The sequence below is a fragment of the Pseudoduganella sp. RAF19 genome, assembly GCF_052114165.1.
Taxonomy (GTDB): Bacteria; Pseudomonadota; Gammaproteobacteria; order Burkholderiales; family Burkholderiaceae_D; genus Rugamonas.
Genome location: NZ_JBFREF010000006.1, coordinates 282984 through 340026, shown reverse-complemented (window position 1 = coordinate 340026; position 57043 = coordinate 282984). Strand labels below are relative to the sequence as shown.

At 62.4% G+C, this 57043-nt stretch carries 50 protein-coding genes (2 of these 50 only partly in view); 19 read left to right on the top strand and 31 right to left on the bottom strand.

Features of this window, described 5'->3' with window-relative positions:
• A protein-coding gene (locus AB4Z19_RS18415) for a bifunctional diguanylate cyclase/phosphodiesterase (RefSeq protein ID WP_442035755.1) crosses the window boundary here: on the bottom strand, positions 1–1734 show its 5' portion. Its footprint begins 1098 nt before the window's first position; the window shows 1734 of its 2832 coding nt (coding positions 1–1734); it begins with the start codon at positions 1732–1734; its stop codon lies off the left edge, out of view.
• Between the two features lie 164 nt (positions 1735–1898).
• Here AB4Z19_RS18415 and AB4Z19_RS18410 point away from each other — a divergent pair, with 164 nt between their 5' ends.
• From AB4Z19_RS18410 to AB4Z19_RS18395, 4 genes are all read left to right on the top strand, one after another.
• Complete coding sequence (locus AB4Z19_RS18410; protein WP_442024454.1) at positions 1899–2351, top strand: host attachment protein; 453 nt, start codon at positions 1899–1901, stop codon at positions 2349–2351.
• A gap of 38 nt (positions 2352–2389) precedes the next feature.
• A complete protein-coding gene (locus AB4Z19_RS18405; RefSeq protein ID WP_442024456.1) occupies positions 2390–3088 on the top strand; it encodes a dienelactone hydrolase family protein in 699 nt (232 codons plus the stop codon).
• 79 nt (positions 3089–3167) lie between these two features.
• Complete coding sequence (locus AB4Z19_RS18400; RefSeq protein WP_442024458.1) at positions 3168–4415, top strand: PQQ-dependent sugar dehydrogenase; 1248 nt, start codon at positions 3168–3170, stop codon at positions 4413–4415.
• Between the two features lie 37 nt (positions 4416–4452).
• A complete protein-coding gene (locus AB4Z19_RS18395) occupies positions 4453–4896 on the top strand; it encodes a thioesterase family protein (RefSeq protein WP_442024460.1) in 444 nt (147 codons plus the stop codon).
• Between the two features lie 14 nt (positions 4897–4910).
• Here AB4Z19_RS18395 and AB4Z19_RS18390 read toward each other — a convergent pair whose 3' ends face one another.
• Positions 4911–5402, bottom strand: coding sequence for a DUF3016 domain-containing protein (locus AB4Z19_RS18390; protein ID WP_442024462.1), 492 nt, complete (start codon positions 5400–5402; stop codon positions 4911–4913).
• Between the two features lie 188 nt (positions 5403–5590).
• Between AB4Z19_RS18390 and AB4Z19_RS18385 the strand changes: the two genes are divergently transcribed.
• The 5 genes from AB4Z19_RS18385 to AB4Z19_RS18365 all read left to right on the top strand — a co-directional run bounded on the left by AB4Z19_RS18385 (position 5591) and on the right by AB4Z19_RS18365 (position 11177).
• Positions 5591–7561, top strand: coding sequence for a PhoX family protein (locus tag AB4Z19_RS18385; RefSeq protein ID WP_442035754.1), 1971 nt, complete (start codon positions 5591–5593; stop codon positions 7559–7561).
• A gap of 100 nt (positions 7562–7661) precedes the next feature.
• The gene (locus AB4Z19_RS18380) at positions 7662–8096 is read left to right on the top strand and encodes an EamA family transporter (protein WP_442024466.1); all 435 of its coding nucleotides are present in this window, start codon (positions 7662–7664) and stop codon (positions 8094–8096) included.
• A 1-nt stretch (position 8097) separates the two neighbouring features.
• Complete coding sequence (locus AB4Z19_RS18375; protein WP_442024468.1) at positions 8098–8712, top strand: hypothetical protein; 615 nt, start codon at positions 8098–8100, stop codon at positions 8710–8712.
• A gap of 80 nt (positions 8713–8792) precedes the next feature.
• Positions 8793–9536 (top strand): DNA-formamidopyrimidine glycosylase family protein, encoded by a 744-nt coding sequence (locus AB4Z19_RS18370; RefSeq protein ID WP_442024470.1) that lies wholly within the window; start codon positions 8793–8795, stop codon positions 9534–9536.
• A 135-nt stretch (positions 9537–9671) separates the two neighbouring features.
• Positions 9672–11177, top strand: a complete 1506-nt coding sequence (locus AB4Z19_RS18365) for an HD domain-containing phosphohydrolase (RefSeq protein ID WP_442024472.1) — start codon at positions 9672–9674, stop codon at positions 11175–11177.
• A 2-nt stretch (positions 11178–11179) separates the two neighbouring features.
• Here the strand turns inward: AB4Z19_RS18365 and AB4Z19_RS18360 are convergent, their stop codons facing one another.
• The 5 genes from AB4Z19_RS18360 to AB4Z19_RS18340 all read right to left on the bottom strand — a co-directional run bounded on the left by AB4Z19_RS18360 (position 11180) and on the right by AB4Z19_RS18340 (position 17836).
• The gene (locus tag AB4Z19_RS18360; protein ID WP_442035753.1) at positions 11180–12031 is read right to left on the bottom strand and encodes a hypothetical protein; all 852 of its coding nucleotides are present in this window, start codon (positions 12029–12031) and stop codon (positions 11180–11182) included.
• Positions 12032–12039: 8 nt separating this feature from the next.
• Entirely contained in the window at positions 12040–13494 is a 1455-nt protein-coding gene (locus tag AB4Z19_RS18355) for a hypothetical protein (protein WP_442035752.1), read from the bottom strand.
• A gap of 15 nt (positions 13495–13509) precedes the next feature.
• The gene (locus tag AB4Z19_RS18350) at positions 13510–15198 is read right to left on the bottom strand and encodes an OmpA family protein (RefSeq protein WP_442035751.1); all 1689 of its coding nucleotides are present in this window, start codon (positions 15196–15198) and stop codon (positions 13510–13512) included.
• A 133-nt stretch (positions 15199–15331) separates the two neighbouring features.
• Entirely contained in the window at positions 15332–17287 is a 1956-nt protein-coding gene (locus AB4Z19_RS18345) for a GAF domain-containing sensor histidine kinase (RefSeq protein WP_442035750.1), read from the bottom strand.
• Between the two features lie 81 nt (positions 17288–17368).
• Positions 17369–17836, bottom strand: a complete 468-nt coding sequence (locus AB4Z19_RS18340) for a hypothetical protein (protein WP_442021760.1) — start codon at positions 17834–17836, stop codon at positions 17369–17371.
• Between the two features lie 482 nt (positions 17837–18318).
• Between AB4Z19_RS18340 and AB4Z19_RS18335 the strand changes: the two genes are divergently transcribed.
• Positions 18319–18699, top strand: a complete 381-nt coding sequence (locus tag AB4Z19_RS18335) for a hypothetical protein (RefSeq protein WP_442021758.1) — start codon at positions 18319–18321, stop codon at positions 18697–18699.
• A 25-nt stretch (positions 18700–18724) separates the two neighbouring features.
• Here the strand turns inward: AB4Z19_RS18335 and AB4Z19_RS18330 are convergent, their stop codons facing one another.
• A complete protein-coding gene (locus AB4Z19_RS18330) occupies positions 18725–21667 on the bottom strand; it encodes a CHASE domain-containing protein (RefSeq protein WP_442021756.1) in 2943 nt (980 codons plus the stop codon).
• Positions 21668–21707: 40 nt separating this feature from the next.
• Positions 21708–22415 (bottom strand): 7-cyano-7-deazaguanine synthase QueC, encoded by a 708-nt coding sequence (gene queC, locus AB4Z19_RS18325; protein WP_442035749.1) that lies wholly within the window; start codon positions 22413–22415, stop codon positions 21708–21710.
• A 122-nt stretch (positions 22416–22537) separates the two neighbouring features.
• Here queC and AB4Z19_RS18320 point away from each other — a divergent pair, with 122 nt between their 5' ends.
• Together AB4Z19_RS18320 and AB4Z19_RS18315 are read left to right on the top strand one after the other, a co-directional pair.
• Complete coding sequence (locus tag AB4Z19_RS18320; RefSeq protein ID WP_442021752.1) at positions 22538–24319, top strand: autotransporter assembly complex protein TamA; 1782 nt, start codon at positions 22538–22540, stop codon at positions 24317–24319.
• Positions 24319–29253, top strand: a complete 4935-nt coding sequence (locus AB4Z19_RS18315) for a translocation/assembly module TamB domain-containing protein (RefSeq protein ID WP_442035748.1) — start codon at positions 24319–24321, stop codon at positions 29251–29253. Before AB4Z19_RS18320 ends, AB4Z19_RS18315 begins: the two co-directional genes overlap by 1 nt.
• Here AB4Z19_RS18315 and AB4Z19_RS18310 read toward each other — a convergent pair.
• A complete protein-coding gene (locus AB4Z19_RS18310; protein ID WP_442021748.1) occupies positions 29250–29405 on the bottom strand; it encodes a hypothetical protein in 156 nt (51 codons plus the stop codon). The genes AB4Z19_RS18315 and AB4Z19_RS18310 overlap by 4 nt on opposite strands.
• Before the next feature lie 85 nt (positions 29406–29490).
• On the opposite strand from AB4Z19_RS18310, the gene AB4Z19_RS18305 reads away from it, so the two are divergent.
• Together AB4Z19_RS18305 and AB4Z19_RS18300 are read left to right on the top strand one after the other, a co-directional pair.
• Positions 29491–30021 carry a hypothetical protein gene (locus tag AB4Z19_RS18305; RefSeq protein WP_442021746.1) on the top strand — a complete coding sequence of 177 codons (531 nt, stop codon included), beginning with the start codon at positions 29491–29493 and terminating at the stop codon, positions 30019–30021.
• Between the two features lie 122 nt (positions 30022–30143).
• The gene (locus tag AB4Z19_RS18300) at positions 30144–30617 is read left to right on the top strand and encodes a hypothetical protein (RefSeq protein ID WP_442021744.1); all 474 of its coding nucleotides are present in this window, start codon (positions 30144–30146) and stop codon (positions 30615–30617) included.
• Here the strand turns inward: AB4Z19_RS18300 and AB4Z19_RS18295 are convergent, their stop codons facing one another.
• The 9 genes from AB4Z19_RS18295 to AB4Z19_RS18255 form a co-directional block, all read right to left on the bottom strand.
• Entirely contained in the window at positions 30618–32057 is a 1440-nt protein-coding gene (locus AB4Z19_RS18295; RefSeq protein ID WP_442021742.1) for a TIGR01777 family oxidoreductase, read from the bottom strand.
• Positions 32054–32827: a DUF4166 domain-containing protein gene (locus tag AB4Z19_RS18290; RefSeq protein ID WP_442021740.1), complete on the bottom strand. Its 774-nt coding sequence runs from the start codon at positions 32825–32827 to the stop codon at positions 32054–32056. Before AB4Z19_RS18290 ends, AB4Z19_RS18295 begins: the two co-directional genes overlap by 4 nt.
• A complete protein-coding gene (locus AB4Z19_RS18285; RefSeq protein ID WP_442021738.1) occupies positions 32817–33251 on the bottom strand; it encodes a thiol-disulfide oxidoreductase DCC family protein in 435 nt (144 codons plus the stop codon). The genes AB4Z19_RS18290 and AB4Z19_RS18285 overlap by 11 nt, the downstream gene beginning before the upstream one ends.
• A 72-nt stretch (positions 33252–33323) precedes the next feature.
• Positions 33324–34067: an SDR family oxidoreductase gene (locus tag AB4Z19_RS18280; protein ID WP_442021736.1), complete on the bottom strand. Its 744-nt coding sequence runs from the start codon at positions 34065–34067 to the stop codon at positions 33324–33326.
• Positions 34027–34701 carry a substrate binding domain-containing protein gene (locus AB4Z19_RS18275; RefSeq protein WP_442021734.1) on the bottom strand — a complete coding sequence of 225 codons (675 nt, stop codon included), beginning with the start codon at positions 34699–34701 and terminating at the stop codon, positions 34027–34029. The genes AB4Z19_RS18280 and AB4Z19_RS18275 overlap by 41 nt, the downstream gene beginning before the upstream one ends.
• A gap of 6 nt (positions 34702–34707) precedes the next feature.
• A complete protein-coding gene (locus AB4Z19_RS18270; RefSeq protein ID WP_442035747.1) occupies positions 34708–35124 on the bottom strand; it encodes a cupin domain-containing protein in 417 nt (138 codons plus the stop codon).
• 19 nt (positions 35125–35143) lie between these two features.
• Positions 35144–35623, bottom strand: coding sequence for a carboxymuconolactone decarboxylase family protein (locus tag AB4Z19_RS18265; protein ID WP_442021730.1), 480 nt, complete (start codon positions 35621–35623; stop codon positions 35144–35146).
• A 100-nt stretch (positions 35624–35723) separates the two neighbouring features.
• On the bottom strand, positions 35724–36221 hold the full coding sequence (locus tag AB4Z19_RS18260) for a DedA family protein (protein WP_442021728.1): 498 nt from the start codon (positions 36219–36221) through the stop codon (positions 35724–35726).
• 96 nt (positions 36222–36317) lie between these two features.
• Positions 36318–37328, bottom strand: coding sequence for a LysR family transcriptional regulator (locus AB4Z19_RS18255; protein ID WP_442021726.1), 1011 nt, complete (start codon positions 37326–37328; stop codon positions 36318–36320).
• A gap of 175 nt (positions 37329–37503) precedes the next feature.
• Here AB4Z19_RS18255 and AB4Z19_RS18250 point away from each other — a divergent pair, with 175 nt between their 5' ends.
• On the top strand, positions 37504–38004 hold the full coding sequence (locus AB4Z19_RS18250) for an Ohr family peroxiredoxin (RefSeq protein WP_442021724.1): 501 nt from the start codon (positions 37504–37506) through the stop codon (positions 38002–38004).
• 624 nt (positions 38005–38628) lie between these two features.
• Here the strand turns inward: AB4Z19_RS18250 and AB4Z19_RS18245 are convergent.
• The 5 genes from AB4Z19_RS18245 to AB4Z19_RS18225 all read right to left on the bottom strand — a co-directional run bounded on the left by AB4Z19_RS18245 (position 38629) and on the right by AB4Z19_RS18225 (position 45581).
• Positions 38629–41448, bottom strand: a complete 2820-nt coding sequence (locus tag AB4Z19_RS18245; RefSeq protein ID WP_442021722.1) for an ATP-binding protein — start codon at positions 41446–41448, stop codon at positions 38629–38631.
• Between the two features lie 3 nt (positions 41449–41451).
• On the bottom strand, positions 41452–42207 hold the full coding sequence (locus tag AB4Z19_RS18240; RefSeq protein WP_442021720.1) for a hypothetical protein: 756 nt from the start codon (positions 42205–42207) through the stop codon (positions 41452–41454).
• Positions 42200–43576 carry a hypothetical protein gene (locus AB4Z19_RS18235; RefSeq protein ID WP_442021718.1) on the bottom strand — a complete coding sequence of 459 codons (1377 nt, stop codon included), beginning with the start codon at positions 43574–43576 and terminating at the stop codon, positions 42200–42202. Before AB4Z19_RS18235 ends, AB4Z19_RS18240 begins: the two co-directional genes overlap by 8 nt.
• A gap of 122 nt (positions 43577–43698) precedes the next feature.
• On the bottom strand, positions 43699–44433 hold the full coding sequence (locus AB4Z19_RS18230) for a DUF3108 domain-containing protein (RefSeq protein ID WP_442021716.1): 735 nt from the start codon (positions 44431–44433) through the stop codon (positions 43699–43701).
• On the bottom strand, positions 44430–45581 hold the full coding sequence (locus AB4Z19_RS18225; protein ID WP_442021714.1) for a DUF3108 domain-containing protein: 1152 nt from the start codon (positions 45579–45581) through the stop codon (positions 44430–44432). The genes AB4Z19_RS18230 and AB4Z19_RS18225 overlap by 4 nt, the downstream gene beginning before the upstream one ends.
• A gap of 93 nt (positions 45582–45674) precedes the next feature.
• Here AB4Z19_RS18225 and AB4Z19_RS18220 point away from each other — a divergent pair, with 93 nt between their 5' ends.
• The gene (locus AB4Z19_RS18220; RefSeq protein ID WP_442021712.1) at positions 45675–46826 is read left to right on the top strand and encodes a low temperature requirement protein A; all 1152 of its coding nucleotides are present in this window, start codon (positions 45675–45677) and stop codon (positions 46824–46826) included.
• A gap of 32 nt (positions 46827–46858) precedes the next feature.
• Positions 46859–47500 carry a PhaM family polyhydroxyalkanoate granule multifunctional regulatory protein gene (locus tag AB4Z19_RS18215; RefSeq protein WP_442021710.1) on the top strand — a complete coding sequence of 214 codons (642 nt, stop codon included), beginning with the start codon at positions 46859–46861 and terminating at the stop codon, positions 47498–47500.
• Here the strand turns inward: AB4Z19_RS18215 and AB4Z19_RS18210 are convergent.
• From AB4Z19_RS18210 to AB4Z19_RS18180, 7 genes are all read right to left on the bottom strand, one after another.
• Positions 47493–47708, bottom strand: coding sequence for a hypothetical protein (locus AB4Z19_RS18210; protein ID WP_442021708.1), 216 nt, complete (start codon positions 47706–47708; stop codon positions 47493–47495). The genes AB4Z19_RS18215 and AB4Z19_RS18210 overlap by 8 nt on opposite strands.
• Positions 47709–47725: 17 nt before the next feature.
• Positions 47726–49441 carry a tetratricopeptide repeat protein gene (locus AB4Z19_RS18205; protein ID WP_442035746.1) on the bottom strand — a complete coding sequence of 572 codons (1716 nt, stop codon included), beginning with the start codon at positions 49439–49441 and terminating at the stop codon, positions 47726–47728.
• Complete coding sequence (locus AB4Z19_RS18200; RefSeq protein WP_442029358.1) at positions 49438–50139, bottom strand: sensor histidine kinase; 702 nt, start codon at positions 50137–50139, stop codon at positions 49438–49440. Before AB4Z19_RS18200 ends, AB4Z19_RS18205 begins: the two co-directional genes overlap by 4 nt.
• A 29-nt stretch (positions 50140–50168) precedes the next feature.
• A complete protein-coding gene (mnmC, locus tag AB4Z19_RS18195) occupies positions 50169–51914 on the bottom strand; it encodes an FAD-dependent 5-carboxymethylaminomethyl-2-thiouridine(34) oxidoreductase MnmC (RefSeq protein ID WP_442035745.1) in 1746 nt (581 codons plus the stop codon).
• A complete protein-coding gene (locus AB4Z19_RS18190) occupies positions 51904–52473 on the bottom strand; it encodes a DNA-3-methyladenine glycosylase I (RefSeq protein ID WP_442025918.1) in 570 nt (189 codons plus the stop codon). The genes mnmC and AB4Z19_RS18190 overlap by 11 nt, the downstream gene beginning before the upstream one ends.
• Positions 52470–55274, bottom strand: coding sequence for a diguanylate cyclase (locus AB4Z19_RS18185; RefSeq protein ID WP_442025917.1), 2805 nt, complete (start codon positions 55272–55274; stop codon positions 52470–52472). The genes AB4Z19_RS18190 and AB4Z19_RS18185 overlap by 4 nt, the downstream gene beginning before the upstream one ends.
• A 137-nt stretch (positions 55275–55411) precedes the next feature.
• Positions 55412–56074, bottom strand: a complete 663-nt coding sequence (locus tag AB4Z19_RS18180; RefSeq protein ID WP_442025916.1) for a DUF4142 domain-containing protein — start codon at positions 56072–56074, stop codon at positions 55412–55414.
• 143 nt (positions 56075–56217) lie between these two features.
• Here AB4Z19_RS18180 and AB4Z19_RS18175 point away from each other — a divergent pair, with 143 nt between their 5' ends.
• Both AB4Z19_RS18175 and AB4Z19_RS18170 read left to right on the top strand, forming a co-directional pair.
• Complete coding sequence (locus AB4Z19_RS18175; protein ID WP_442025915.1) at positions 56218–56577, top strand: COG4315 family predicted lipoprotein; 360 nt, start codon at positions 56218–56220, stop codon at positions 56575–56577.
• Between the two features lie 6 nt (positions 56578–56583).
• Positions 56584–57043: the 5' portion of an RNA polymerase sigma factor gene (locus AB4Z19_RS18170; protein ID WP_442025914.1), read on the top strand. 47 nt of this gene lie beyond the right edge of the window; the window shows 460 of its 507 coding nt (coding positions 1–460); it begins with the start codon at positions 56584–56586; its stop codon lies off the right edge, out of view.

Below are 57043 nucleotides of genomic sequence, written 5' to 3'. Positions count from 1 at the left end.
TGCACGCAGGCGCGCCGCCACCACTTGCAGCAAGCGGTCGCCGCCCTTGTGACCGAGGCGGCTATTGGTAAACTTGAAGCGGTCCAGGTCGATCGACACCAGCCACAACTCGTGGCCCTTGCGTGCCGCGTGCTGAATGGTTTGCAGCAGGCGGTCGTGCAGCAGCACACGGTTCGGCAAGCCGGTCAGAGCGTCGTGCGTGGCCTGGTGATGCAGCTCGCTTTCGTATGCCTTCATCGCCGTGATGTCGTGCTGGATCGAGACGAAGTGCGTGACCCGGCCCTCCTCATCGCGCACCGGCGACAAGGTCACATCGTTCCAGAACATGGTGCCGTCCTTGCGATAGCAGCGCATCACGGCGTGGCCGTCGCGGTGCTCCTGGATTGCATTGCGGATTTCGGACACGCCATGCTGGTCGAGGTCCGTGCCATACAGCAGGCGCGGGCTCTTGCCCATGATGTCCGCCGCGCTGTAGCCCGTGGTACGCTCGAAGGCGGGATTCACGTACACCGTCGGATTGCCTTCGCGCGCCTCCGTCACCACAATGGCGCTGGTGCTCGATTCGATGGCGCGTTCGCGCAGCAGCAAGGTCTGATTGACCTGCTTCAGCTGCGCCGTGCGCTCTTCCACATTGCGCTGAATCACGCGGTTGCGCGAAGCCAGGGTGCTGACCCAGGCCGTACCAAGCAGCGTCGTGGTAATGCCCAGCACCAGCGTGAACAGCGATGCCAGATGGTCGGTCGCCAGCACGGACGAATCGGCCCGCGCTTCCAGCAGCCAGCTCTTGCCCGCCACTTCGATCGGCATTTGCAGCGTCTGGATGCGCGATGGATACAGCCAGCGTGGCAGTTCCGGCATATTGCCCTGCACCGGCTGGCGCGACTGGTAGACCAGCGTGTCCGGCGCAGCGGTGGCACTGGCGTAGGCCTTCAGTTCGTAATGCTGGAGTGCGCCGTTGCCGCTCTTCTCCAGAATCTTCTCGATCATTTCGCCGGGCAGCACGGCCAGCGTGGTTTCGCCAATCACGGCGGCCCGGCGCGCCGCGGCATCGGTCAGCGGCGCACCGAACTGGTAGACCGGCATGGAAATCACCACGCCCATGCGCGCACGGGCGCGCTGCGCCAGCGGCACCAGCGCGCCTGCCGATGGCTGGCCGGTGGTATAGGCGCGTTCGCGCGCCGGCTCGTCGCGCGGCGGATACAAGGTATCGAGGCCCAGCGCCGCCTCGTTCTCGGACATGGGTTCGATATATTCGATGGCGCGGTAGCGCGGACGCCGGCCCGCAGGCTGGAGTTGTCCATTCTGCATTTCACGGATCACAGCGCCGGGGCGGACTTCGCTCAAATCCGCCTCGAACGCGGCGCGCTCGGCGTCCGAAACAAAACGCACGAAAGACGCGCCGAGGACATAAGGCCGCTGGGCCAGCAGAGGGGTAACAAATGAATGGAATTCCTGGCGGCTGACCTGGGCGCGGCTGGCGAACATCAGATTGATCGCTTCCAGGCCGGTGATGGCGTTGCCGAAGCCTTCGCGCAGCGCAGAGACGCGGCCGTGCACCTGCTGCTCGAAAGTCAGTTGCAGCCGGTCCTGCTCCAGATGGCTGACACCGGCAAAGAAGGCTGCCGTCAATCCAAATCCGCACAGCAGCGCCAGCGCCGCTGCTTTCGAGCGGAACAGCCTGCCCGGCTGTTGCCCGGACGCGGGAGTTGTGGATTCGCTAATGGGGTCAACCATGTCAAAAAACCATCGAAAGTGCAAGGTTAGCACGCGTATACGGCATTTTCGCACGCTGCCAACCTAAATGCCATAAGGAAACTTTCATTCGCCAGCCAAGTGTCGCGCGCGCCGCTACACTTCCCCCGGCGGTATATTGAACGCCCACCTACAAGGAGGCGAACATGGAAAAAACATGGGTCGTCGTGGCCGACAGCAGCCACGCCCGCATCTTCCGGGTGCGCGATGCGCAGCACTCCCTCGAAGAAGTGGAAGACATGGCCAATCCACTCGGCCGTGCCGACAACCGCCAGATCGAATCCGACGCCAATTCGCAGTTCTACAGCCCGAACGGCCAGCACCCGACCTACTCCCCATCCGAAGATGCGGTCGAGCATGAGGTGCATCAGTTCGCGCGCCAGCTGGCACGCCGCCTGGACACGGCCGCCGCGCAGAATCAATACGATCATCTCTGCCTGATCGCTGCGCCAAAATTCCTCGGCCTGCTGCGCGATAGCCTGAACCATTCCACGCGCAAGCTGGTGATTGCCGAGTCGAACAAGAACTTTGCATCCTTCCCGCGCCCCGAGATTGAAGCGTGCGTTCGCGGCCTTGCCCTGCGTCCGGGCGGAGCATAGAATCGGCGGATCGATGATCCGCACAACGGAGCGTTTTTATGGACACTTATCCTCAGTGGATTGATGTGGAGGGCGATGACGGCACCTTCGCCGCCTATCTGGCATTGCCGCGCAGCGGACACGGCCCAGGCATTCTGCTGATCCAGGAAATCTTTGGCGTCAACGCCCACATCCGCAGCGTGGCGGACCAGTACGCCGCCGACGGCTTCGTGGTGCTGGCGCCCGATATGTTCTGGCGCGCCGAGCCGCGCGTGGAACTGGGCTATGACGAACAGGACTGGGCCAAGGCCGCCGCCCTCAAGCAGCAAACCGATACCGGCAAGGCCCAGGCCGACATTGCCGCAGCCGTAAAGGCCCTGCGCGCCTTGCCCGGCGTGGAAGGCAAGGTATGTTCCGTCGGCTATTGCTGGGGCGGGCAAATGTCCTATCTGGCTGCGGCCAATGGCCACGTGGACGCGGCCGTGGCGTACTACGGCGGCGGCATCCAGAACCAGCTCGACCGCGCGGACGATATCAAGGTGCCGCTGCTGATGCACTTCGGCGGCAAGGATCAGCATATTTCGATGGACGCCGTGCGCAGCGTCGCAGAACGCTTCGGCATTCGCGAAGAAGTGGAGATCCATGTCTATCCGAACGCGGAACATGGCTTCAACTGCTCGCATCGCAGCACCTACAACCAGCGCGCGGCAGCGGAAGCGCACGGTCATACGCTCATCTTCCTGAGCGAAAACGAGTAGCGCCTTTGTGCGCTGCCGCACAGAAGCGCCCTGCACCGCCCTTTAAGCTCGTCAGCTGGATAAACACGAGGAGGCGGGCATGGCGGGTTCTAAACACTTGAAGCTGACGGCATGCGCCGCAGCAGTAGCGTTGGCGGCAACGCTGGCGGCGTGCGGTGGCGGAGGCGGCGGCGGCAGCCCGACGCAATCGCCCACCACCCCCACCACGCCAACGACACCAACCACTCCTACCACGCCAACGCCGACTTTCGCGCTGGCCTTGAAAGAAGTGGCATCCGGCCTGAGCGAGCCGCTGCTGCTGACGGCGCCGGCAGGCGATACGCGCCAGTTCATCGTTGAACGTCCCGGCCGCATTCGCGTCGTCGATAGCAGCGGATTGAAAGCCACGCCCTTCCTGGATATTTCAGGCTTGATCAGCACCACCGGCGAAGGCGGCCTGCTCTCCGTGGCCTTCCATCCGAACTATGCGGTCACCGGCCGCTTCTACGTCTATTACACGGACAAATTCGGCAACATCGCCATCGACTCCGCCAAAGTCTCCGCCAGCGATCCGAATGTGGCCGACAAGGATTCGCTGAACCGCATCATTACCATCCCGCACCCGACTTACACCAATCACTACGGCGGTAACCTGGCCTTCGGTCCGGATGGCTATCTGTATGCCGGCACGGGCGATGGCGGGAGCGCGGGCGACCCGAGCGGCAATGCGCAAAACCTGGATTCCCTGCTGGGCAAGATCCTGCGCCTGAATGTGGATACCGCCGTGGCGCCGCTGTACAACGTCCCTGCGGACAATCCCTTCGTCAACCAGGACAACAAGCGCGGCGAGATCTGGGCCTATGGTTTGCGCAATCCCTGGCGCTTCGCCTTCGACACGGTGGACAAGCAGCTCTACATCGCCGATGTGGGCCAGGACGCACGCGAAGAGGTCGATATCGTGCCCGCCAACACGGCGGCCGCGAACTATGGCTGGAACAAGATGGAAGGCACCAGCTGCTACAACGCGGCGACTTGCGACAAAACCGGCATCACGCTGCCGAAGTTCGAATACGAGCACGGCGCCAATAATGCCAACGGCTGTTCGATCACAGGCGGCTTCGTCTATCGCGGCAAGGATCTGCCTGAACTGGCGGGACGCTATCTCTACTCCGATTACTGCAAGGGCTTCCTGAAGAGCATCGTGTACAGCAATGGCGCGGTGAGCGAGCAAAAGGACTGGTCCGTGCAAAACATCGGCAATGTGCCGTCCTTCGGCCAGGATGCACAGGGCGAGCTGTACATGATGAGCGGAGACGGCAAGGTGTACAAAATCGTGCGGCAGCAGTAGGCGCTAAAATGGGAGCTTTCCGTATTCTTTGCTAGCCATGGCCAGACTGAAGCTTGAGTTCCCAGAAGACCAATTCTGCTTTTCCACCCAGCTGACGGTGCGCGTGACCGATATCAACGGCGCCAACCACCTGGGCAACGATTCGATGATCTCCATGATCTCGGAAGCGCGGGCGCGCTTCCTCTACGAATTCGGCGTGCGTGAAACGGGGCCGGACGGCACGGGCATTATCGTGACCGACCTGGCCACCACTTACCGCGCCGAAGCGCATGCGCGCGACCAGCTGCTGTTCGAGGTGGGGGTGATGGACTTCAACAAGTACGGCGGCGATGTGATCTTCCGCATCACGCGCCCACAGGATGGCAAGCTGATTGCGATGGCCAAGTCCGGCTTCGTCTTCTTTAACTACAAGCACAGCCAGGTCGTGCCGATGGCCGATGACTTCCGCGGCAAGTTCCCGCGGGTGAACTGGATCGACTGATCACACACGGCGGATCAATGATCCGCCCTACTGATTTTCGGCGCCGGGAATGCGTGGTGGTACCAGTCGTCGATCATCTGTTTTTCGTAGCGCAGGTAATCGCTGTTGTCGTAGCGGTTGATGCGCTGCTGGTACATCATGTTCGTGATGCGCTCATCGCCTGAACGGATCACCTGTCCATCGCGCTCCAGCGTGTATTGAAGCTTCATCATCGGCCAGTCGGCGCCACCGCGCAGGATGCGGATGTCGTCGATGCGGCGGCGCGATGGCTCCACCCAGCCTGCCAGGTCGATGTCCGTGACCGTAATATTCAGCGTTTCGTCCGCCGGCAAATCCTTGCCCAGCTTGGCGAAATGCGCGCTCAGGTCTTTCAGCACCTGCTCGCGGTCTTTCTCCCATTTCGGCACATCCTGGAACTTGTCCGGATCTTCATACTTGACCGTCACGCCGGCCGAAGCGGCGCCAGCGCTGGCCAGCAGCATGGCAGCGAGAATGAGGTTTCGCATGATGAGCTCCTTTCATGTGCAGACGAATCATCCCACATCAAAATATACACTTTCCCTGTGGCGCCGCGTTGGCTGATACGTTTTCTTACGAAATATACTAGTCGGAAATGACATGTTAATTTGTCATGTGGTTGTAACAAGCTTTGCCTATGATGCGGGCTCCTATCAAACCAACCACAGGAAGACAAATGTCCGACTCCCTCGATCTGACCCGCCGCCGCGTTCTCAAATTCTTCGGCGGTGCACCTCTGCTGCCGCTGGCAGGAGGCAGCGCGACTGCCGCTCTGCTGTCCGCTTGCGGTGGTGGCGGCGACGATGCGCCAGCCACGCCAGCGCCAGCACCGGTAACCCTGGCTTCCGTGACCTTCTCGGCCATGCCGGCCGTGAGCCTGGCCGACGCCGCCAAGATGGCAACCACCACGGTTGCCTCGTCCCTGGTCGCCAGCTTCAGCGACGGCACCAAGCAGACCTACGCGCTGAAGTACGAAACCTTCTTCATCACCGGCACCATGGTCCCGAACGGCAGCGGCGGCACCATCCTGGCCGGCGGCTACTACGACATCAAGAACAACCCGATCCTCGACGCCACCGATGCGAACAAACGCCAGTTCTTCTCCGACTGCCCGGACGGCACCTCGCTGCTGAAACTGGCCAGCCCGACTGTTACCGGCATCAAGGGCAATACCGTGTTCGCCGTGGTGCAGTTCGAATACACCACCCGCAACGTGAAGGGCGATTCCATGTACGGCATGCTGCCGTCGCCAATCGCCATCCTGACCCTGGACCAGGACAAGACCACCGGCGCGCTGACCCTGGTGAAGTACCACAACGTGGACACCAGCGGCGTCAACGGCCTGTGGATCACCTGCGGCGCCAGCCGTTCGCCGTGGAATACCCATCTGTCCTCGGAAGAGTACGAGCCGGATGCCACCGCCATCGCGACCAACACCCAGTTCCAGAACTTCAGCCAGAACCTGTTCGGCGACGCCACCAAGGCCAACCCTTACCACTACGGCCACCTGCCGGAAATCACCGTCAATCCGGACGGCACCGGCTCCATCAAGAAGCACTACTGCATGGGCCGTATCTCGCACGAGCTGGTGCAAGTGATGCCGGACGAGCGTACCGCGCTGATGGGCGACGACGCCACCAACGGCGGCCTGTTCATGTTCGTGGCCGACAAGGCGCAGGACCTGTCCGCCGGCACCCTGTACGTGGCCAAGTGGGCGCAGAAGACTGCCGACAACGGCGGTTCCGCTGACCTGTCCTGGATCAAGCTGGGCAAGGCCACCAGCGCCGAGATCAAGGCGCTGGCCGACACCCTGAAGGCTTCCGACATCCTGAGCGTGAAGACGGCCGATCCAAGCGACGCAGCCTTCACCAAGATCCCGTTCAGCGGCAAGACCAACTGGATCAAGATCAACACCGGTATGGAGAAGGCCGCCGCCTTCCTGGAAACCCACCGCTACGCCGCACTGAAAGGCGGCAGCATGGGCTTCACCAAGATGGAAGGCACCACGGTCAACGCCAAGGACAAGATCGCCTACAGCGCCATGAGCTACATCCAGCCGGCCATGACCAACGGTTCCGGCGGCATTTCGGTGAAAGGCCCGAACGCAGGCGTGGTGTACGCACTGAACCTGAAGTCCGGCCAGAAGGATGACACCGGCGCAGCGATCGACAGCGAATGGGTACCGGTCGACATGGCCGCCGTGCCGGCCCTGGTGGGTGAAGACCTGGCGACCCCGGATGCACTGGGCAACCTGGCCAACCCGGACAAGATCGCCAACCCGGACAACATCAAGTTCTCCGAGAAGCTGCGCACCCTGTTCATCGGCGAAGACTCCGGCCTGCACGTCAATAACTTCCTGTGGGCGTACAACGTCGACAGCAAGACCCTGTCGCGTCTGCTGTCCAACCCGGCAGGAGCCGAGTCGACCGGCCTGCACGCGGTCGACGACATCAACGGCTTCGCCTACATCATGAGCAACTTCCAGCACCCAGGCGACTGGGAACTGACCAAGGACGCTTCCGGCAATGTGACCGGTGGCCTGCATTCCAAGGTCGTGTCCACCCTGGACCCGCTGGTGCGCGCCAACTACCGCGACCGCTTCGGCGCAGCGGTGGGCTACATGACCGCCCTGCCTAAGGTCGGCTAAAACCAGCGGCGTGAACCTGGTGCCTGCCACGATGTGGCAGGCACCTGTTCCTGCTTCTGGTTGTAAGATAGCCGCCTGGTTATCTCAACAAGGGGCGGCGATGGCTTCATCCGGCAACTGGTTTTTCTGGGCGGCGCTGTCCGCCATTTTCGCGGCACTCACGGCGATCTTCGCCAAGATCGGCATCCAGGGCGTGAACTCCGACTTTGCCACGCTGATCCGCACCAGCATCGTCATCATCGTTCTGGCGGCCTTTGTCTGGTTCACTGGCAAGTGGGGCAACCCGCTGGCCTTATCCGGCAAGACCTGGCTCTTCCTGACGCTTTCCGCGCTCGCCACCGGCGCCTCCTGGGTTTGCTACTTCCGCGCCCTGCAGATCGGCGACGCCTCCAAGGTCGCACCCGTCGATAAATTCAGCCTGGTGCTGGTCGCCATCTTCGCCGTCACCTTCCTCGGCGAACGCCCTTCCCTGCAAAGCTGGCTCGGCATTGCGCTGGTCGCGGCCGGCGTGCTCGTTCTTGCCGTGGGCCGCTGAAATGAAACCCCTCGTCATCACTGCGTTACTGGCAATTGCACTGCCGCTGGGCGCTTCAACGTTATCCGTCTCGCCCATCTACGAGCAGTTGCTGCTTCACGCGATGCCAAAGGGATTCGTCATTCAATTCGAAGAGGATCGCAAAGGACAATACATCCGCGAAGCCGTGCTATCGGGCGAATCGGTTGAACACTGGACGCAGATGGTGACGGTGACCGCCGCCCGGGGATTGGCCGTCAACGCCGCCGTCACGCCACAGCTGATCCTGGGCCGCATTGCGCAGGGCTTCGAAAAGGCTTGTCCCACCACCTTCAGTGTGCAAGGACTGGGCCGAGTACAAGTCACCGGCGCCCAGGACGGCCTTGGCGCAGTGATCAGCTGCGGCAGCTACGGCTCAGCCAACACGCCGCATAGCGAAACCGCCGTGATCCTCTCGATCAAGGGCGTCAGTGACTTCTACACAATCCAGTGGGCTGAACGCGGCCCGCCATCGGCCACGCCACTGCCCATCGATAAGGCAAGTTGGATCGAGCGCCTCGCAAATCTTGCACCGGTCAAGCTCTGTCCAATTGTCCCCGGTGAGGCACCGCCGTATCCCAGTTGCGTGGGTGACTGAGCGAGTTTGCGTGCGGCCCCGCACAGGCAAGCCAGTCAGCGAGCGCCACACTGGTGCATCGCCAATGCCGGGAGCGCGTGATGCCGGAAGGTCCGTCGATAGTCATCTTGAAGGAACTGGCCCAGCCGTTTGAGGGCCGCACGATTGCCGAGGCCAGCGGCAACAGCAAGGCCGTGCCGTATGAAGACTTGCCGGGTCAACCCATCCTTTCCGTGCGCAGCTGGGGCAAGCATTTCCTGATCGAGCTGCCCCTTTTCAGTCTGCGTATTCACTTTCTGATGTTCGGCTCCTACCGCATCGATGAAAGCAAGGACAGCCCGCCGCGGCTCTCGCTGAAATTTATCGAGGGCGGGGAGATGAATTTCTACACCTGCTCGATTAAAGTAGTTGAAGAAGAACTGGATGAGGCTTACGACTGGCGCACAGATGTGATGTCCGATGAATGGTCGCCCAAGCTCGCGCTGAAGAAATTAAGGGATGTCCCGGACAAGCTGGTTTGCGATGCGCTACTCGACCAAAATATTTTCTCGGGAGTTGGCAATATTATCAAAAACGAAGTATTGTTTCGGCTGCACATTCACCCTCTCTCTACGGTAACAGGACTGCCGGTTACAAAACAAAGAGAATTGGTGAAGCAGGCGCGCCAATACAGCTTTGAGTTCCTTGAATGGAAAAAGGCATTTGTACTCAAACAGCATTGGCTGGTGCATACCAAGAGAATATGTCCTAGGTGCAATATTCCCTTGCATAAGGCGCACTTGGGCGTGACAAATCGTCGCACATTCTGGTGCGAACGCTGCCAGAAACGTTACGGAAGTTCGTAGGTGTTGTAAAGAATCCGGGTAAATAGTATTGCCTGTTGTTAATAGCAGCACAGTCGTTCTACAATCGTTCAGATGTTCCATCCGTGAGACGGGACGTCGCCCAGGACTTTGTGTCATTTTGCGGAATTCGCCCATATGTCTTTTTTGTCTTCAGCATCGCCCAAGTTAGCGCCGTGGAAAATCCTGCTGGTCGATGACGAACCCGATATTCACGACATTACCAAGCTGACGCTGAGCCGCTTCCGCCTCGAAGGCCGCGGCCTCTCCTTCCTCCATGCGTACAGCGGCGCTGAAGCCAAGGAAGTGCTGGCGCGCGAAACCGACATCGCCCTCGTCTTCCTGGACGTGGTGATGGAAAAGGAAGACTCCGGCCTGGAAGTGGCGCGCTGGATGCGCCAGGATCTGGACAATCAATTCACCCGCATCGTGCTGCGCACCGGCCAGCCCGGCCAGGCGCCGGAAGAGCGCGTGATTGTCGACTACGACATCAACGACTATAAAGAGAAGACGGAGCTGGACCGCACCAAGCTGTTCACCACCACCTTCGCCGCCCTGCGCGCCTACCGCGACATCATGAAGGTCGAGGAAGCGCGCCGCGCCCAGGCCCACTACCGCGAAGGCCTGGAGCGTGTGATCGCCGCCTCGGCCCACATCTTCCAGCAGCGTAATCTGAAGGACTTCGCCAACGGCCTGCTGCAGCAAGTGGTCGCGCTGCTGCGCCTCGAAAACAGCATGCTGCTGCGCCTGCGCGGCGCCACCGCCATCTCGGGCGAAAACGAATATGAGATCCTGGCCCAGATTGGACAGGATGAGGGGAGCCTGCTCACCCCGGACCTGATGTCGCAGCTGAAGGATGCGGAGCGCAACAAGATCTCGCGCATGCTGGGCGATACCTACGTCGGCTACTTCCCCAACAATAGCGGCAAAGCTTCGCTGCTGGTGCTGAAGGGCGTCGAAGAGATTTCGGAAATCGACGCCAAGCTGCTGGAAATCTTCTGCAGCGGCGTGGCCATCGCCTTCGACAATATCCTGCTGAATCAGGAGATCACCGATACGCAGGCGGAACTGATCATGCGCCTCGGCGATGTGGTCGAATCCCGCTCCAACGAAGCGGGCAACCACGTGCGCCGCATGGCCGAGTTCTGCCATCTGCTGGCGCGCGCTGCCGGCATGCCGGACGATGAAACCGCCGTGCTCAAGCACGCCGCGCCAATGCACGATATCGGCAAGATCGCGACGCCAGACTCCGTACTGCTCAAACCGGGCAAGCTGGATGCGGCGGAATGGGAAATCATGAAGCAGCACCCGGCGGTAGGCCTGTCGATCCTGGACGGCTCGCAGCGCCCGATTCTGAAAGCGGCCGCGGTCATCGCCCACCAGCACCACGAAAAATTCGACGGCAGCGGCTATCCGCAAGGCCTGAAGGGCGAGAATATCCACGAATACGCCCGCATCGTCGCCGTGGCCGACGTGTTCGACGCCCTGATGCATAAGCGCTGCTACAAGGATGCCTGGCCGGTCGGCGAAGTGGTGACGCACATGCGCGAGGTAGCGGGCAAACACCTGGACCCCAAATACGTCGAACTCCTGATCAACAACATCGACAAAGCGCTCGCCATCAACGAACGCTTCCCCGACTAGTTTTACGGAATGATGGAGAGCAGCGCTGGCGCGCCGAACTCCATCAGCCTGGCATTGGAACTGGTGAAATAGCGATTCCAGAAGTCCTGCAGCGCAGCCATGGTTTTGGCATCGCGGTACTGGATGCCAGGCTTACCTTTGCCGTTCGGCGCAGCAATAACGCCGGCCCCCATCACATAGACCGAAGCACCGCCGAAATTACCAAGCATCTTTTCGGCTTCCGCTTTCTTCATTTCCGCCACCGGATCGATGCGGCGCACTCCGTTGTTCTGATAAAAGCTGGAGACGCTGGAGTTCTCCAGCATATCCGACACTAACAGCAAGGTCCGCTGGGAGCCTTGACCTTCCGCCACGATGTGCGACAGGGCTTGCAGGCTGCCTTCGATGTCCGAACGCGATAGATCAAAAGAAGAGGCCTGCAACACTTTGGCAATTGCAGCCCGCGCGAGCTTCTGCGCATAATCGGCCTGGCCTTTCATGCAGGCGTCGAAGTTCTTCAGCTTTGGCACGCTGACGCTGTCGCGCTCCGTCGCCGACACAGGCGCTTCCAGTGCCCCGGACGCCACCACCTCAAGATACTTCCCCTGCGAGAAGGCCGAGAAGCGTATTACGGCAAACTCAGTGCCGGCTTGCAGTTGGGGGCGCACTTGCTCCCATAAGGCACGCTGCAAGTTATCGTCCAGCACCACCGTTTCATCCAGCACGATGAAGAAGGAACGCGCCGGGGCAGCCGGTCTTGTTTCCATCTTATTGGCTGCGTAGCAGCTGGGAATCTGGTTTTGCGGCGTGGCTGCCCAGGCCGCCCCGGTTGGGGCGAGCGCCATAGCCGCCGCGGCAAGAATGGTCCGATGCATTGGCGGCCTCACAGGATATCGTCCAGTTCCTGCGCCTGCTTCGCCGCGCGTTGCGCGTCTTCAGTGCGCTGGCGTCGTTCCTTGCGCGCCTTCAGCAACGGGGTCACCTGCGCACGCAGTTCCGCATCAAGTCCCATCAGATAGCCCTTCGCCGATTCCTTGTCGTCGCCAAATTGCTCGACGCGTTCCAGCACTTGTTCTGCCGTAGGCTGCGTAGTTGCCGCAGCAGCGCTCTGGCGCTGGCGCACCCCGGCTTGCTCCAGGTGCGTCGCATGGCGCTCGGTCAGGAATTGCTCGAACGTGTGCTTCAGGCTCAGGTCGACATTATCGCCTTGCTCAATCAGGCGCTGCTGCAACGTGCTCAGTTTAGCTTCCGCATTCGAGAGAATGGGGCTGAAGTAACGGCTGTAATCGTCATACGTCGAGAAGCCGAGTGTGCTCTTGTAAGCGTCCTTACTGTTCTTGCCCGCAAAACCCCATTTGTAACCGGCGATAATGCCGACGATCTGGGTCACCACAAAGATAAAGGCCAGCATCACGAAAGCGGACAGGCCTTCCACTTTGGTGGAGGAGTTGATGTCTTCTTTCGCCTTGGTGTCCGCGGCCGCCTGCGGCGCAGTGATTTCAGCCGGCAGCGCGCCGTTAGCAAACGGATTGCCTTCCGCGCTCGCCTGGGCGGTCGGCACCGACTGCAGTGTTTCACGTCCCTGGTCACTCTCCAGATGCTTGACTCGCATCACGGTGGACATGACAGCGATCACGATAATCGCAGCGGCCGCGATACCGACCAGCGCATAGGAACTGTCGTTGCCCACGCGGTTCACGCATTGCGTGTAATGCGGCAGGCTGTCGTCCTGGCGCTGATCGTCTTTCAGCGAGATATTTACGGTACGCAGTTTGCCTTTCTTGCCGTCGTCGATCCATTCCTTTTTGCAGCGGCGGATCAAGTTGGTACGGAACAACTGATGGCCTGCGTTATGCGTCAGGAAGCCCATTACCACGCACAACACGAAGACGATACCTCCCATCAGCAGCAGGCGCGTGTTCTCACTGCCCTCCATCGCCATCCAGGAACCAAGCAGGTACGAGAAGCCCATGCCTTCCGCAATAATCAGCAAACCAAGCACCAGGAACAGCCAGCCCGGCGTCGGCGACCGGCCAGTGTCGCCGGCCTTGGACATATAGTCGATGCGCTTATTGAATTCCGCTTCGCTGGTCAGATGCATGAACTGGGCGTAATCGTTACACAGCGTGCGCTCAGAATTGGTCCAGCTATTATCCTTGGCGAAGCGCGAAGAATCATTTGCCAGGCGCGCCGTCTTGCCGACGAAGGGCAAGGCATACCAGAAATTGAGCCACCACAGGTCGATGCGGAACTTGAACGAGAAATAGATCGCAATCAGCAAGACCAGGCAAAGCAGACTCTGGACAGTTGCCAGGTTTTGATTCAGGTATTCGGACATTGATAACTTTCTTTTTTATTTGGCGAGTTTGGGATTGAATTCGGCCACCATGCTTTTGCCAGCAGCGACGTAGTAAAGGCTGGAGGCAGTCGACTGTGCGCGCTCACGCGGGAACAGCACGTCCATGCATTTCACGGGCCCACTGCCGAACACCCGATACAGCAAACCGTTTTCGCCCTGATAGGTGTTCACTTCAACGGTATCGCGGTAGTCCGCGCGGGCGTCCGACCCGGCGCGCAGGCTGGCCGCCTTGTACACCAGGAGCGTGGGTTTGTTGGCTGGCGCGGCGCCATCCCGCAGCACGGCGACTCCGGTCAAGCCGACCAGATTGCCATTTACCTTGTCGGTCCAGGAAGTGCCGTACAGGCCGGGCATGTATTCACTGACGTGGTATTCCTTATTGCCCAACAGTGATTTCACCGCGTTGGCGACACGGGGCCTGTCCTCCGTGCAGCTACGCGCTGCGGGCATATCATCCGCATTGGCGGAGGAGATCAGACTGAATCCATTGCCGCTGCGTGTCACGATGCGGCCGATATTGACCGCCACAGGATTGCCGCTGACGGGGCGACCGCCGAAATCGAATTCGGGCGCGGCTTCCGGCACCTTATTCGGCTGCGCAACACCAGATGCCTGTGCTGCCGTCACGGGACGGGGCTGCACCGGCGTACGAGCCGGCGAAGCAGAGCGCCCCGGCTTGGCCTTGCCCGCGTCGGCAAGCACCGCTGCCGGCGTTACGCCAGCCGGCGCGGTAGCAAGCGCGGGCAGAGCTGACGCTGGTGCGGCGCGGTGTGCATTGCGATAGAACTGCACATTGGTGGTGCGCGACGCCAGATATTTCTGAAACTCGAGTTCATCGCTCAGGTCAACGATTTCCACCCGGCGGTTATGAGCACGTCCGTCTTCCGTGCGGTTATCGGCAATCGGCTGAGTCTCGCCGGCACCTTGAAAGTAGATTTGCGATGCCGGCAAACCTGCCTCCGCAAACAGCCGGGCAACATTACGGGCCCGGCTCTCCGACAAGTCAGCATTCAATTGCGAGCTGCCGGTATCGTCCGTATTGCCGATCACGAGCACTCGGCGCTGGCGCAAACCCTGCACGGCTTGTGCTTCTTCCGCGCTGGCCTGAGGGCCGACCGCATCGTTGCGGAACGGTTTCGAATACTGGGCAGCAAATTCGCGGAAATAACTATCGGCCTTCTGGCTCAATTGGTCCGAACCGCTCTCGAACTGGCTGCTGTACGCCGCATTGCCGATGCTCTCTCCGCCGGAATCCGAGGCGCTTTCGGGAGTGCGATCCTGGATAGCCATCGACATGCCGACGCGGCCATCCGACTTTCCCTGATTGCTTGGGTCGGAAGTGATGTCCGTAATCGATACGGCAAGGTCGTTCCTGCGCGCGATTTTGGAAAGCTCGCACTTGCGGCGGTCCATCTCTGAACCAATGTAATTGCCCAATGCCAAGCCGCCCAGCGCACCGGCGACCGTGGCCAGCTTGCGCCCTTTTCCTTTACCAACCTGATTGCCCAGCAGTCCCCCCAGCACTGCGCCGATCAGCGCACCGGCAACCTGGCCGGTATTCTGGGCACAAGGGTCGTCGCCCGAGGCGCCCGCGTTGGCTGATTCCTGTGCGTAGGCGGCTTGCGTCGACAGCGTACCGATCAACACGGCGAGAACCGTGCGCTTCAAAGCGAGTCTTTGCATAATGACAGTAGGTATTTCCCAAATAGTAATACTTGGCAATATTACATATAAGTTACCATACGTCAATATTAGTAGTAAAACAAAACCGGCTCCGGGCCGGTTTTATTTTCACTCTGATGCGGTCGCTTCTTCCTTAGGCTGCCTTACGCTGATCGCGCGGAAAGCGCAGGTGGTAGTGCAGGCCCATGCCGGGTGAGCTGACCACTTTCACCGTGCCGCCCAAGGGTCCCGTCACCAGGTTGTAGAGGATGTGCGCACCAAGGCCGCTGCCGCCGGAGCCGCGCTTTGTGGTGAAGAAGGGATCGAACAACTGGCTCAGCGTCGACTGGTCCATGCCGACTCCGTCATCGCTGTAATCGAACACCACGTGATCGCCATCGAGCTTGCCGCTGATGCGAATCGTGCCTTGCTGGCCTTCGCCGAAGCCGTGCACCAGCGAATTCACCACCATATTCGTCACGATCTGGGAAACGGCGCCCGGGAAGCTCTCCATCGCGATATCGGACGGACAGTCCACATTCACTTCAATCGGCTTGCCCTTCAACTTGGGCTGCAGCGACAGCAATACTTCATCCAGATATTTGCGCAGGTTGAAGTGGCGGATGTTATCGGAAGACTGGTCCACCGCCACCTGCTTGAAGCTGCGCACCAACGCCGCTGCGCGCTGGGTGTTGGTGGTCATGATCTTCAGCGACTGGTCTATCGTATCGAAGAAGGAATTCAGGCCATCTTCATCCAGCACGCCTTCCGACAAATCCTTGCGCGTCAGGCGCAGTTCCTCGACCAGGTGCGAAGTCGCCGTCACGCAAATGCCGAGCGGTGTATTGATCTCGTGCGCCACGCCGGCTACCAGGCGGCCCAGTGACGCAAGCTTCTCCTGGCGCACCAGTTCAGACTGTGCTTCCTGCAGTTGATGCAGGGCCGAGGCCAGCGCCTCGTTCTGTTCTTCCAGTTCAGTCTTGGCGCGGCGGATCGCCCGGTCAGCGGCAGTGCGCGCGATGGCAGCAGCGGTGTGATTAGCCACGAAGGCCAATACATCGAGATCGGACTGGGTATAGATCACAGAACTGTCGTAGCTTTGCGCGATGATCACGCCGTAGGCCTTTTCGCCCACCAGCATTGGCGCGCCGATCCAGCTGGCGATGCCCAGGTCACCGAGCGGCTCGTGGATCTGGCCACTGGACAGCAAGGCGCCGAAACTCTCCGCGTCCAGCAATTGCGGCGCGCGGTGGCGCAGCACGTAGGAGCTCATACCCTTGCCGAATTCAAAGCGCTTGAGCGGCGCTTCCGTATCTTTCTCGTCGACGAAATAAGGGATGCTGATCTCGCCCGATTTCGGGTGGTACAGCGCAATCAGGAAGTTGCGCGCGACGATCAGCTCACTGATGATTTCATGCAGGCGCGCATACAGCACACCCGCATCGGATTCGGTGGAGGCGGACGCCGACAGACTGGCGATCTCGTACAGCGCGCGCTGCATGGCCTCGGCCTTGCTGCGCTCCGCCACTTCACGTTCCAGCTCCAGCGTGCGCTCGTGCACGGCACGCTCCAGGCGGTCCATGCTTTGCAGGCCCTGCAAGGCGCTCGACACATGGTTGGCAATCTGGGCGAACAGCGCCTGGTCTTCGTCACTGTAGGTATGCTGCTTGTCGTAACTCTGGATCACCATGGCGCCGAGGATCTCGTGATTCTGATCCAGCAGCGGACAGCCCATCCAGTGCTCGGCCACGGTGCCCACGCCGAAGTCCTCCTCGCCGCGCGCCAACTGGTCGGCGGCGGTCATGACGAGGCGCTTGCGGTTCAGGATCACCCAGGCAGTCGGGGATTCATCGGGCGATGCCAGCTGCACCAGCTGGTCGCGGTAGGGATGGTCGTCCACCTCGTCGACGAAGTAGACAAAGCGGACCGCATTGCCTTCCGCCTCACGGTCGCACAGCGCCACGTAGAAGTTCGCGGCGTACATGATGCGGCCAAGAGCAGCGTGCACGGATTGCAGGAAGACGGCGATATCGGTGCAGCTGCTTGAGAGCTGGCCGATTTCCAGCAGAATCGCCTGGACGGCTTCCAGGCGGCTAAGACGGCTTTCCATATTTTCCCTAGTTTTCATGCGTCCGGGAAATATAGCAGGCTGCCTCTCCCGAGGCCAGCCCGGAAGCGCAAATGCAACAGCTCAGGGCTTCGCGAAACCGCCTTCGATCCAGGCCGAGGCGCTGGACGTGGTCAGTTTGAAATCGGGGCGCACGCGCACGCTGGCGACTTCTTCGCCGAAAGCATCCACGGCACTCAGGGTGGCGGTGGGATTGTCCTCATCCGGATCGATATCCAGCTTCACGGTCAGCTCGCCCACACGCAGAGACTTGTGCAGCTGGGCGTGCAGCTGCTGCTCGTGGCGGCGCAGCACTTCGCTTGCCGTTTTGACCAGGGTATTGAAGGCGTTGATATCCAGCGGCTTGGGATTCTTTTTATCGCGCCCCATGGTCCAGGGGCCGACCAGGGCCGGTTCCGGCTCGCCGTCCTGGAACATGGCGACGGCCCAGCCATCGTCGTCTTCATTCTTGATCACCCGCGCGGTCCAGCCATTGCCCTGCCAGACGCGGTCTTCCTGGATCAGCGCTACTTCATCGTCAAAATTTTCCATGGCCCGCATAATAAAGCAATTGGGGTCAGGCGCGAAATGCGACATGAACCCGCTTGCAAGGCGAGCTCATGTCGCATTTGGCGCCTGACCCCAGAATTACATCAATGACATCGCGGGTTGGCGCGGCGGGATTACCGGGGGGCCCAGCGGCGTGATGCGCGGGTCGATGGCCGGTTCCGGCGAGTAGTATTTGAACGGATTAATGATTATGGGCGGAATGGTAGGTGGTGCCGATGGTGGGCCCTTGGGGCCTCCTCCTGATGTACTCAGAGGTAGCGGTTGACCTCCGATCGTTTCTTGCCATGCCATATTGCCCTCCATGCGCGAGATCGGATATTCAGTATAGGAAAGACTCCTTCAATTTCAAGCCACTTGCTCTTCCATTCCATTCGTCCTTGAAAAACGGCATTTCATCGCATGCCGATGGTTCCGCATTCGTCCCAGTCCTAAAGTGGAGCCATACCAAACAACACTTGGGGAATATGATGAAAAAGCTGCTCGCCTTCACCGCCATCGTCATTCTGGCTATGGTTGCCTGGGTTTCGATAGTTGGCACTCCGGATACGCTCGTCACCATTGGCGATGAGGACTTCGATGGTCCACTGGGCGCCTTCCTCGGCCTCTTGTTCGCGGGCGGCGGCATGATCATCGCAGGCGTCGCCATGACCTTCGCTGCCGTGATCGTCGGCGCCGTGTTTGCCGGTCTGGGCATCATGATGGTATTCGGTATGGCCCTGCTGGCCGTGATCCTGGCGGCGATCATCGCTCCCTTCACTCTGCCGCTGCTGATCCCGGTCGGGATTGTGTGGTGGATCGTTCGCCGCAATAAGCGCAAGGCACTGATGCTGGAGCATGCGGCCTAATCACGCGGCGGATCAATGATCCGCCCTACACCATTACCCTGTTCCTTCCGCTGCGTTTCGCGCTGTACAAAGCCTTGTCGGCGCGAACCAGCGCAGCATCTCCGCTCGCATCATCCGGCGCCAGCGCCGCAATCCCGACACTCACCGTCACCGAAAAACTGTGCCCCTCCAGCAGCAGCGGGGTATCGGCGATGCGCTGGCGCAGGCGCTCGGCGAAAGCATGCGCCGCATCGAGATCGGCGCCCGGCAGCAAGGCCGCAAACTCTTCGCCGCCGACCCGGCCCAGCACGTCGATCTTGCGCTGGCTGTCGCGCATCAAGGCGGAGAGATGGCGCAGCACCGCGTCGCCTACGGGATGGCCGTATTCGTCATTGACATCCTTGAAGTGGTCGATGTCCAGCATCAGCACGGCGGCGCGTCCGCCCACATCGCGCTGCAGGCGGTTATGTTCAGCGTCCAGGCGCGACATGAATTCGCGCCGGTTGGGCAGTCCGGTCAGGAAGTCGGTGGTGGCCAGCACCAGCAACTCTTCATTGGCCCGCTTGCGCTCCGTGATATCGACCGTCGACACAATCACGAAATCCAGGCTGTGTTCATGTCCGGGCATCACCAGCAAAGTCAGTTCGTTCTGGCGCGATACCCCGTCCAGCCGCAGATAGCTGCTCTCGCACACAAACAGGTGCGCGCCTTTCGACAGCGCCCCCAGCGTGCGCGCGAAGCAGGCCATGGAATTGCAGATCTGCGCCAGCGTGAGACTGGACACATCCTTCTTGCCCGCCACTGCCCCTACCTGCGCCAGCGCTGCGGCATTGACGTCGGTGATGCGCACCAGCGCTGCCAGGCGTTCCAGCTGGCTGGGATTGTTGTGCAGCCAGGTCTGCACGTCTTCCACGCCCGACGTCTCCAGTTCGATCAGGGCCTGGCGCACCGCCGACCAGTCCTGCTCCCACAGCGCCACAGGCGCATTGTCATACAGGCTGCGGAAGCGCGCCTCGCCCGCGCGCAGGGCTTGCGCCGCCTGGGTGCGTTCGATGGCGATGCCTGCCAGCTGGGCCGCCTGTTCTATCTGCGCGATGTGCGCCACGCTTGGGCTGTGCGGTTCACGATGGTAGATGGCGAAGGTGCCGAGCACCGCACCGGCGGCATTGCGGATAGGCTCCGTCCAGCACGAGCCAAGGCCCGCACGCAGAGCCAGTTCGCGATACGGCGCCCACAGCGGATCGGTCCGGATATCCTGCACGATCACGCGGTTGTTGGTCTGCACGGCCTTGCCGCAGGAGCCGTTGCCGTAGCCGATCGGCTGGCCGTGGATCGCCGCATTGAAGAAAGCCGGCAGGCTTGGCCCCGCCGCCACCAGCAGATGTTTGGCTTCCGCATCCAGCAGCATCACGCTGCACATCATATCGGGATTGCCCGCCTCGACGTTTTGCACCACGCCTTCCAGCACCGTTTCCAGCGAAGCGCCGCCGCCCAGCGATTCCAGCAACTGGCGCCGCGTGGCTTCGCGCCGCTCGATCTGCGTACCTTCCGTCACATCCCGGAACGACCATAGCCGCGCTGGCTCGCCCGCCAGGCGCAAGGGCCGCGTGGTCTGTTCAATGGTGCGGCCATCCTTCAGCCGTAGCTGCAGGCGGCAGTCGTCTTCGCGGCGCGTCTGGCCGCAGCTCACGAACTCGCTGGCATCGATCAGATGCGACGCAATATGCGCCAGCAAAATCGCACCATCATTGCGCCAGTCCAGCTGCTCCGGCACATTCCATAGCTGGCGGAAGCGCCGGTTCGAATTCAGCACACCGCCGCGGTAGTTATCGACCAGGATGCCGTCCACCGTCGAATCGAGCGTGCTGCGCAACATGGTCTGGCTGGTCTGCGCCTCCTCCGCCATCGCCAGCAGATTGTTCTGGTTTTCCTTCAGCTCCGCAGCCATGCGGCTGCTGCGCGCCAGCGCTTGCCCGATGTGACGGCGACTCTCGGCCAAGGCGTAGGCCAGCGCGGCCAGCAGCACGCTGAACACGATACCGCCAATGCCGATCAGATGCGACTTCTCCGTCAGCGCGCTGACCGCCGTGACGGGCGCGAAAATCTGCAGCGTCCAGCGATGGCCGGCGATGCCCAGCTTCTGTATGGCCTGGCGGCGCCCCGCACCAGCCGGCAGCGGCTCGCTGTCGTACATGCGCGTGGCATCGTTCATCTCCTCGCCATCATAAATTTCCACATCCAGATCGCGGCCACGCGCCCCCAGCGTATCGGCCATCACATCCCCCATGCGGAACGGCGCATACACCCAGCCCACAATCGCGGCACGACGCTGCGCCAGCGCCAGGTGCGGCTGGCCATTCCGATACAGCGGCAGAACGATCAGAAAGCCCGCCTGCACCGGGTCGGTGGTTTCCTGCCTGAGCGTGATCTTGCCGGTCATGGCAGGAAGGCCGGAATCGCGCGCCTGTTCCAGTGCGGCGCGGCGCACCGGTTCGGACAAACTGTCGTAGCCAAAGGCCAGCAGATTGGCTCCCGCCAGCGGTTCGATATAGGTTACGGGCGCGTATTGGTTGCGCTGGCCGGGCGGATGAATGGCGTAATCCGGGAAACCCTCATGCCGCACCTGGGCCTCATGCGCTTCGCGCTGCGCCCCGCCTACCAGCCGGATATAGCCCACGCCCTGCATGCCGTCGAAATGGCCGCCCAGCTCCTGGCGTTCCAGATAGGTGTGAAATTCCTCGCGCTCAACGAAGGTGGAGCTGGCGAACAGCCCTTGCGCTCCGTACAGGATCTGGATGTAGCCCTGCATGCGCGCCGCGATGGCGTTGACCAGCTCACGTACCCGGAAATCAAACTGCGCCTGGGCATCGCGCTCCGCAGCATCGCGCGCGCCCTGCCACAGCACGAAGGTGATCGTCAGGCACAGGCCGAGCACCAGCCCGGCCAACAGCCGCGGGCTGAGCAAGTAGCTGGTTGTACGTTTCGGCATACAACCATAGTAGGAAAGATTTTATGGATTTGCGGAAATATCAACCGTGGCGGGCGACATATTGCTGATAGCCCCGGGCGCGCAGCTCACAGGCCGGGCATACGCCACAGCCATAGCCCCAGTCGTGTAAATCGCCGCGCTCGCCTTTGTAACAAGTGTGGGTGTCGGCCCGGATCAAGTCGACCAGGCCTTGACCGCCCATCGATTCGGCCAGCTCCCAGGTTTGGGACTTGTCCAGCCACATCAGCGGCGTTTCCAGCTTGACGCGGGTATCCATGCCCAGATTCAGCGCCACCTGCAGGGCTTTCATGGTGTCGTCGCGGCAGTCCGGATACCCCGAGAAATCGGTTTCGCACATGCCGCCCACCAGCACGTTCAGGCCACGGCGATACGCCAGGGTGGCGGCCACGGTCATGAACATCAGGTTACGGCCGGGAACGAAGGTATTCGGCAAACCATTGGCCTGCATGGTGATTTCGATGTCTTCCGTCATCGCGGTCTGCGACAGCTGGGAAATCAGGCCCAGGTCGATCATATGGTCTTCGCCGAGGCGGCTATTCCATTCCGGCTTCACGCTGCGCATCTTCGTCAGCAGCGTCGGGCGCACGGTCAGCTCGATGGCATGGCGCTGGCCATAATCGAAGCCAATGGTTTCCACACGCGGGTAGCGCTCCAGCGCCCAGGCCAGGCAGGTGGTGGAGTCCTGGCCACCGCTAAACAGGACCAGGGCGGCGTCGGTTTTCTGCATGGGGTTCTTTCTTTTCTGGAAATCTTAGTGAGTACGCCATCTTTACGGTTGATCCGGTAACATTCGGTATCGCTCAACCGACGGCAAGAAGAAGAATTTTGGCACAACTCGGCTTAAAAGTAATGCGGACCCTGGCGCTGCTGGCCATGGTTCTGCTGCTTCCCCGGCTCGCACTGGCCGAGGGACTGGACTATCGCGTCCAGATCAGCGCGCCGGGCAAGCTGGATAAGCTGCTGGAGGATAACCTCGATCTGGAACGCTTCCGCGGCAATCCGCGCGTGGACCGCGACCAGCTGCAGCGCCTGGTGCGCGCTGCGCCGGAGCAGATCAAGACCCTCGTGGCGACCGAGGGCTATTACTCGCCCTTGATCAATGTAACGATGACGGACGCCGCCGAGCCGGTGGTCCACGTCGACGTGCAGCCGGGTGAGCCGACACTGGTCGGCGATGTGGAGATTGTGCTGGAAGGTTTCGAGTCCACCGCCAAAGTGCCCTTCGACAAGGAGGTGCTGAAAGCCGGCTGGCTGCTGCCGAAGGGCGCCGTATTCCAGCAGGAGGCATGGGAGACGGCCAAGCGCTCCATTCTGCGTTCCGTGGTGCAGACGCGCTATCCGCGCGCGCAGTTGACGGAGAGCCAGGCTGTGGTCGACCCCGAAGAACGCCGCGCGCTGCTGCACATCAAGCTGGAAAGCGGACCGGAAATGCGCTTCGGCGAATTGCGCATTGAGGGTTTGCACCGCTATCCGGAATCTGCTGTGCGCAATCTGAATCAGATCAAGCCGGGCGATTATTACAGCGAGGCGGAACTGCAGTCCTTCCAGTCGCGCCTGCAGGACACGGGTTACTTCGCCAATGTGGAAGTCAGCGCGGATTTGTCCTCCATCCTCGGCGAGCAGATGGAAGCGGCGGAAACCAAGAACGCCGGCCTGCCGCAGCCCGACACCATGGCGCCCCTGCCCCTGCTGGTGCGAGTGGTCGAGAACAAGCGCAAGAACGCCAGCGTGGGTCTGGGTTATTCGACCAACACGGGTTATCGCGTATCCGGCACTTATGACGATCTGTCCGTGTTTGGCCTGAAGCTGAAAAGCGCGTTGACGCTGGAACAGAAAAAGCAGACGGCGCGCGGCGACTTCTATTTCCCCACCACGGCAAGCGGCTATACCGACAGCATCGGCGCGGCCCTGGAGCGCAAGGATATCGAGGGCGAGATCACGCGCACCGCCTCCATTGCAGGCAAGCGCGCCTGGGGCACGCCGCTGCTGGAGCGCAGCATCTCGCTGGAGTATCTGGCCGAAAGCAAGACGGTGGCCGATGTCATGACCAGCCATTCGCAATCGCTGCCGCTGACCTATGCGGTCACCTGGCGCAAGCTGGATAACCTGGTCTTTCCGACCAAGGGCTATGTGCTGAATGCGACAATCGGCGGCGCGCTGCTGCCTTTGCTGACGGACGAAAAATTCATCCGCACCACGGCGCGCGGCATCACCTATGTCCCGTTGAGCAGCAAGAGTACGGCGATCTTCCGCGCGGAACTGGGCGCCCTGGGCTCCGTTACCAAAGTGGGCGTGCCGGCGACTTATCTGTTCCGCGCCGGTGGCGATAACTCGGTGCGCGGTTACGCTTATCAGGAGCTGGGCGTGAAGGAAGGCGATGCCACCGTTGGCGGGCGCTATCTTCTGACAGCCAGCGCCGAGTACCAATACTGGTTCCGTCCGACCTGGGGCGCGGCGGTGTTCTATGACGCCGGCAATGCTGCGGATTCTTTGGGCGGCATCCATCCGAAATCAGGTTACGGCATCGGCGCGCGCTACAAGAGCCCGGTGGGTCCGATCAACGTCGACGTCGCATACGGTCACGCCGTGCGCAAGGCACGCCTGCACTTCTCGCTGGGGTTCACGTTCTGATGGATACGCACGACACACCGCCAGCTCCACCATCGCCGCCACCGCGTCCACCGCGGCGCTGGCTGCGCCGTACGCTGATCGGTAGCGGCGTGGTGGTGGCTGTGCTGGCGTGTGGCGTGTGGCTGCTGGGACGCGAGTCCACACTGCAGCAGATCGTCGCCCAGATCGCGCGCGCCAGCGGCGGCAATATCACGGTGACCGGCGCCACCGGTTCGCTGTATGGGCGCATGCATATTGTGCGCATTGTCTATCGCAGCCCGGAAAGCGTGCTCACGATCGACAATGTCGACATCAACTGGTCGCCGCTGCAGTATTTTTCCGAAGGCCTGGCGATTAGCGAGCTGCATGCGTCCAGCGCGGTCATGCGGAGCATCGGGCCTTCCAAGCCAGCGCAAATGCCTGAGTCGCTGGCGCCGCCGTTCCGCCTTCACGTGGCCGACGCGCGGCTCGAACGGCTCTCGCTGATCAGCGCCGATGGCAGCCGCAATGACGTCAGCGCGATCAAAATGCAGTTGTACGGCGACAGCCAGCGCTGGCAACTGAAGGACGCCAGCGCCGTCACCAAAATCGGCCGTCTCGACGCGTCCGCTGAAGTCGCCAGCCAGCGCCCGTTCAAGCTCACCGGCACCGCCAGCCTGACGCAAATCCTGACACCGCCCGCCGCAGCACGCACGCCGCCACACGCAGCCGGTTCGGCGGCTACCCAGGCACAGGCAGCGCGGCCCGGCACTGCGCCGGCCAAGCTGGTCGCTACGCTGAGCGGTGACCTTGCCATTCTGACCGCCAAGCTGACGGGCACTTCGCCTAACGCCAATGTCGATGGCGTGCTGGTGCTGGCGCCTTTCAACCCGGTCATCCTGCGCTCCGCATCGCTGCGCGCGCGCGGCGTAGACCCGTCGCGCTTTGATCCGGCGTATCCGCAGGCGAGCCTGGACATGGCTTTGGATGCGAACATCACGGCCGGACAAAAGCTGTCCGGCGGCCTCGCGATCACCAACAGCGGCAAACCCGGTCCATTGGACCAGCAGCTGCTGCCGCTGAAAATCGTCAGCGCGAAGCTGGGCGGCACGCTGACCGTATCGACCATCGACGAAGCGCTGATCGATTTCGGCGCGGCAGGCAAATTCAGCGGGGGCGGCAATATCAAGCGAACGGCCATCGACGGCGGCATCGACACCGCCACCTTCCGCCTGCACACCGACAAGCTTGATCTGAACGCCCTGCACACCAGCGCCAACAAAACGGCCATTGCCGGCGATATTGCCGTCGAAAGCAAAGGCAAGGTTCACACCTTGAATGCAGCGCTGTCTGAAAAGGCCTTACGCCTCGATGCACACGCCACGCTGCAAGACCTGCTGCTGACCGTCACACAAGCGCGCCTGCAGGCGAAGCAAGGCAGCGTCGCGCTGACGGGACAGGCCAGCCTGAAGGAAGACAAAGCCTTCAAGGCGAACGCCGTGGTCAGCCACTTCGATCCGTCCGCACTGGGCGCGTATCCGGCGGCGGATTTGAATGTTGATGCGGAGGCCTCGGGCAGGATTGTGCCGGACTGGCATGCGGCGGCGGCTTTCACGATCAAGCCGAGCAAGATCATGAACCAGACCCTGTCCGGCACCGGCAAGCTGCAGGCGGACGCCAGGCATCTCAGCGGCATCGACGCGCAACTTGCGCTCGGCCCGAACACGGCCACACTGCGCGGCGCATTCGGCCAGCCCGGCGAGCAACTGGCCTGGAACGTAGACGGACGCCAGCTATCCGCGCTCGACAACCGCCTGCAAGGCGCACTCACCGCATCCGGCACCGCGACCGGCGGCTACGCAGCGCCGCGCACCAGCTTCGCCGTTGAATCACACGGACTGGCTTACGCGCCCGCGACAACGGCGCCGCCCCGCAAAGCCTCCGCACCGGCGACAACACGCGCATCCGCCGAGCCGGCCGCCAGCGCTCAGCGCGGAGCGCAATCGGCGCCGGCTGCGGCTGCGGCTGCGGCTGCGGCTGGCGACAAGGATAGCTTGTGGCAGGCCGTTGCGGCTTCGGACACGGATGGCGCGGCGACCAGCGGCCGTGCGGCGCGGCAGGCTGCGATGCGTGCCGCTGTGAAGGCGTCTGCCGAAGCGAAGGCCGCCAAGGCTGCCGCCGTGCGCGAGGCCATCGTGGCGCCGGTCACGCCGCCAGCGCGCGACACGACCGCGCCGGTGCGCAATGCTGAAGGTGTGATCAAAGCCAGCGGCGAGCTGTGGCTGTCCGGCACCGGCGCGCAGCGTGCGCCGGAGTTCAAGCTTGCCGGCAGCATGTCCAAACTGAACCCCGCCGCGTTTGGCGCGCCAAGTGCGGGCATCGTGAATGCGGACTTCAGCGGCAGCGGCAAGTTGTCCGCGAACTGGCAGGTGAACGCCGACCTGCGTCTGCAACCGTCCACGCTCGGCACTGCACCGCTGAGCGGACACGCGACGCTGAGCGCCACGCGCGGACGTGTCGATAACGCCGACGTCGACCTGCACCTCGGCCTCAACGTCCTGCAAGCCAAAGGCGGCTTCGGCGGCGCCAAGGACCGTCTCGACTGGAAGCTGGACGCGCCCGACCTGTCCAGTCTTGGCCACGACTTCGCAGGCGTGATGCGCGGCACAGGCTACGTGACCGGCGGCACGGACAAGCTCACGCTCGGCATGAGCATGGACGCCAACTCGCTGCGCCTGCCCAGCCAGCAGCGCCTGGCCGCGCTAAAAGCCAGCGCCACCATTGGCCTCGCCACAGGCACCGCCCCACGCGTGGCGGAGCGACGCCCCGCCGCCCACCCTGTCAGCACCCAGGCAACCAGCAGATCCACCGACGCACTGGCCGCGCGGCCCGCCGAAGTGTCGCAGGCCGACGACAACGCACCAGCCCTCTTCATCGGCCCCAACGACCCACTGGTCGTCGACATCAGCCTGCAAGGCTACTCCGCGCCGGGCGGTACGGTCATTGACCGCGCGCGGCTGCAAACCAGCGGCACCGGCGGCGCACATACACTGCAACTCGGCGCCACCAGCACCGACTTTGACTTCGTCACCAAGCTGCACGGCAGCTTCGCCAGGGACAGCTGGACCGGCGCTATCGACACCCTGCAAAATCGCGGCCGCTTCGCGTTCACCCTGCAGTCGCCGGCATCGCTGCGTATAGCCGCTGCTGAAGGCCATGGCCTGGCGGGTCTGGCCAGGCCCGAACAGATCGCGCTGGGCGGCGCCACGATTGCCCTGCCCGAAGGCGGTATCCGCATCGAATCGCTGGAAAAGAACGGTCCCAAATGGCGCAGCCGCGGACTGGCCAGCGGCGTGAACGCCAGCTACCTCGCACAGCTGTCCGACGCCTGGCGCAACAGCGTTGCCAGCACGATGACGCTGGGCGCCGACTGGTCCATCGAGCTCGCGGCGCCGATTGCAAAAGGCGCGGCGCCGGCGGTCGACGGCTACGTGCACGTGCTGCGCGAAAAAGGCGACATCACCGTCACCGGTGGCAGCAAGCCCATTCCACTCGGCCTGCGCACGCTCGACGCGCGCCTGACTGTGCGCGGCGACGCACTGCGCGCGGACGCGGATCTGAACGGCGCCCGCACCGGTACGGCAAAACTGAACGCCACAGCGCAATTACAGAACGGCCGCATTCCCAGCGACAGCCCGCTTACCATCAGCGGCAACGTGGATATGCCGTCCATTGCCTGGTTGTCGCCTATCCCCGGTATCGACGGCCTGGAACTGGACGGCGCACTGAAGGCCAGCTTCAGCGGCCACGGCACCATTACGAATCCCGCGCTGGACGGAGAAGTCAGCGGCAGCCAGCTGGTGGTGAACTGGCCCGACCAGGGCATCCGCCTGCGCAATGGCGTGTTGCAGGCGCGCGTGGCGGGCGACCAGTTGCTGCTGCAGCGCCTGCGCTTCGAAGGCCAGCAGGGCAATATGCAGGCCGAAGGCTGGGCGCGGCTCGCCAACGGCGAAGCCACCATGGACCTGAAACTCAATGCGGACAAGCTGGAAGTCCTGTCGCGCCCCGACCGCACCCTGGTGGTCAGTGGCAGCAGCACGCTGGTACGCGACGCCAGGCATTTCCAGCTCGATGGCAAATTCCGTGCAGATCGGGCCAAGATCGAACTGCCTTCGCTGGATTCGCCGACGATCAGCGACGACGTCATCATCCTCGGCAAGGACAAGCCAAGCGTGAAAGCCGCCGCGCAATCCATGCCGCTGAATATGGATGTCGAAGCCGACTTGGGCGATGACTTCTACCTGCGCGGCAAAGGCCTCGATGCCCAGCTGGCGGGCTCCCTGCGCGTACGCATGACCGAGCGCCGCACGCCGCGTGTGAACGGCAGCATCCGCGTTGTCAGCGGCACTTATGCAGCGTATGGACAGAAGCTGGCCATCGACCGCGGCGTGATCAACTTCACCGGCGCTTACGATAATCCGGGCCTGAATATTCTGGCCGTGCGCAAACGCCCCGAAGGCGAAGAGCTGAGCGAAACCAATGTGGAAGCAGGCGTGGAAGTGCGCGGTACGGCGCTGGCGCCGGTGGCGAAGCTAGTGTCCACGCCTTCGGTGCCGGACAGCGAAAAACTGTCATGGCTGGTGCTGGGTCACGGCACGGCCGATGTGGCAGGCAACGAGATGGCTCTGCTGGGCACCGCCGCCAGCGCGCTGTTCGGCGGCAAAGGCGGCGGCAGCCTGGCGAACAAGGTCGGACTGGACGAACTGGGCGTGTCCCAGGCCAAGGGGCTGGAAAGCACGGTGGTGACGGTCGGGAAAAAACTGTCCTCCCGCGCCTACCTGAGCTTTGAACAAGGCGCCAGCACGGCGACCAGCCTGGTCAAGCTGCGCTACAAACTCAACTCACGCATCACACTGCAAGTCCAGACCGGCACCAATAACGCGCTGGACGTGCTGTACAACTGGGCGTTCGACTAATCCAGTTCAGGCTTGTGATCCGGTACCGGGTCGTCCTGCTGGACGGGGCTGTGCGGATTGTGCGGATGGACGGGCTGCGGCTCCGGCTGCGGCTCGTCGACAGGCACCGGCAGGTCCGGTGCGCGGTGGGCGTGAACGGGTGGTTTGTCCATGGCTAAAGCTCCCTGCAAGAACTGGGCATGAGCGCCTATTTTACGCCGCAATGTACAATCCTTCTTTTTCCGCACGAACCTGTTTATGGAACTGACTGTCACCACCGTAGTCCTGCTCATCCTGATCCCCATGCTGGTGTGGCGCACCTATTCGCGCCTGCGCATGGTGTTTGCGCGCCAGCAGTCGGTGATGTGGAAGCACTACGCCGGGGCGATTTTCTTCCCCATCGTACTGGCCTCCTCCGCCAGCTCCATGACGCATAACGTGCTGTCGGTATCGTTGCTGGGCACCGCTGCCCTGTGCGGCGGCTGGCTGGCCGTGTTCAGCCTGAAAAAGACCCGCTTCGAAATCAATGAACGCGGCTTCTTCTTTACACCTCACCTGCGCACCGGCATGGTCATCTGCATGCTGTTCCTGGCCCGCGTGCTGCAGATCGCGGTCGAGTTCTACCTGAACCGCCAGTCCCAGTTCCCCAAAGTGATCTCGCACGACGAAGTCATGCAGCATCCTCTCACCGTCATCACCTTCGGCCTCTTCGCCGGCTACTTCGCCATCTACTCTATCGGCATGCTCCGCTGGCGCATGAACCACAAGGCGCTGCCCGGCCAGGAATAATGTCTTCATTGCAAGATTAAATTTTCGCGATGTCATACTGTTGTAACTTCACATCTGTAGTGATGCTTTTTTAGTAAATCTGAGGTAAATTGGGAAAAAATAATTCCAATAGGAAACTTCCCATGGCTATCTACGATAAAACCGTCAAGGGACGGGAGGAGATTGCTTCACGTTGCCATCATCTGGCGCCCCGGATGAGGTCGCTGCTGGTGATGATTGATGGGCGTCATGCCATCGACGAGTTGCTGCCGAAAGTGTCGGGGCTGGGCTTGAGCGAGGCCAATGTGCAGACCCTGCTGGATGAGGGCTTCATCGAGCCTGCCCAGCCGAAGTTCGATCCGCCGGCCGAAGACCCGCCGCCGCCCGATCCTGCCACGCTGGCCGAGCAATTCCGCGCGGCCTACGAGTTCTACACACGCACCATCAAGCCGACCCTCGGCATGCGTGGCCTGAGCTTGCAGCTGAAGGTGGAAAAGGCGTCGAACATCGACGAGCTGCGCGAACTGCGCATTCCTTTCTTCGAAATGACCGTTCGCGCCAAGGGACGCCCGCATGCGCTGCAGCTGCGCCGCGAGCTGGATGACATCCTGAGCTGACTACATCAAGTTTTGCAAGGCCGCGTCCATGGCTGGATAGCGGAAGCCAAATCCCGTTGCGAGCAGGCGCGCTGGCGCCACGTTCTGACCTTCCAGCAGCAGGTCCGCCTGCTCGCCCAGCATGAGACGAACCGGCCATGCCGGTGTCGGCATGAAACAAGGACGATGCGCGATGCGCGCCGCCGTGCAGGCAAATTCCTGTTGCGTCGGGCAGTGCGGCGCCGTGAAGTTCCAGGCGCCGCCGGCATCCGGCTGTTCCCACACATGGGCCATGGCGCGGATCAGATCGTGCAGATGAATCCACGAGGCACGCTGACGGCCAGTGCCCATCGGGCCACCGAGGCCCAAACGAATCGGCAGCAGCATCATCGGCAGCGCGCCACCGCCATGTCCGAACACCACGCCAAAGCGCGTACGCGCCACGGCCACACCGTAAGCACTGGCGCGCTGGGCGGCTTCCTCCCATTCCTGGCAAAGCTGGGACATGAAGATGTTTTGCGGCGCGGCGTTTTCGTCCAGCGCCCGCGCGTCGTCTTGCGGCTGGATGCCGTAATAGCCGATCGCGGACGCACTGATCATCAGGCGCGGTTTGTTTTCGGCAGCGGCGATCCAGTCCACCACTTTGTCCGTCAGCGCGACACGGCTGCGGCGCAGCGTGGCCTTGCGCTTCTCCGTCCAGCGCCAGCCGAGGATGCGTGCGCCGGCCAGATTGATCACGACGTCGATACGTTCACTGGGTGGCAGCTCCTGCATGCTGCTGACGGCGCGTACGGCGCCATTGAAGTCCGCGGCAGCCTTACGCGCATCGCGCGTCAGCACGATCACGCGATGGCCGCTGGCGACCAGTGCCGGCACCAGGGCATGGCCGACGAAGCCGGTGGCCCCGGTAATCAGCACGGTCTGCGGCGGGCCGGTGAAGCGCACCGCCGCCGCATCGGCAGCCGGCGTATTGCGTGCGACGATGCCGTCGCGGATGCCGGAGGCCATCACGCCGACGCCGCATAGCGCAAGGAAGACGCTCAATATGCCAAGCGGCGCATAGGTGAAGCCGGTGTCTGCACGCAGCCATTCCGGCGCGGCCAGCGCCAGCAGGCAAATGAAGGCGCCTCCGTTAATGGCCAGGACCGTGTGCGTGACACGCTCGGTGGCCGGCAGCATTCGGGTCTGATCTTCGATGACGAAATCCCACAGCGTCAAGCCGATTTCGACTACGAACAGCGCCAGCAGCGCCCAGGTCCACGCGCCCTGCCAGATCCAGGCGGAGAGGCCAATGAACAGCAGGCCGTATATCAGTGCGCGCACGGAATGAATCGCCAGCTCGCGGCGGGCCGTGGCACGCTGCGGCAGCGCTTCGGTCAGTTCATGGTGGTAGATAGTGTCGAATGCACCCAGGCAGCCCTGGAATGCCATCAGCTGCAGGGCAAGCGTGCGAGTGCTCATGCTGCCTCCTTCTCGGCCGCGTGGCGCTCCTGGAAGACACCCACCTGCGTGAACATCAGGCCAAACAGCGCGTGGCGGATTTCGATGCGAATATTGAAGCGGTTCGGCGCTTCATTGTGATGCCAGAGATAGGTTTTGCCGGGAGTGAGCAGGCCGGGCAGCGGTATGCGCCAGCCTAGCACTTTGCCGATGCGTGAGGCACTCAGTTCACTCAGCGCGCCGTAGTACAGCAGCGGCTTGCCCGGCTCCGGGTTCTTAGTGAAGCGGGTCTGGATGTCGGGATGCAGCTTGCTCCATTCAGCGCCGAGGATCTTGCGGAACAGCTCTCCCTCGCCTACCGCGCCATGCTCGGACGCAACGCGCGAATCGATGCGGTACAGCCGCAGCAAAGGTGGCAGCAGCAGCGCCAGTGTGATCACGTCGATCCATAGGTTTGGCCAGACGCTGGCGCGCAGTGAGATCAGCATGTCTTGCGGCGCCCATAGCAGCAGGCTGGCGATCAGCCACAGCCAGGCCGACGGCTCACGGCGCGTGTCGCCGAAGCAGGTCAGGGCCAGCATCAGCACGCCGACGCATTGGATGGTCGGACCGAACAGCGCGATCCACCAGGCTTGCTGGGCGTGGCTGACGGCCGGCGAAAAGCCTTTCGCGATGAGGGTGTGATAAGCGTCCAGCATGGGCGCGCCGGCCAGCAGCGGAAGTGCCAGCCCAACGGCAATGTGGAGGACAGCAGCTGCGTAAAGCCAGCGCATCAGCCATTTACGTTCCATGATGAGCGTCTCCAAAGTAAATGCGGCAAGCGTTGCCTTCGCAGGCCGTGGCGCGCGCCGTCGGGCGCAGGCGAAGCAGGCGTGAGATGCGCAGGCGGTTGCGGGCCAGCCAGCGGTAGCCGGCACTGAGCGCGGGACGCAGCAGTGTAATCCGCAGTGGCCACACCAGCCATGCACGGCCGACCAGCGCGTGCGCGGCAAGGATGCTGTCCGTACCACGCAGCAGCGTGCCGTCGGCGCGCAGGGCGTGCATTTCGGCGTTCAGCGCGGTCATGGTGACGCCAAGCGGCGCGGGATCGAAGCCGGGAGCGGCGATGTCGACGAAGGCCAATGCAAGTTGGCGGTCGGCGCGCCGCAGACTGTGCATGGCGCGCAGGCAAAGAGGGCAATTGCCGTCGTAGAACAGGGTGAGGTGCGTACTCATGTTTTCTTTAATTTCTGTTGTTACAGAAATTAAAGACCAAAAAGAAGGGATTGTCAACCAACCCCTTCTTTTTTACGCCTTGCTGAACCAGGAATCGAAGTTAATTGTTCCCAGATGCGCGCCGCTGCCGGGCATCAGCGTGTCGTCGCGCAGTTCGGCGCCGAAGTAGCGTGCGGTCGCGTCTTCGATCACGCTGCGCTTGTCATTGGTAACGCGCAGATAGCGCTTCACCATATCCGACAAGCGCACGCGCTCCGGACCGGCAATCTCCATGATGCCGTTGCGCGGCGCGCGGAGTGCGAATTCGGCGACGGCAGTTGCCACATCGTCCGAGGAAATCGGCTGGAAGAAAGCCGGCGACATGCGGATGCTATCGCCCTCGCTGCCGGAATGCGCAATACCGCCCAGGAACTCAAAGAACTGCGTCGAGTGCACGATCGTGTACGGCACGCCCGATTCGCGAATCAGCTTCTCCTGCGCAATCTTGCCGCGGAAGTAGCCGCTTTGCGCCAAGCGGTCGGTACCAACCACCGACAGCGCAATATGGTGTTTAACGCCCGCGGCACGTTCAGCTGCGAACAGATTGCGGCCGGACGTTTCAAAGAATTCCAGCACGGCCGCATCTTCGAACGAAGGTGAATTCGCCAGGTCAATCACGGTATGCGTGTTCGCCATCGCCTCGCTCAAGCCTTCGCCCGTGACGGTGTTGATGCCCGTTGCTGGCGCGGCAGCAAGCACCTCGTGACCTTGGGCGCGCAGTTGCGCCACGACTTTGCTACCGATTAATCCCGTCCCACCGATGACAACAATCTTCATGATATTTCTCCTTGATTAAAGGGGTCATGTATTCCGCAAACGCACGGATGCGTGCGGGCAGGTCTTGCTGTTTTTGATACGAGAGATACAGAGCGCCATCCTCCGGCGCGAATTGCGAAAGACAGGTGACCAGCTTTCCTTCAGCGCGCAGGCTGCTCACCAGATACGCCGGGAGCTGGGCGATGCCAAGGCCTGCGCTTACCGCCTGCACCAGCATGTCCAGGTCGTTAAAAGTATGCTGCGCCATCGGCCGCCAACGTTGAGCCAGACCGTTGATCCTGAATTCCCAAGCCTGGATATAACCGGCCGCGGTTCTGAAGCTGATGCAGCGATGCCGGCCCAGTTCATCCATTTGCTGCGGCAAACCATGCATGCGCGCGTATGCCGATGAAGCGCAGACGATGGTCGGCACCGCCATCAGCTGCTGCACCAGCACGCCTTGCCGTATCAGGCGCTGCTCGCCGAACGACACGTCGATGCGGTCTTTCGTGAAGTCCGCCGGCTGCTCGCGTAACAGCAGCTCCACGACAAGCTGACGATGCTGCGCGTGAAAGCCGGCCAGCAGCGGCGCCACAATCCGGCGACCGCATCCCGGCGATGCGAGGATGCGCAGGTGGCCTTGCAGTGCTGCCATTCGGACTTAGTGCCCGCCTGGTTCGGGAATGAAGATAGGCGCGCCCTTCTCTTTCAGCAGCAGCACGAGGAACTTCGCCGGCTTGGTCTTGCTGGCGTTGCGTCCCACCGTATGCACATCGGCCGGGCCTTCGTAGAACGATTGGCCGGGCGTCAGCGTCACTTCCTTGCCGCCTTTCACCTGCATGATGATCGAACCTTCCAGCACATAGATGAAGCCATGCGCGTTATGGCGATGCACGGGGTCTTGGGCGCCGGGCGGATATTCGACCGTAATCATCTCGGCTTCCTTGCCGGGGTAGTCGCTCAGCGCCTTGTTCATCACCGGCGAGACGATGGCGTTGACCGGCCCGCGGTGAGCAAAGCCTTGCGATGCAATCAGGGTGGCGCAAAGCGCCAGCGCAGCGTGTTTGAAGGAGATCATAGTGTGTTCTCCCGGGTGATCAAGAAAGATTTGCCTTGTCGAGGCCCCAAGCCGTGTCGGCCGAACCGGGCACGGAGCGGAAGGCGACGTTGGCGCGGTTCCAGCCGTTGATCGCCATGACGTCGAAGGTCAGGTCGGACAGTTCCTTTTCCGAGAACTGCGAGCGCACGCGATCGTAAATCTCGTCCGGCACGCCGTGCTCCGGCAGCTTGGTCAGCACTTCGGTCCAAGCCAGCGCGGCGCGTTCGCGCGGCTGGAATAGCGTGGACTCGCGCCAAGCCGCAAGATGATGGATGCGCAGTTCACGCTCGCCATGAATCTTCGCTTCCTTCACATGCATGTCGAGGCAGAAGGCGCAGCCATTGATCTGCGAGGCGCGGATGGAAATCAGGTCACGGATCGATTGCTCGATCGCGCCTTCTTTCAGCACATTGCTAAACTCCAGGAACTTCTTGAACAGCTGAGAAGACTGCTGCATGTAGTTGAGTCGCTGAGTCATGATGATCTCCTTCAAGAATGGTTGGATTGGGGTGCCGCGATTGCATAGTAGGAGGGCATCAGCTGCGGCGGAAGACACGCCAACGTACTCACAATGTTGTCTACGGCGCACCAATCAGGGCCGATGCCGACACTGCGCCAGCCGATAGCGCCGCCAGCGCCCACAGCCCAATGCCCGCGCAGTCATGCAGGACAAAGGAGCGCGGTCGGACGGCTTTGGCGCCGCACAGCAGTACCGAAAAAAATGCCAGCCCCGGAATAAAACGCGCGATGAGCAGCACACGAACGCCTCTGCGTCCCCATAGGCGCTCGATGTCGATTTTCCGCTCCGTCAGCAGCCTGCCGAACGGCTGCGCACCGAAGCGCCGGCCGCCGTGGAACCAGAAGAAGTCTGCCAGCGCGCCTCCGACCACGGCGGATGCGACCAGCGCCACGAATTGCAGCGAGCCAGAAGACAGGCCATCCGCTGCCAGGGCGATGGCGGCACCAGCCATCATCAGCGTTGGCGTGGCGGGCAGGGGCAATCCCAGCGAGGAAGCAAAGACATTGATGAATACAATCAGCACGCCGTAGCGAGCCATTAACTCGTGCGACCACATGATGTTCTCCTCCGTTTGCTGCAGCAAGCGTAGGCGCGGCGCATGATCGGCGGAAGCCCCGCGCCGGGACTCACCGTGTTGTCATTCGGGGGACAATCAGGCGCAGAAGGTGAGAGGCACGAGTTCCGAGGCGGAGCAGTCCAGATCCAGCGCGCGGATTTGCTCGGTCATGTAGTCGATGAAGACGCGGATACGCGCCGGAAGATGTTTGCGGCTGAGATAACAGGCGTAGTGGCCGCGGTCGTCCGGTACGTACTGCGCCAGGCAGGAAAGCAGACGGCCATCGCGCAGCAGTGCGCTGACCTGATAAGCCGGCAGCTGGGCGATGCCGCGTCCGTCCAGCACTGCCTGCACCATCAGTTCAGCGCAGTTGAAGATGTGCTGCGCGCGCGGAGTGGCCTTTTGGCACATGCCACCAACCTTGAACTCCCACTCCGCAATGCGGCCCGAAGCCAGGCGGTAATTGATGCAGCGATGTTGGCTCAGGTCTTCGATAGAACATGGCAGGCCATGCTCCTTCGCGTACTCGGGCGAAGCACACACCACCATCTGCATCGGGATCAGCTGCTTGGCCACGACCTGGCTATCGTCCATTTTGCCGTCGCGGAAGGCAATGTCGATGCGCTCCATCGTGAAATCGACGGGACCGTCCTTCAGCATAAAGTCGAGCGCAATACCGGGATAACTGGCGTGGAAGCCGTTGAGCAGCGGCGCAATCACCTTGCGGCCGAAGCCCGCGGTCGAACAGACGCGCAGCTGGCCACGCGGCGGGCCCTGGCGCAGCTCGCGCATATCTTCCAGCGCCTGGACGATGCGCTCCACGCCGGGATTGCAGTTCTGATAGAAGAGTTCACCTTCCGGCGTCAGAGCGGTGCTGCGCGTGGTACGCAGGAAGAGGCGCGTATCGAGTTGCGCCTCCAGCTTCTGGACATTGCGGCTCACGGCCGAACGGCCAATACCAAGCCGGTCGCCGGCCTTGGCAAAACTGCCCTCGCTCACCACCGCCAGGAAGGCAATCACTCCCGCATAGCTGGTGGCGAAGCTAGACGCCAGCGAGTCTTCGCCGGCTGCAGGGGAAGCAGTCGTCAACGAGGGCGTGATGAGCATGCGCTACGTTATACCCTTAGATGAGGTCAATTACAAGGTAATACGATGAACTTACTAATAATTGATCGCAGCAGGGATTGTCGCCAAAAACTCAACATCATGCGTCCCGGAAGAGGACTACTTTGTCGCGCACAATGTGCTTAAAATAGCTAGTGACTATGAATGGATCAACTGAATGGACAAACCCGCCCGGCCTCCTTTGACCTTGCTCGATAAATTCCGAGGCTCCGAATTCGAAGAAATCTACACGGGCCGCGTTCGTGTGACAGGTGGTGAAGCGGCGCATGCCAGGGCCTCCGGTGTGGTGCGCTCCGATGACGGCAGCCTCGATCTGGAATTGCGCCTGCCCGAGCAAATGGGCGGCGCAGGTGGCGGAACCAATCCGGAGCAGCTGTTCGCAGCAGGCTATGCCTCCTGCTTCCACGGCGCCCTCATGCTGCTCGCCGCCAAGAACGGTATTGAACTGAAGGATGCGACGGTCGATGCTTCGGTGACCTTTGGCCGCGATCCGGTCGATGGCCTGTACAACCTGACTGCCAACATCCGCGTCCATCTGCCGGGCGTCGAGCGCGCCATCGCCGAACAGCTGGTGCGCGCCACCGAACGCTTCTGCCCTTACGCCAAAATGGCCAGACAGGGCATCGTCAGCGTGATCGCGCTGCACAGCGACGAATAAAAACGCTGGCGGCGCCAGCCCGTTGTCAATCAAGAGAAAAGCGATGGACCGCAATGATAGACGACAGCGGTCCATCCGCGATCGGCTCGGCGCTCCATTCGGAATTTCAGGTTACAGCCCTGCATTAAAGCTCCGTCGATGCGCTGGCCGACGTAGGGATTGTCAGGCCACAGACTCCATACCTCAGTCCTGAGCTGGCTATCGTTCCGGATGCCATATCGCGCGCCCCATCCGTCGCGGTAATGACGGCGCGCGGAACCCAGAATGACAATGCGATCCGGCCCTGGAGCCGCTACCGGGGCAGGCGCCGGTGCGGGAGCTGGCGCCACCACAACCGCTGGAGGCGGTGCGGCGGCTGCAGGTGCAGGACCGCCCCTGGCGATATCGGCCCAGGAACACTGGGCCAACCGGCTTGAGCGCCTGAGCGGCAAGCCAGGTCGAAACGGCGCAGGGACATTGGGAGGCCGGCGTATTGCCGGTACGGCGGCAGGGCCAGTGGATTGCTTGTTCGATGTCATGGTTTATCGCTTTCAGGTCGAAATACACCAAGGATCGTGCAGCAGGACCGTCCATCTTACCTTAACCCATCCATGAAAAAAGCCCAGGATCGCCCGGGCTTTTTCATTATGCCGCTTGCTGCTGGCGGCGCTGCAGCACGAAGATCGGCTGCGCCCACTGCGTGTCCTTCTTCTTTTTGCTCGTGATGAGCGTCAGTTCGGAAGGATCGTAGACGTCGGTGTTGTGCGTCAGCGGCGTCGTCATCAGGTACTGGGCATCGGTGTTCTTCAGGAACTCGCCGACCAGCTGGATGTTGCGGATGTCCAGGTGGGCAAACGGTTCGTCGATGAACACGAAGCCGCCGGAACCTTCGTCGGACTTCAGCAGGCCAATCAGCAGCACCAGCGACTTCATCACCTGCTGGCCGCCAGACGCTTCGCCGTCGTTCAGGCCAATCGGACCCTTGCCGTCGAACTTGAAGCGCACATGCAGGCCGGCTTGCGCCAGCAGCAGGTCGTCGTTTTCCAGCTTGACCGGATCGGCGTGTACTTCGATGTTCGCCAGCTGGCCCAGTTCCTTGATGTTGGCCGTGTAGGTCTTGATCGTGTAGCGCAGACGCTCGATGTAGGCGCCGCGCGCATTGGCGGTCGCTTCGATGGCGCGGTTGTTCTGGTAGCGGCGCTCTTCCGTTTCGGTCTTGCGGTTCGACAGCTGGTCGTTCAGGCGCTGGTACTGATCGATCACGGTTGCATCCAGTTCCCAGTCGTCGCGTGCCAACGAGGACTGCAGGCTGGCGACGCGCAGGTCGACCTGGTGCGCGTTCTGGTGCTGGGCGACCAGGGCCAGGCGGCGTGCGGTACCCTTCCAGGCCGGCGGCAGGTGGCGCCACTGGCGGCGCAGCGCCAGCAAGGCGCGTGCGTGGTCGGAGCGCTGCTCCAGCTGACGCTTGTGGTTCAGGCGCATGCCCGCTTCGCCTTCGGACAGCGCCATGCGCGCCGACTGCCAGCTGGTGTCCGCACGGGTACGGGTCACGGTGGCATTCTTCATCAGGCCTTGCAGCTCGCCCAGGCGCGAACCGACTTCCAGGCGCTCGGCGCGCAGCGGTACTGCGGCGCGGGCGGCTTCGTCGAATTCCTCGGTACGTGCCGACAGTTCCTTCACCGCGTCCACGCCTGCCACACGGGCTTTCAGTGCGCTGGTTTCGGAAGCCAGCTTGGAAATCTGCAGGGTGAACTTGTCTTCTTCCGCTTCCAGATTCGGCAGGTTTTTCTGGATCGCGTCCATACGCTGGGTCTTACCCGCGGAGCCGAAGCGGTAGCGCGATGCTTCAACAAACAGCGAACGGCCACCACGGCGCTCCTTGTGGTAAGCGTCCGGCGTGATCCATTCTTCGATATTGCCCAGCTTTGCGCCGTCTTCCACCGACTCCACGCGCGTGATGCGCGACAGCTGGTCGATCAGCCATTCCGGCGCCAGGCCAGAAAAACGCACAACCGACAGCAGGCTCTGATTCTTCGGCTCGTGCGCTTTCACGCAATCCGGCACGATGAAGTGGCGATAGCGTTCCTTCTCCGCCAGGCGGTAAGCAGCGGAGGCATCGGAGGAGCGCTCCAGCAGCACCACGGAGGCATAGCCACCCAGCACGCCTTCGACGGCGCCCTGCCATTTCGGATCGGTGACTTCCACGATATCGGACAGCATGGCATGCGGGATGTTCGCATCGCGCAGCGCACGGCGCATGGCGCGCACATTGTCCGGCTCCGGCATGGCGGTTTTGCCTTGCAGCGCGGCGATGGTGGCCTTGTCCTGTGCGATGCGTGCGGACACGGCGTCACGCGAGCCGCGCAGCTTGGCCAGTTCCGCTTCCTTCTCTTCCAGCTGCGCAGCAGCATCGGCCACATCGGCGCCCGATTCCGCGGCCAGCTTTTGCAGACGCTGCTTCTGTTCAGCCAGCGATTCCAGCGGCTTCAGTTTCGTATTCAGCTGGTTCAGGCGCGATTGCAGCACGGTCTGTTCCTGCTCCAGCAGGGTTTCCTGCTGCTGCGCGTCCTGCAGCGCTTTGGCCTGGCGTGCCAGTTCATTGCGCTTGTCCGCCAGCTGCTGGTCGGCTTGCGCCAGCGGCTTGCGCGCTTCGCGCAGCTGCTTGCTGTTGTTGTTCGCCTTTTCGCGCGCCTCGTGATACTCCAGCGATGGCAACACTTCTTCCTGCAGGTTGCGGCGTTCCTTGTGCAGCGTTTCCCACTGGTGATAGTTGGCCACGCGCAGACGCAGGCCTTCCAGATTGGTCTTGGAGCCTTCCAGTTCGGACTCGAAGCGCTTCAGCTCTTCTTCCGTATCGCGCTGGTGGCGCTTCGCTTCGTCGTACGCGTCCAGCACTTCCTTGTCGCCGAAGACCTGGAACACCAGATCCAGCAGCTGGCGCGGCGCGTATTCGCACAGCTTGTCCGTTTCGCCCTGCTCCAGCGCCAGCACTTTGGCCATCGCGGGCGACAGGCCGGCTTGCGCCAGACGCTTGCGGTAGTTCTCCACACCCAGCCAGTCGTTGGCTTCGGTGACTTCTTCGATGTCCACATTCCCCGGGCGCATCAGGTACTGGCGCTTCCAGTCGCCGCCGTTCTTTTCGACCTTGCAGAACAGGGTCACTTCATCGTCGGCGAAGAAACCGCTGTGCCGGAACGGCCGGTTCGACAGCTGCTTGCCCACGGCGCGGTTGTCCACCACGGAGCGCAGCCATGCGGTCTGCTGGCCGCTGTGGCGGGCGTAGTGCTTGTAGGTGCGGCCCATCGAGCAATCGAGGCCGAACAGGGTACGCATCGCATCCAGCAAGGTGGTCTTGCCAGAGCCGTTCTGGCCTGCGATGGTGATGATCTTGGCATCGAGCGGAATGTTCTTGATGCGCTGCCAGTAATCCCAGTGGACTAATTCGAGAGATTTAATGTGGAACATGGATCAGTCCTCGTTCGGGGTATCGGTCGAAGCATCGGCTTCCGGTGCGGCCGGCGTCTCCTCGACGGCGGCGGCGTTGTCGATTGCGGCGGCCGCTTCGGCCAGCACTTCGCGCGGAATGTGCACAACCTGCGCCGGTGCGCGCTTGAACACGTCGGCCAGCGCGCCGTTGATGATGCGTTCTTTCAGCAGGTCGGTATCCATCAGCAAGTCCAGCAGCGGGCCTTCGACGATGATGTCGCCGCGGCGCTCGATGAAACCGAGCTTGCCGAGAATACCGAGGTTCATGTCCATACGGGTCTTCTTGCCTAGCTTGTCGCCGAAGTCGGCCAGCAGGGCCTTGTACGGAATGCCGATGGAAGTGTCTTCCGCGCGCGGCACCGGCTTCTCGGTGCCGAACATATCGTTCTGGTCATCGTCCGCCGCCTGGTGGGTTTCCTGGCGCTCGCGCTTGGGCAGGATGATCAGCGCCCACAGCACCACCAGCAAGGCCACGCCATCGCGCGCCAGGCCGAAGTTATTGTTCTGCCATACGTCGCGCGCGCCGAACACTTTCGGCTCGATGGCGCGGTGCAGGGCCAGGGTGACGTGGTCGGCGTAGACGTTATCCAGCAGCTTCAGGCCGCAGGCAGTCAGGCGCGCATCCACTTCAGCGCGGAACAATTCATCGGACAAGGCACGCTTGACCAGCTTATCGTCGCGGCGCAGCGTCTGATGCGTCATCAGGCGCGCGATCAGGATTTGGGAATCGTCATTCATCGGCCTTGCCGCTTTCATCTTTCAGTTGGAGGGACAACGCGGCCATGGACATGGCGGCGACCTCAAGGTCAGGCAGCTCGATCATTTCATCGGCAGGCTGGAACTGCACCGGCAGGCGCGCGAAGTCCGCGGTGGCGCCCTGCATGGACGCTTCGGCTTCATCGCCCAGCAGCGGCAGCAGCGAGGCGCGGTACGAGGCCACGGCAAACGACGCCGGCAGCAGCGCTTCGTGCGCCTGTATTTCGCGCGGCGACTCTTCGGCCACGCTCGGGAAGTTGTTCAGCTGCGCGAAGTCGGACAGGCGTGCGAGCCAGTCGTCCAGCTCCTTCTGCATGGCCGGGGAATCGTTGATCGTGGTCGGCGCGTCCTGGCCGGCAGGCAGGCCATTCAGCCCATTGTTATTGGCACGTTCCGTCATTAATTCTGTTTCTGCTACGTCGATCATTTCAGCGGGCGTGACGAACAGCGGCTTCACCGGCTGATCAATCGCGTCTTCCGCCAGCGAGGCCAGGTCCTCGTGCTCCAGCAGCCAGCGCTTGATGTCCGTGGTGGACAGGCCGGACTGGCCCAGGTGCACACGCTGGCGCTCGATCTGGTTCAGGGCACGCGAGAACATGCCCTGCATATTCAACAGCTGCGACTGGGCGCGGCCGATGGCTTGCGCCGCCTTGTGCGTGGCGCTGTCCGCGTTTTCGTCGGAAGTGATGGCGCGCAGGATCTCGCTGCCCTTCTCCACCCAGTCGCAAGCCTGGTGCCACTTCGCCTGCGACTCGCGCAGGCGGAATTCGGAACCGGAAGCGATGGCGTCGCGGAATTCTTCGGTCAGGTCCACCAGGCGGCCCAGCAGATGCTGCAGCTGCTCGCTGGTGACGCCGCCCACGGCCTGTGCGCCCGCCACCTGCGACAGCAGGAAGCCCATTTCGGCATCGTCGTCCGGCTGCGCCAGCGCCAGCAGGCCGTCGATGGCCGACAGCACGTTGCGCGCCATGGGGGTGACGCGGTAGACGGTCTGTTGTGCATCCCAGGCCAGCAGCCCGTTCGAACGCAAGCGGATCAGCACCGTTTCCAGGCTTTCCGGCAGCAGATAGGCCAGCTTGGTATTGATATCGGCGCGCGAATAGAACGAGGTGGTGGTGTCGTTCGCCAGCTCGCGCAGCACGAGCAGGCGCACCAGCACACCCTCAAAGCCGCCGTGGAACAGGGCCGTGAAGACCTGCAGCAAAGGCTGTGCGCGCTTCAGATGGAAGACTTGCTCAATCTCGTCTGCTGAAATGTGGGGCTGGAAGTGGGCCTGCAGGGCATCCTGCTGCTCTTGCTCAGTCGGGTTTGCGTCGGCAGCCGTGGCCGCACTTGCCATTAAGTCAATCATTGCACTCCGATAATCCCGGTAAATGGGGACGTAACACATTACCGCGTAAATGTGTTGCGTCCCCATTTACCGGCTTGGCCCGGCCGTATGGCGGGGGCGTCAGTATATCAGGCCGGGTGTTGCTATTTGCGGTTGACTTTTTCGAGAAGTTGCTCGAAGGAATCGCCGTTCTCTTCCATGAAGCGGATTTTGACGGGATACCATTCCAGTCCCGGCGCCAGCCACAGGTCCACCTGCTGACCCGCGTCGCGCTTGGGCGGCGCTTTGACGAAGTGCACGACCTTGAGCTCACCGGCACCCGTTTGCAGGGTTTCCGGACCCACGACTTTGAAACTCCACACCTCCGCATCCTTGCGGCCGGCCGTGAAAAAAGCCCACTCCGTGCCCGGCTTGAATTGGTCCGGAGCGTGGCGCGCTTGCGACACCAGCTGCCATTGCGCACTGCTGCGGTCCTGTTCTCCGCCCTTCAGCGGGAAAGCCGGCTCGCCACCCTGGAATTCGATCTGCTTCGATTCGCGGTTGAAGGTGGTGGTGGTCGGGTCCTTGCGGATGCGCTTTTCATAATAGGTGGCGGGCGCCAGGCCGTAGTCGTCGACCGCGCCTTCGCTGCGGTAGTCCAGCACCTTGCCGAACAGGGCGGAGCGCGCCTCGGTGGTTAGCGTGTATTTGCCCTCGCCCTGGCGCCAGTTGACCGTGCCGGTGCCGCTCAGCGGGATGCCGTGGTTGCTGCCCTTGACCGAGTACACCAGTTCGGCGGATGGCGGCAGGTTGAAGCCGCGCTTGACCACGGGATGGTCCGCTGCCTGGGCGCCCATGGCCAGCGTCAGCATGGCGGCGGCGATGAATGTGTTCTTCATTGTTCTTCCTTCAAAATCTTGGTCACGGTCTCGGTGGTCACCGCGCCATTGCCTTCCGTGTTCCGGATCTGCACCGGATAAAAGTTCAGCGACGGCGCCAGCCAGATGTCCAGCCGCGCGCTATAGCTGCCCGGCTTGGGTGGACGGGTCAGGCGCCAGGTAATCAGCTTGCCCATGTCCGTTTCCAGTTCTTCTTCGCCCACCAGCTGGAATCGGTAGATGGTGGCGCTTTTATCTTCTCCAACCAGAATATCGATGTCCCCCCCGAATTGGTTGACATCGGCGCGGCCAATCGCTGCCAGCTGGAAGGGCACGGTGGCCTTGTCCTGCGTTCCGGCCAGCAGAGGATAGCTGCGGTCGCTGGCCGAGAAGGTGATGCGCCTTTCCTTCTGATTGAAATGGGTCGCCGTCTCGGAACGGTTGCGGCGCTTCTCGCGCATGGTGAGGGGCGAAATGCCGCCGTCGTCCACGGTACCTTCGCTGTTCACGGTCAGCACGTTGATACGGAACAGCACCGTAATGCCGACTTCCAGGTCGACTTTATAGGTGCTGCCGTCGCTCTGCCAGTTCATGCTGGCGGAGCCGCTCCACTTCTTGCCGTCCGCGTCGGTGCGCTTCACGTCCATCTCGAAGCGCGCGGGAGGCGGCAGGTTCACTTTGTAGCGGCGAATGCCTGACGGCTCGTCTTCCTGCTGCGGCGCGTCCGGCTGGGCGGATTGTACTGCGGCTGGCTCGGAAGCAGCGCCCGTCTGGTCGGCAGGAGATGTCTGCGGCGCCGGCGGTGCGGATTCGCTGGTGTTGCCTGCAGGCGTAGCTGCCGCTGTCAGCGCACCTTCGCTGGGTTGCGGTTCCGGCGCGGGCAGCGGTTCGGGGGCAGGCGCCGGCTTGGGTCTGGCCTTGTGCGGACGCTTCGGTTTCGGTGCAGCTTCCTGCGGTTTGATTTCCGGCTCCGGCGTCACGGTCGCCACGCGCTGCGGCAAGGCCAGACGCAGGTCGGCCTTTACCACCGCCGGTGAGAACTTGCGGTTATCGTCCACCAGGCCGACGTGGGATGCCAGCCAGTCGATCGCCACCAAATGCAGCGCCACTGTGGCCACGCACAGGGCAAGCACGCGGCGGCGGCTGGAAAAGAAGGAAACAATCGTCATGGGCGCTAGTGTAACGTCTTCATGCCGCTTTCCGCTGACCTGCCGGGCTGATGGCATAATCCGCTGACAACTATTTTTGATAAGGTCAGGCAGATGTCCCTGCAGCGTTCTCGTGGCCAGGCCGATTCCGGCAAGGTCGGCGCGGTCGAGCTGTTTTTCGATCTGGTATTCGTTTTTGCGGTCACCCAGCTGTCGCACACGCTGCTGAAAGACCTGAGCCTGACCGGCGCGCTGCAGGTCGGCCTGATGTTCCTCACCACGTGGTGGGTGTGGATCTACACGACCTGGGTCACCAACTGGCTGGACCCGGAACGCATCCCCGTGCGCAGCGCGCTGTTCGTGCTGATGATTGTGGGACTGATGATGTCCGTCTCGATTCCGCAGGCCTTCGGCGCACGCGGCTGGCTGTTCGCGGGCTCCGTCGTGGCCCAGCAGGTGGGCCGCAGCCTGTTCGCCTTGTGGGCCTTGCGCGATATTCCCAACCTGCGCCGCAATTTCCTGCGCATCGTGGCCTGGACTTCGACGTCGGCCGTGTTCTGGCTGCTGGGCGGCTTTAACGAATCGTCGATGCGCGGTGGCTTCTGGCTGGTGGCGCTGGCCATCGAACTGCTGGGACCTCCCCTGTATTTCTGGACCCCGGGCCTGGGCCGCTCCACCAGCGCCGACTGGAATGTGGAAGGCAACCATATGGCGGAACGCGGCGCGGGCTTCGTCATCATCGCGCTGGGCGAGTCGCTGGTGGTGACGGTCGCCACCTTTGCCGACATGCGGCTCGGCGCGGCGGATACCGGCATCTTCCTGCTGGCGGTGCTGGGTTCCGTGCTGATGTGGTGGCTCTACTTTGATCAGGGCGCGGAACAGGGCCACCACCGCATCACGCATTCGCATGATCCGGGCCGCCATGCCCGCAATATCTATACTTATCTGCATGTGCCCATCATCGCCGGCATCATCGTCAGCGCGGTGGGCGATGAGCTGCTGCAGGCGCATCCCGATCACGGTAATCCGGCGCAGATGGCGGCCATTGTTGGCGGTCCATGGATTTTCCTGGTCGGCACCATGCTGTTCAAATGGGTGACGCATAGCCGTCCCTATCCGCCGCTGTCGCACATGACAGGCGTTGGCCTGATGACTGCACTGGCGCTGCTGGCCACACCGCTTGGACTGACGCCGCTGGTGGCCACGGCCGGCACCGTCATTGTCCTGCTGCTCGTTGCGGTGTGGGAGAGCTGTGTGCTACGCTAAGCTTTGACCTTGCCCTTTCGGAGACCCGATTTATGAGCAACCCCATGATGACTGATACGCTGGACTTCGTTAAATCCTTGTGGGGCAGCATGGGCGTCCCCGGCATTAACATTCCCGGCATCGCGGCGCCTACCTTGTCGGTCGATGACCTCGACAAGAAAATCAATGAACTGAAGGCGGTCGAGTCCTGGCTGAATCTGAACGCGACCATGCTGCGCAGTAGCATCCAGGCGCTGGAAGTCCAGCGCGGCACCATTGCAGCGCTGAAGTCGATGGGCCAGTCGCTGGCGGCTTCCATGCAGCAGCCGGTGGGCGACAAGTCGCCATTCGCCTCGTCCTCGACGAAAGCCAATGGCAAGGCGGCCGAGCACAAACCCGAGCCCGCGCCCGCGCCTGAAACACCCACGGCGGAAGCCAGTAAATCAACCACCGATGCCGCCGCTGCCGCTGCCGCGCAAATGGCCAATCCCGCCGTCTGGTGGAATTTGCTGCAGGAGCAGTTCAAGCAAGCGGTGAGCACGGCCATGGCCGCCGAGCCGCCAAAGGCTGCCGCCGCCGAACCGGATGGCGAGGCGAAAGACGAAGAGCCGTCCGACGCCAAACAGGCCGCCTCCGCAGCGCGCAAGCCGGCAGCCAAGCGCGCCGGCAGCAAGCCGCCAAAAGCGCCTAATTGAGCCGCTGAATGCGGATGGCCGATATCTGGCCTTCCGCATCCCTTTCAATCTTCATGATGTTGATCAGGCCTTCTTCTTCGAGGGCCTGCGCAGCCGCGTGCGCGGCCTGGAAACTGGCGATGGTGTCGCCCCGTGCAGCGACTGGCCGTACCCAGGCCATCGCACCGATTTTCATCTTGTTGTAGACCTCTTTGGCGATATCACGCATGATCACTCCCTGGTCAGTCAAGAATCGCCGGATACTTGCTCATTCAGCGCGGCATCCAGCTCCGCTTCCATTTCTTCCGGTGAGGCCGCGCGGCCCGGCACCAGCATCTGCAATTGCTCAATCAATTGTGCAAAGCGCTGCTGGCCTGGCGCGACCCGGTCGACGTGCATCAGCACTCCGTTCGCTTCCATCATCAGCAGCTCGTCATAGCCTTTCGCCTGCATATGCGAAATCAGGATCTGCGCAGAGTTGAACAGGATGCGCAGATTGTCCGGCAAAGCCTGGCGCGCTTCGCGCATCCACGCCACAGCGTCGTCCAGCTTGTTGGTCTTCCACAGCAGCACGCCCTTGTTCATCATCTCGGTCGCTTCCTTGCGCGCCGACTTGATCAGGGCTGCGCCTTCGTCGCTCATGCGCGCCTTGTCGAAGATGCGCTGCACGTCTTCATGCAGCAGCTGGTTGTCGTGGTTGTTGCGCACCACGTAGCACAGCAACTCGACCGGGGCGTCTTTCACGCCTACCGCGAACAGCAGGGTCGCCATTTCCAGACAGGTGCCGGTGTCAGGACGCTCCGCATCGGACTTCAGCATTTCTTCCAGCTCGTCGCCGGATCTGCGCGCGCGGCGATAATCTCCGCTTTCATGATAGACCAGGCCTTCGGTGATTTTGGCGCGCAAGTCCACCAGCTTGCCGGCGAAATCGCGCTGCGCAACGGCCAGCAGTTGCAGGGCCTCTTTCGGATCGTTCTTGTGGCCGCACACGCGCGCCAGTCCGAAATAGGCGTCCACCGATTTCATGATCGAGTATTCGCCGATGGCCAGACATTTGCGGAAGGCTTTTTCCGCCAGGGGGATATTGCCCAGCCGGAGCGCGGCGTTACCCAGATTGCGCTGGCGCGGCACGGAATTCGGCGACAGCTTGGCGGCACGTTCCAGCACGTCGCAGGCATCGCCAACCCTGCCCAGGTTGTGCAGCGATGTCGCCAGCTGGTCGTAGGCATCGATGTAGAAACGGTTTTCGGCGATCACGCCGCTGAACATCTGCCGCGCGGCTTCGTGATCGCCGTTCGCCATGCGGATCTTGCCGATGCCGGTGCGGGCCCAATTGTATTCGCGGTCCTGCAGCAGCTTTTCATAGACTTCGCGCGCCTGTTCCGGTTCGCCTGCCTTCATCAGCAGATTGGCCTTCATGCGCAGCAGGTCGGTTTCGTGCAGTTTGTTGTGGGCGATTTGCGCATCGCATAGCTTGGCCGCGCGCAGGAAGTCTTTCTCCAGATAGGTCTGGTCGATCTCGCTGAAGATCTGCTTTTTCTGCCACACGCGGTTCAGGCGGGTGAGCAGCACGCCCTCGGTTATGGGCTTGATCAGGTAGGCGTCCGGCTGGTGCTCGGCGGCGCCCATCACGGCTTCCACGCTCTTTTCGGCGGACACCATCAGCCATACGCTGCTCGGCGCCAGCAAGTGGCGGATGCGCGCTTCTTCCAGCACGTGCTGGCCGTTCTTGCCTTCGCCCAGATTGAAGTCGCACAGCACCACGTCGTACACAATCCGCTGCAGCAGACCAATTGCCTCGCCGCCGCTGGAGGCCTGGTCGATATGCCGGGCGCCCAGGCTGCGCAGCGATTCGCGCAGCAACTGGCGCACGCCGACGAAGTCGTCGACGATCAGGTATTTTTTATCGGCCCAATCGATGCCGGGCGTTGCGGGCGCGGTGGCAGTGGCGGGGGCGTTCATGGCAGGCGCAGGATGAAACAGCCGCCGCCCAGCGTGCCGCCGTTTTCCAGGCTGATGCTGCCCTGGCGGCCGCGGTGCTTGTGGCTGCGGGCGACTTCGCTGGCGAAGTAGAGTCCGAGGCCGCTGCTGTTGGTGAGGAAGTTGATGCCCTGCCCGACCACGGCGCCCGCTTCCAGCATGGACGACGGGAAGCCGATGCCGTTGTCTTCCACGCGCAGTTCCAGCATGCCGTCGTTTTCGCCGATGACGAGGCGGATCTTGTCCTTGGTGTAGCGCACGGCGTTGTTGATGGCGTGAACCAGAACGCCGAGGACGAGGTCTTCGTCGAAGGTCCAGATCAGGTCATGCGGGCAGCTGGTTTCGAGCTCTATATGCCTGGATTGCAGCAGCACGCGCTGGCCGCTCGCCAGCTGTTCGACCACTTCGCGCACTTGCACGGCGATCGGTTCGAAGGGGTAGCTCGGCTTGCCGACTTCCTTGTACAAGGCAAGCAGCTGGATCAGATTGTCGTTCAGGCGCTTGGTCTGGTACAGCATATGCGCCATCTGGGGATAGGCCGGGTTTTCCTGCGCCGCGCCCTGGGATTGCACAAGCAGATTCTCCAGCGTGCCACTGAGGACGCTGATCGAATTCTTCATGTCGTGCACCGTCGATGCCAGGAACATGAACAGCTCAGGCGAGCCCGGTTGATCTTCCATGAATTCTCCCGCTGTGCGCATGCTGTCAATTATAGCTTGCGGCGGGCTTTCAGGACGAAGCGCGCGGGGTCCAGTGCGGCTACCAGTGTTGCCTCCAGCGGCAAGGGCTCCCCTTCCAGCTGACAGGCCAGCAGCTCGGCGGCCAGTGGCGACCAGATCAGGCCTCGCGATGCGTAGCCGAGCAGTGTGTACAGGCCTTCGTGGCGCTTGACGTCGCGCAGGCGCTCAGCCTTGCCTGCTTCCGCGCCGTAGTCCGGCAACGCGCCCACCAGCGGCAGCCGGTCGGGGGCCATGGTGCGGAAACCCACGCGCCCTTGCAGCGCCGCCTGCCGCGCGGCGGCCACGCGCTCGGGGCCAAGTATCTCCTCCGCACGCAGCAGGTTTTCCTGCTGGCTTTCCGCGCGCAAGGCGCGGTCGTCATCGCGGTCGTATGTGGCGCCGATGCTCGTGATGCCTTGCACGGGTGGCGTCATGTACGCTTCGCGGCAAACAACCATCTTCAGCTTGGGGAATGCTTCCGCGGCGAGGTGCGTCACCTGCCCGCGCATGGTGTACAGCGGCAGCTCGCCCGCCTGCTCGATGGCGGTCGCCCCGGCGCCATTCGCCAGCACCACCACTGGCGCCGACGCGATCACCCGGCCATCCGCGGCGACCACTTCCCACTCGCCCTCAGCCCCCCCTCCTCGTGCGTCGCCGTCGCTGGCGGCCTCGTGGCGGCGTAAAGTGATAGCTTCGGCGTGGAAGATGCGTGTGAGGCGCCTGCCACAGGCGGCGAGCATGGCGCGGCAGACGGAGGCGGGATTCGCCCATCCGCCTTGCGGGAACAGCCAGGCGCCGTAAGGCGTCGGCGCGCCGAGCACGGCGTTGGCGGCGTCCGCGTCCAGCCACTGCACGAACTCTTGCGGGTACTGCCATGCCTCCACCACTTCGCGCTGCAGCGGTGCATGCTCTTCATCACGCGCCAGTTGCAGGACGCCGCATTGCTCACCGAGCACTGGAGCGCCGCCATCCGGCGCGAGTCCGCCTACGCGCCGCCATGCACGCATCGCATACAGGTACGCCGCGCGAGTGAGGCGCGTTGGGATATTGTCGTCCTTCGACAGCAGCGGCATGAAGATGCCAGCGCGATTGCCGGATGCTTCCTGCGCTGGTTCTTCATGGCGCTCGATCAGCGTGACTTGCCAGCTGCGCGCGGCCAGACGCTCGCAAGCCGCGGCGCCAGCCACGCCTGCACCGATGACGATGGCGCGGCGCTCGGGCGGCAGCGGCATCGGCGGCTGCGGCTTGCGGCTGGTGTAGTCGGCGTGCAGCCAGCCGCCGTCATTGGACTCCGCGTTTGCGCCGGGATGCCCGGTCCATGAGAATCCGGCAGCTTTCAGTGTGCGCAGCTGCTGCTCGTCGGGAGCCTGCAAACGTAGCGTGGCATTGGGTGCCGCCAGGCGGGACAGCGCGCGCATGGCGTCCAGTGGTTCGGGGATGACAAATTCGTCGACGCGCGCGGTAATCTCCGGCAACCAGCCGGACGGCGTGCCGCCAACGAGCAGATCGAGCGTAACGCCATCCAGCGCCAGCCGGTGCAGGCCCGGCACCGCCGTCGGCCAAGCAGCGCGCAGATCAGGCGGCGCGTTCGCGGGCACCGGCGGCAGCGTCGGCGCGATCGCAATGTAATGCAGCGCCGCGCCCGCTGCACCGCGGTGGGATGCCAGGGTGGCGAGGAAGCGCTGGCCGTCGCCGAGGGAGGTTTCGAGGACGACGTGGCGCGGCTTAGGCGCCACGCTTGCACTCCGCGTGGCGGAAGCACTTGATGTCATGGTCGTTCACCATGCCGATGCCCTGCATATAGGCATACACAATCGTCGAGCCCACGAACTTGAAGCCGCGCTTCGACAGGTCCTTCGACAGCCGGTCGGACAACTCCGTCTTCGCCACGCGCTCGCCGCGATTGACGATCGGCTTACCGTCCACCCAGGACCACAAATAGGCATCGAGCGACGAGCCTTCGTCAAGCAGCTGCAGATAAGCTCGCGCATTGCTGATCGCCGCCGCGACCTTCAGCTTATTGCGCACGATGCCGGGGTTAGCCAGCAGTTCGGCGACCTTGTCTTCGCCATAGACGGCAATCTTGCGTGCATCCCAGCCATCGAAGGCTTCGCGGTAGGAATCGCGCTTGTTAAGGATAGTCTCCCAGCTCAGCCCAGCCTGCGCGCCTTCGAGATTGAGCATCTCGAACAGCCGCAGCTCGTCGTGGCAGGGCAAGCCCCACTCTTCGTCGTGGTAAGCGATATAGCGCGGATTGGCCGGATTGGCCCAGGAACAGCGATGCACAGTCTTCATGGATGAATTATAGGCTGCTGCTCGACGCTGGTCACCACGCGCACTTCGCCGTCCGCGATCATGCGCGCCTGTTGGTGCATCAGGCGCGGGAACAATTCGTCAGGCTGCGTGCGCTCAGTGGCGTACAAGGCCGCCCAGGCGTTACGTCCCGAATGCTTGGCGATGTACAGCCCCTGGTCCGCCAGCTCCACCACCTGCGACCATGACAGCAGACGTGGATGCGACGGCAGGAAGGGGAAGCAGGCAAAACCGATCGAGCAAGTCTTGGACAAGCGCTTCCCATCCGGCAGCACGAATTCGCGCTGGCAGACGATCTGGCGAATGCGCTCCGCCACCACCTTGGCATCATCGCGATGTGTCGCGCGCGCCAGCACCAGGAATTCCTCGCCGCCCCAGCGCACCAGGTAGTCGGACTCGCGGAACACCTCGCGCAGGCGCTCCTTCATCTGCACCAGCACCGAATCGCCCGCAGCGTGGCCATACTGGTCGTTCACTTCCTTGAAGTGGTCCAGATCGACCATGAAGAACACCAGATCACGGTCCGGCTGCGGTTCCGACGGAGCCTCGCCTTGCAGCGCCGGATCGTCATAGCGGCGCAGCGACATCGCCACGTCCGCATCCACATGCTGCAGGAAGAAGCGGCGGTTGCGCAGGCCGGTCAGCTGGTCGGTCAGGCTGACGTCTTCCAGCGTTTTATACGCGCGTTCCAGCTCGATATTCTTTTCCAGCAGCTGCGCCTGGGTTGCACTCAAGGTCTTCAGCGTTGCCGCCACCTGGCGGTATGCGGACGCATTATCCAGTGCGATCGCGCCATATGCGCACAAGGTGCGGAAGATCATGCGTTCGCGCTCGCCATAGGCCTGCGCCAGCAGCGACTGCACGGTCATCACGCCCAGCACGCGCTCGCCGATGGTCAGCGGCGCAAACAGCAAGGTGAGCGTTGGCAGCGTGCCGGGAATCAGATTCGGCGTATCGGCATGGCTGTCGATTTCGATCAGGATCTCGCGGCGCTCGCGCACGCAGCGCGCCGAGTTCATATTCGGATCATCCAGCGGGAAGCGCGTCGATGGTACGGGGCGGCCCGCTTCCACGCCGAAGGCGCAGTACAGGTGATGGCCGTCCGGCTCCAGCAGGAAGATCGAGAAATGCGTCGCATCAAGCAGGCCGTGCACGTGGCGGTCCAGTGTCCGGAACACCGCCGCCGCATCCAGGTGCGCCGTGATCTCCTGGCCGATGGCGGACAAGTGGCTCAAGGTGGCCGTGGTCTGCTGCAGCACTTCCACGCGCTCCGCTTCCGCAGCGGCCAATTGTCGATGGTGCTCGCCTTCGGTCTGCGCCCGCTCGGTCTGATACTGCACCTGCATGGCGATGGCGCGGTTGGTGGCGTCCTGGCTGTGGGTCTTGTCGCGCGCGGCACTGGCCTGCAAGGAGATTTCGTAAGCGCGGGCAAAATCGCCCGAAGCGGCGTACTCGCGCGCCGCTGCATCGAGCAGCGTGCCCGGCACCGTGTAGCCTTCGATCGTCGCGGCCACAGTGAGCGCCTTGTTCAGGTAGTGCAGCACGGCGTTCGGCGCGTCCAGCGGCGCAGGCGCCGGCAGCTCGTGGCGCAAATGGATATCGGCCAGCACGCGCAAGGCGGCAATCTCGTTGTACGGATCGCCCTGTTCGCGCGACAGCGCCAGCGACGATTGCGCAGCGGCCAGTGCTTCGGTTGGGCGGCCCAGTCCAGACAGCGCATGCGCCTGCCCGCGCCGTGCTCCGCTCTGGAAGTCGGCTTGCGCCAGGGCGTGTCCGCGCTGTTCCAGATCGCGGAAGCTCTCCAGTGCCGCGCGATAGTCGCCCAGATCCAGCGCCAGATCGCCGCGGTATTCCAGCGCCACCGCGTAAGCGCGCGAGCCGGACAAAGGCTTCAGCGTTTCCAGTGCCTCGCTCAGCAAAGTCTGCGCGGCTTCGCGCTGGCCCAGCTGGCGCAAGGTTTCCGCGGTCTGCATCTGGCACAGGCCAATGCTCATCGGCCAGCCGGTGGGACGCGCAATGTCCAGGCCGCGCTGCATCCACTCCAGCGCCGCGTCGTGCGCATTCAGGCTGGTGAAGCCGTTGCCGATATTGGTGGCGATATTGATGGCGCGGCGCAGCTGGCCGGACAGCTTGGCCGCTTCGAACGCCACCATGAGATGACTGATGGCGCGGCCGAAGTCCGCCGACTGGAAGGCGCTGGTGCCGTAGAAATCGCTGATCCAGCCTGCGACTACGGGATGCAGCTTGTCCAGGTCGCAGCTGAAACGCTTGCCCCAGCGTTCCGTGGCAGCGGCCACATTGCGGAAGGACGAGAACAGCGCTGCCGTGCTTTCGAAAACATCGGTGCGCATGCCATCGCCCGCCGCCCGCGCATCGGCGGCGGCGAGTACCAGTTCATTGTCGCAATCGGCGGAATTGCCGCGATCGACGGCGACCCAGGCCAGCAAGTGGTGGGCGTCGGCCGTGCCGAGGCGGTCGTTCAGGCGGGTGAATTCCTGCATGGCCTGCTCGACCAGCGAGGACGCCGCATCCAGTTCACCGAACAGCCAGCGCGCTTCGGCCTGGACAAGTGTGTAACGCGCCGCCAGCGTGCGTTGTTCCTGCGGCCCCAGCAAAAAGCTCAGCGGTGCAGCCTCGGCGGCCAGTTGATCCGCGCGTGCCACATCGCGCTGACGCAGGTGCCAGGACAGCTTCGACAAAAGCGCAAGACGAGGCACGCCGTCCGCCTGCGGCAGCTGCAATTCCCACTGGTCCAGCTCGTCGTCGAGCGCGAAAAGTTCCACTAATTAGAATCCCTGAACAATATTGCTGTAACGCATCTTCGGTCACACTGCATTATTCCACAGTTCGAGATGCAGCAAGCATATTTGCCGGGGTGCGGACGGCGCAAAATGTCCAGGACGCCGCCCGCCGGAACCTGTTATTTGACCGGCGCTGGCGGCTGGGTCGTCATATTGGCCGGATTCTCCGGATCGTCGGTATTTCCACTGGACGGCTGCGGCTTGCGGTCGCTGCTGCCGGTCCTGCCCTTGCTGCCGCTGTTGCCCATCATGGTGCTGCCCTTGATGCTAGCGTTCAGCTGGTCGGCATTGTTCATGTGCTGGGTGATGGTCGGCTCCAGCTTGGTAGCCAGGGCTTTCACTTCCCCATCCTTGGCGCTGTTTTCAGCCTTGGCGATCAGCCGGTGCGCGTCATGGTGCGCTTTCACACCTGCCTGATCCATATAAGTACGGTCGAATTTGTCACCGGACATGCCGTTCAGCTTGGCGATCAGCGCCTTGTGCTTGCTGTCCAGCTCGGTTGGCAGGGTGACGTTTTTGGCGTCTGCCACTTTTTTCACTTCGTCCAGACCCTTGCTATGGTCGTCAACCATCTGCTGGGCGAAGCTCTTGACCTGATCGCTCTGGGTTTTCTGCACGGCCACTTTGCCTGCTTCCACCTCGGCCATATTGGCCATGGCCATATCGGTCAGCAGTTTCTGGTCGGACTTGGCGAGCGACTGGGCATATGCGGTGCCAACGCTCAACAGAGCGGCCAGCAAGGGCACGCCCAGAGTATGCTTCCACAACCTTGCCTTGTTCATGCGATTCTCCTGGGTTTGATAAGGAAAGCCGCTTTCAGGACTTGATAGTTCTCATTGTGTAGAAAATAATTTTACGTTGGATGGAATAGAAGGGCCGCACACTACGTATACGCATTGTCACCACCCACCTGAAGGAGAATGAAATGAAACGTATCGCCCTGTTGATCCCGGCCCTGCTGCTGAGCGCCACCGCATTTGCTGCCGATCCGGTCAAGAAATCCGGCGACATCTACGTCACCACTGACGGCATGACCATCTACACCTTCGACAAGGACGCGGCCAACAGCGGCAAGAGCGTCTGCAACGACGGCTGCGCCAAGAACTGGCCGGCTGTGGCGGCACCGGCCGGCGTGTCCGGCGAATGGTCGGCCATCACCCGCGACGACGGCACCAAACAGCTGGCGTACAAAGGCAAACCTGTCTATACCTTCGCCGGCGACAAGAAAGCGGGCGACCGCAACGGTGACGGCTTCAAGGATATGTGGCGCCTGGTGAAGGACTAAGCTTTCATGCCGGACGCGCGCGAACTTCTGCTGTCCTGCCTGCCCCGCCTGCGCCGTTACGCGCGGGCGCTGACGGGCGAGCGCAGCAGTGCCGATGACCTGGTGCAGGACACCATGGAACGCGGCTGGTCCCGCCTGGCCCAATGGCGGGCCGGCGGCGACATGCGAGCGTGGCTTTTTGGCATCATGCACAATCTGTACGTGGACCAGGTACGCCGTCCGGCCCCCGCTACCGTGGAGCTGGATGAAGCCACGCCGGTGCAGGCCGCGCCTTCGTCCACTTCCGCGCGGCTGGAATTGCGCGATGTGCAAACGGCGCTGGCCCTGCTGCCCGCCGAGCAGCGCGAGGTGCTGCTGCTGGTCGCGCTGGAAGAAATGAGTTATGAGGAAGTCGCCGCCACGCTCGGCATTGCGCAAGGCACGGTAATGTCCCGCCTGTCGCGAGGACGCGAGCGGCTGCGCCTGC

Bases quoted from the DNA above. Each gene is read 5' to 3' on its own strand.
- AB4Z19_RS18190 (WP_442025918.1), bottom strand. From the start codon at position 52,473: ATGAAGACTGTGCATCGCTGTTCCTGGGCCAATCCGGCCAATCCGCGC.
- AB4Z19_RS18330 (WP_442021756.1), bottom strand. From the start codon at position 21,667: ATGCCGAAACGTACAACCAGCTACTTGCTCAGCCCGCGGCTGTTGGCC.
- AB4Z19_RS18410 (WP_442024454.1), top strand. From the start codon at position 1,899: ATGGAAAAAACATGGGTCGTCGTGGCCGACAGCAGCCACGCCCGCATC.
- AB4Z19_RS18385 (WP_442035754.1), top strand. From the start codon at position 5,591: ATGTCCGACTCCCTCGATCTGACCCGCCGCCGCGTTCTCAAATTCTTC.
- AB4Z19_RS18255 (WP_442021726.1), bottom strand. From the start codon at position 37,328: ATGCTCATCACGCCCTCGTTGACGACTGCTTCCCCTGCAGCCGGCGAA.
- AB4Z19_RS18200 (WP_442029358.1), bottom strand. From the start codon at position 50,139: ATGGAAGATCAACCGGGCTCGCCTGAGCTGTTCATGTTCCTGGCATCG.
- AB4Z19_RS18225 (WP_442021714.1), bottom strand. From the start codon at position 45,581: ATGACGATTGTTTCCTTCTTTTCCAGCCGCCGCCGCGTGCTTGCCCTG.
- AB4Z19_RS18345 (WP_442035750.1), bottom strand. From the start codon at position 17,287: ATGGAAAGCCGTCTTAGCCGCCTGGAAGCCGTCCAGGCGATTCTGCTG.
- AB4Z19_RS18340 (WP_442021760.1), bottom strand. From the start codon at position 17,836: ATGGAAAATTTTGACGATGAAGTAGCGCTGATCCAGGAAGACCGCGTC.
- AB4Z19_RS18405 (WP_442024456.1), top strand. From the start codon at position 2,390: ATGGACACTTATCCTCAGTGGATTGATGTGGAGGGCGATGACGGCACC.
- AB4Z19_RS18365 (WP_442024472.1), top strand. From the start codon at position 9,672: ATGTCTTTTTTGTCTTCAGCATCGCCCAAGTTAGCGCCGTGGAAAATC.
- AB4Z19_RS18235 (WP_442021718.1), bottom strand. From the start codon at position 43,576: ATGATTGACTTAATGGCAAGTGCGGCCACGGCTGCCGACGCAAACCCG.
- AB4Z19_RS18205 (WP_442035746.1), bottom strand. From the start codon at position 49,441: ATGAACGCCCCCGCCACTGCCACCGCGCCCGCAACGCCCGGCATCGAT.
- AB4Z19_RS18265 (WP_442021730.1), bottom strand. From the start codon at position 35,623: ATGACTCAGCGACTCAACTACATGCAGCAGTCTTCTCAGCTGTTCAAG.
- AB4Z19_RS18180 (WP_442025916.1), bottom strand. From the start codon at position 56,074: ATGAACAAGGCAAGGTTGTGGAAGCATACTCTGGGCGTGCCCTTGCTG.
- AB4Z19_RS18240 (WP_442021720.1), bottom strand. From the start codon at position 42,207: ATGAATGACGATTCCCAAATCCTGATCGCGCGCCTGATGACGCATCAG.
- AB4Z19_RS18375 (WP_442024468.1), top strand. From the start codon at position 8,098: ATGAAACCCCTCGTCATCACTGCGTTACTGGCAATTGCACTGCCGCTG.
- AB4Z19_RS18220 (WP_442021712.1), top strand. From the start codon at position 45,675: ATGTCCCTGCAGCGTTCTCGTGGCCAGGCCGATTCCGGCAAGGTCGGC.
- AB4Z19_RS18395 (WP_442024460.1), top strand. From the start codon at position 4,453: ATGGCCAGACTGAAGCTTGAGTTCCCAGAAGACCAATTCTGCTTTTCC.
- AB4Z19_RS18310 (WP_442021748.1), bottom strand. From the start codon at position 29,405: ATGGACAAACCACCCGTTCACGCCCACCGCGCACCGGACCTGCCGGTG.
- AB4Z19_RS18250 (WP_442021724.1), top strand. From the start codon at position 37,504: ATGGACAAACCCGCCCGGCCTCCTTTGACCTTGCTCGATAAATTCCGA.
- AB4Z19_RS18175 (WP_442025915.1), top strand. From the start codon at position 56,218: ATGAAACGTATCGCCCTGTTGATCCCGGCCCTGCTGCTGAGCGCCACC.
- AB4Z19_RS18370 (WP_442024470.1), top strand. From the start codon at position 8,793: ATGCCGGAAGGTCCGTCGATAGTCATCTTGAAGGAACTGGCCCAGCCG.
- AB4Z19_RS18320 (WP_442021752.1), top strand. From the start codon at position 22,538: ATGCGGACCCTGGCGCTGCTGGCCATGGTTCTGCTGCTTCCCCGGCTC.
- AB4Z19_RS18315 (WP_442035748.1), top strand. From the start codon at position 24,319: ATGGATACGCACGACACACCGCCAGCTCCACCATCGCCGCCACCGCGT.
- AB4Z19_RS18215 (WP_442021710.1), top strand. From the start codon at position 46,859: ATGAGCAACCCCATGATGACTGATACGCTGGACTTCGTTAAATCCTTG.
- AB4Z19_RS18275 (WP_442021734.1), bottom strand. From the start codon at position 34,701: ATGGCAGCACTGCAAGGCCACCTGCGCATCCTCGCATCGCCGGGATGC.
- AB4Z19_RS18350 (WP_442035751.1), bottom strand. From the start codon at position 15,198: ATGCAAAGACTCGCTTTGAAGCGCACGGTTCTCGCCGTGTTGATCGGT.
- AB4Z19_RS18400 (WP_442024458.1), top strand. From the start codon at position 3,168: ATGGCGGGTTCTAAACACTTGAAGCTGACGGCATGCGCCGCAGCAGTA.
- AB4Z19_RS18245 (WP_442021722.1), bottom strand. From the start codon at position 41,448: ATGTTCCACATTAAATCTCTCGAATTAGTCCACTGGGATTACTGGCAG.
- AB4Z19_RS18300 (WP_442021744.1), top strand. From the start codon at position 30,144: ATGGCTATCTACGATAAAACCGTCAAGGGACGGGAGGAGATTGCTTCA.
- AB4Z19_RS18305 (WP_442021746.1), top strand. From the start codon at position 29,491: ATGGAACTGACTGTCACCACCGTAGTCCTGCTCATCCTGATCCCCATG.
- AB4Z19_RS18380 (WP_442024466.1), top strand. From the start codon at position 7,662: ATGGCTTCATCCGGCAACTGGTTTTTCTGGGCGGCGCTGTCCGCCATT.
- AB4Z19_RS18285 (WP_442021738.1), bottom strand. From the start codon at position 33,251: ATGAGTACGCACCTCACCCTGTTCTACGACGGCAATTGCCCTCTTTGC.
- queC (WP_442035749.1), bottom strand. From the start codon at position 22,415: ATGCAGAAAACCGACGCCGCCCTGGTCCTGTTTAGCGGTGGCCAGGAC.
- AB4Z19_RS18280 (WP_442021736.1), bottom strand. From the start codon at position 34,067: ATGAAGATTGTTGTCATCGGTGGGACGGGATTAATCGGTAGCAAAGTC.
- AB4Z19_RS18390 (WP_442024462.1), bottom strand. From the start codon at position 5,402: ATGCGAAACCTCATTCTCGCTGCCATGCTGCTGGCCAGCGCTGGCGCC.
- AB4Z19_RS18210 (WP_442021708.1), bottom strand. From the start codon at position 47,708: ATGCGTGATATCGCCAAAGAGGTCTACAACAAGATGAAAATCGGTGCG.
- AB4Z19_RS18360 (WP_442035753.1), bottom strand. From the start codon at position 12,031: ATGCATCGGACCATTCTTGCCGCGGCGGCTATGGCGCTCGCCCCAACC.
- AB4Z19_RS18270 (WP_442035747.1), bottom strand. From the start codon at position 35,124: ATGATCTCCTTCAAACACGCTGCGCTGGCGCTTTGCGCCACCCTGATT.
- AB4Z19_RS18335 (WP_442021758.1), top strand. From the start codon at position 18,319: ATGATGAAAAAGCTGCTCGCCTTCACCGCCATCGTCATTCTGGCTATG.
- AB4Z19_RS18290 (WP_442021740.1), bottom strand. From the start codon at position 32,827: ATGGAACGTAAATGGCTGATGCGCTGGCTTTACGCAGCTGCTGTCCTC.
- AB4Z19_RS18295 (WP_442021742.1), bottom strand. From the start codon at position 32,057: ATGAGCACTCGCACGCTTGCCCTGCAGCTGATGGCATTCCAGGGCTGC.
- AB4Z19_RS18230 (WP_442021716.1), bottom strand. From the start codon at position 44,433: ATGAAGAACACATTCATCGCCGCCGCCATGCTGACGCTGGCCATGGGC.
- AB4Z19_RS18260 (WP_442021728.1), bottom strand. From the start codon at position 36,221: ATGTGGTCGCACGAGTTAATGGCTCGCTACGGCGTGCTGATTGTATTC.
- AB4Z19_RS18355 (WP_442035752.1), bottom strand. From the start codon at position 13,494: ATGTCCGAATACCTGAATCAAAACCTGGCAACTGTCCAGAGTCTGCTT.